At 58.6% G+C, this 56,293-nt stretch carries 51 protein-coding genes and 1 pseudogene (1 of these 52 cut by a window edge); 23 read left to right on the forward strand and 29 right to left on the reverse strand.

All coding sequences use genetic code 11. The features are described 5' to 3' along the window. Nucleotides 1–867: 867 nt before the first annotated feature. The 3 genes and pseudogenes from DBP26_RS18840 to DBP26_RS18850 form a co-directional block, all read right to left on the reverse strand. Nucleotides 868–2,691, reverse strand: coding sequence for an AAA family ATPase (locus DBP26_RS18840; protein ID WP_218565107.1), 1,824 nt, complete (start codon nt 2,689–2,691; stop codon nt 868–870). A gap of 232 nt (nt 2,692–2,923) precedes the next feature. Continuing rightward, nucleotides 2,924–3,373: a phosphate-starvation-inducible PsiE family protein gene (locus DBP26_RS18845; RefSeq protein ID WP_108239156.1), complete on the reverse strand. Its 450-nt coding sequence runs from the start codon at nt 3,371–3,373 to the stop codon at nt 2,924–2,926. A gap of 144 nt (nt 3,374–3,517) precedes the next feature. Further along, nucleotides 3,518–3,760 (reverse strand): annotated as a pseudogene (locus DBP26_RS18850) (phosphate-starvation-inducible PsiE family protein); the annotation flags it as partial. A gap of 343 nt (nt 3,761–4,103) precedes the next feature. Here DBP26_RS18850 and DBP26_RS18855 point away from each other — a divergent pair. Further along, nucleotides 4,104–4,376, forward strand: coding sequence for a YebG family protein (locus DBP26_RS18855; protein WP_108239155.1), 273 nt, complete (start codon nt 4,104–4,106; stop codon nt 4,374–4,376). Between the two features lie 268 nt (nt 4,377–4,644). Further along, nucleotides 4,645–5,664 (forward strand): alpha/beta hydrolase, encoded by a 1,020-nt coding sequence (locus tag DBP26_RS18860; protein ID WP_108239166.1) that lies wholly within the window; start codon nt 4,645–4,647, stop codon nt 5,662–5,664. Between the two features lie 84 nt (nt 5,665–5,748). Here DBP26_RS18860 and argH read toward each other — a convergent pair whose 3' ends face one another. Next, nucleotides 5,749–7,176, reverse strand: a complete 1,428-nt coding sequence (argH, locus tag DBP26_RS18865) for an argininosuccinate lyase (RefSeq protein ID WP_108239154.1) — start codon at nt 7,174–7,176, stop codon at nt 5,749–5,751. Between the two features lie 109 nt (nt 7,177–7,285). After that, nucleotides 7,286–8,260, reverse strand: coding sequence for a LysR family transcriptional regulator (locus DBP26_RS18870; RefSeq protein ID WP_108239153.1), 975 nt, complete (start codon nt 8,258–8,260; stop codon nt 7,286–7,288). Nucleotides 8,261–8,378: 118 nt separating this feature from the next. On the opposite strand from DBP26_RS18870, the gene DBP26_RS18875 reads away from it, so the two are divergent. Further along, on the forward strand, nt 8,379–9,140 hold the full coding sequence (locus DBP26_RS18875) for a class II aldolase/adducin family protein (protein WP_256600931.1): 762 nt from the start codon (nt 8,379–8,381) through the stop codon (nt 9,138–9,140). 76 nt (nt 9,141–9,216) lie between these two features. On the opposite strand, the gene DBP26_RS18880 is transcribed toward DBP26_RS18875, so the two are convergent. Continuing rightward, entirely contained in the window at nt 9,217–10,239 is a 1,023-nt protein-coding gene (locus DBP26_RS18880) for a Glu/Leu/Phe/Val dehydrogenase dimerization domain-containing protein (RefSeq protein WP_108239151.1), read from the reverse strand. Between the two features lie 206 nt (nt 10,240–10,445). On the opposite strand from DBP26_RS18880, the gene DBP26_RS18885 reads away from it, so the two are divergent. Further along, complete coding sequence (locus tag DBP26_RS18885) at nt 10,446–11,249, forward strand: transglutaminase family protein (protein WP_108239150.1); 804 nt, start codon at nt 10,446–10,448, stop codon at nt 11,247–11,249. Here the strand turns inward: DBP26_RS18885 and DBP26_RS18890 are convergent. The 7 genes from DBP26_RS18890 to DBP26_RS18920 form a co-directional block, all read right to left on the reverse strand. After that, a complete protein-coding gene (locus DBP26_RS18890; RefSeq protein ID WP_108239149.1) occupies nt 11,246–14,683 on the reverse strand; it encodes a DUF6543 domain-containing protein in 3,438 nt (1,145 codons plus the stop codon). The two genes, DBP26_RS18885 and DBP26_RS18890, sit on opposite strands and share 4 nt — an antisense overlap. 578 nt (nt 14,684–15,261) lie before the next feature. Continuing rightward, nucleotides 15,262–15,786 (reverse strand): hypothetical protein, encoded by a 525-nt coding sequence (locus DBP26_RS18895; RefSeq protein ID WP_108239148.1) that lies wholly within the window; start codon nt 15,784–15,786, stop codon nt 15,262–15,264. A 188-nt stretch (nt 15,787–15,974) separates the two neighbouring features. Continuing rightward, nucleotides 15,975–16,886, reverse strand: coding sequence for an SDR family oxidoreductase (locus DBP26_RS18900; protein WP_108239147.1), 912 nt, complete (start codon nt 16,884–16,886; stop codon nt 15,975–15,977). A 97-nt stretch (nt 16,887–16,983) separates the two neighbouring features. Next, nucleotides 16,984–17,958, reverse strand: coding sequence for an alpha/beta hydrolase (locus tag DBP26_RS18905; RefSeq protein WP_108239146.1), 975 nt, complete (start codon nt 17,956–17,958; stop codon nt 16,984–16,986). Then, on the reverse strand, nt 17,958–18,719 hold the full coding sequence (locus DBP26_RS18910) for a class II aldolase/adducin family protein (RefSeq protein WP_108239165.1): 762 nt from the start codon (nt 18,717–18,719) through the stop codon (nt 17,958–17,960). Before DBP26_RS18910 ends, DBP26_RS18905 begins: the two co-directional genes overlap by 1 nt. 177 nt (nt 18,720–18,896) lie before the next feature. Then, a complete protein-coding gene (locus tag DBP26_RS18915; RefSeq protein ID WP_108239145.1) occupies nt 18,897–19,583 on the reverse strand; it encodes an LrgB family protein in 687 nt (228 codons plus the stop codon). Then, complete coding sequence (locus tag DBP26_RS18920) at nt 19,580–19,969, reverse strand: CidA/LrgA family protein (protein WP_108239144.1); 390 nt, start codon at nt 19,967–19,969, stop codon at nt 19,580–19,582. Before DBP26_RS18920 ends, DBP26_RS18915 begins: the two co-directional genes overlap by 4 nt. A gap of 154 nt (nt 19,970–20,123) precedes the next feature. On the opposite strand from DBP26_RS18920, the gene DBP26_RS18925 reads away from it, so the two are divergent. Further along, the gene (locus tag DBP26_RS18925) at nt 20,124–20,996 is read left to right on the forward strand and encodes a LysR family transcriptional regulator (protein WP_108239143.1); all 873 of its coding nucleotides are present in this window, start codon (nt 20,124–20,126) and stop codon (nt 20,994–20,996) included. A gap of 9 nt (nt 20,997–21,005) precedes the next feature. Here the strand turns inward: DBP26_RS18925 and DBP26_RS18930 are convergent, their stop codons facing one another. Continuing rightward, nucleotides 21,006–21,461, reverse strand: a complete 456-nt coding sequence (locus DBP26_RS18930) for a flavodoxin (protein WP_108239142.1) — start codon at nt 21,459–21,461, stop codon at nt 21,006–21,008. Between the two features lie 238 nt (nt 21,462–21,699). Here DBP26_RS18930 and DBP26_RS18935 point away from each other — a divergent pair, with 238 nt between their 5' ends. From DBP26_RS18935 to DBP26_RS18965, 7 genes are all read left to right on the forward strand, one after another. Next, entirely contained in the window at nt 21,700–22,305 is a 606-nt protein-coding gene (locus DBP26_RS18935; RefSeq protein ID WP_108239141.1) for a hypothetical protein, read from the forward strand. A gap of 216 nt (nt 22,306–22,521) precedes the next feature. Further along, entirely contained in the window at nt 22,522–23,109 is a 588-nt protein-coding gene (locus DBP26_RS18940; RefSeq protein ID WP_108239140.1) for an antibiotic biosynthesis monooxygenase, read from the forward strand. Nucleotides 23,110–23,399: 290 nt separating this feature from the next. Then, nucleotides 23,400–24,110: a dihydromonapterin reductase gene (gene folM, locus DBP26_RS18945; RefSeq protein ID WP_108239139.1), complete on the forward strand. Its 711-nt coding sequence runs from the start codon at nt 23,400–23,402 to the stop codon at nt 24,108–24,110. Between the two features lie 21 nt (nt 24,111–24,131). Beyond that, a complete protein-coding gene (folE, locus tag DBP26_RS18950; protein WP_108239138.1) occupies nt 24,132–24,692 on the forward strand; it encodes a GTP cyclohydrolase I FolE in 561 nt (186 codons plus the stop codon). A 3-nt stretch (nt 24,693–24,695) separates the two neighbouring features. Further along, nucleotides 24,696–25,067: a dihydroneopterin triphosphate 2'-epimerase gene (gene folX, locus DBP26_RS18955; RefSeq protein WP_108239137.1), complete on the forward strand. Its 372-nt coding sequence runs from the start codon at nt 24,696–24,698 to the stop codon at nt 25,065–25,067. A gap of 132 nt (nt 25,068–25,199) precedes the next feature. After that, complete coding sequence (locus DBP26_RS18960) at nt 25,200–25,496, forward strand: DUF1244 domain-containing protein (RefSeq protein WP_108239136.1); 297 nt, start codon at nt 25,200–25,202, stop codon at nt 25,494–25,496. Next, nucleotides 25,489–25,830 (forward strand): HopJ type III effector protein, encoded by a 342-nt coding sequence (locus DBP26_RS18965; protein ID WP_108239135.1) that lies wholly within the window; start codon nt 25,489–25,491, stop codon nt 25,828–25,830. Before DBP26_RS18960 ends, DBP26_RS18965 begins: the two co-directional genes overlap by 8 nt. An 86-nt stretch (nt 25,831–25,916) precedes the next feature. Here DBP26_RS18965 and trxB read toward each other — a convergent pair whose 3' ends face one another. Further along, entirely contained in the window at nt 25,917–26,879 is a 963-nt protein-coding gene (trxB, locus tag DBP26_RS18970) for a thioredoxin-disulfide reductase (RefSeq protein WP_108239134.1), read from the reverse strand. 159 nt (nt 26,880–27,038) lie between these two features. Beyond that, entirely contained in the window at nt 27,039–27,638 is a 600-nt protein-coding gene (locus DBP26_RS18975) for a peroxiredoxin (protein ID WP_108239133.1), read from the reverse strand. Nucleotides 27,639–27,899: 261 nt separating this feature from the next. Between DBP26_RS18975 and cysZ the strand changes: the two genes are divergently transcribed. Then, the gene (gene cysZ, locus DBP26_RS18980; RefSeq protein ID WP_108239132.1) at nt 27,900–28,652 is read left to right on the forward strand and encodes a sulfate transporter CysZ; all 753 of its coding nucleotides are present in this window, start codon (nt 27,900–27,902) and stop codon (nt 28,650–28,652) included. Between the two features lie 32 nt (nt 28,653–28,684). On the opposite strand, the gene DBP26_RS18985 is transcribed toward cysZ, so the two are convergent. Beyond that, nucleotides 28,685–29,293: a hypothetical protein gene (locus DBP26_RS18985; protein WP_108239131.1), complete on the reverse strand. Its 609-nt coding sequence runs from the start codon at nt 29,291–29,293 to the stop codon at nt 28,685–28,687. Between the two features lie 165 nt (nt 29,294–29,458). On the opposite strand from DBP26_RS18985, the gene DBP26_RS18990 reads away from it, so the two are divergent. Together DBP26_RS18990 and DBP26_RS18995 are read left to right on the forward strand one after the other, a co-directional pair. Beyond that, nucleotides 29,459–29,758, forward strand: a complete 300-nt coding sequence (locus tag DBP26_RS18990; protein WP_146749651.1) for a hypothetical protein — start codon at nt 29,459–29,461, stop codon at nt 29,756–29,758. Nucleotides 29,759–29,874: 116 nt separating this feature from the next. Continuing rightward, nucleotides 29,875–31,041 carry a glycosyltransferase family 1 protein gene (locus tag DBP26_RS18995; protein WP_108239129.1) on the forward strand — a complete coding sequence of 389 codons (1,167 nt, stop codon included), beginning with the start codon at nt 29,875–29,877 and terminating at the stop codon, nt 31,039–31,041. Between the two features lie 114 nt (nt 31,042–31,155). Here DBP26_RS18995 and DBP26_RS19000 read toward each other — a convergent pair whose 3' ends face one another. The 3 genes from DBP26_RS19000 to DBP26_RS19010 all read right to left on the reverse strand — a co-directional run bounded on the left by DBP26_RS19000 (nt 31,156) and on the right by DBP26_RS19010 (nt 33,580). Next, entirely contained in the window at nt 31,156–32,259 is a 1,104-nt protein-coding gene (locus tag DBP26_RS19000) for an NADH:flavin oxidoreductase (protein WP_108239128.1), read from the reverse strand. Between the two features lie 222 nt (nt 32,260–32,481). After that, nucleotides 32,482–32,964, reverse strand: a complete 483-nt coding sequence (locus DBP26_RS19005) for a glutathione peroxidase (protein ID WP_108239127.1) — start codon at nt 32,962–32,964, stop codon at nt 32,482–32,484. Nucleotides 32,965–33,094: 130 nt separating this feature from the next. Next, nucleotides 33,095–33,580 carry a peptidylprolyl isomerase gene (locus DBP26_RS19010; protein WP_108239164.1) on the reverse strand — a complete coding sequence of 162 codons (486 nt, stop codon included), beginning with the start codon at nt 33,578–33,580 and terminating at the stop codon, nt 33,095–33,097. Between DBP26_RS19010 and DBP26_RS19015 the strand changes: the two genes are divergently transcribed. The 3 genes from DBP26_RS19015 (at nt 33,549) to DBP26_RS19025 (ending at nt 37,213) form a co-directional block, all read left to right on the forward strand. Continuing rightward, the gene (locus DBP26_RS19015) at nt 33,549–33,929 is read left to right on the forward strand and encodes a DUF3565 domain-containing protein (RefSeq protein WP_108239126.1); all 381 of its coding nucleotides are present in this window, start codon (nt 33,549–33,551) and stop codon (nt 33,927–33,929) included. The genes DBP26_RS19010 and DBP26_RS19015 overlap by 32 nt on opposite strands. Before the next feature lie 210 nt (nt 33,930–34,139). Continuing rightward, nucleotides 34,140–36,233, forward strand: a complete 2,094-nt coding sequence (gene pta, locus DBP26_RS19020; RefSeq protein WP_108239125.1) for a phosphate acetyltransferase — start codon at nt 34,140–34,142, stop codon at nt 36,231–36,233. Nucleotides 36,234–36,313: 80 nt separating this feature from the next. Further along, nucleotides 36,314–37,213 carry an acyltransferase gene (locus DBP26_RS19025; RefSeq protein WP_108239124.1) on the forward strand — a complete coding sequence of 300 codons (900 nt, stop codon included), beginning with the start codon at nt 36,314–36,316 and terminating at the stop codon, nt 37,211–37,213. A gap of 134 nt (nt 37,214–37,347) precedes the next feature. Here DBP26_RS19025 and DBP26_RS19030 read toward each other — a convergent pair whose 3' ends face one another. Together DBP26_RS19030 and DBP26_RS19035 are read right to left on the reverse strand one after the other, a co-directional pair. Beyond that, complete coding sequence (locus tag DBP26_RS19030; RefSeq protein WP_108239123.1) at nt 37,348–38,046, reverse strand: OmpA family protein; 699 nt, start codon at nt 38,044–38,046, stop codon at nt 37,348–37,350. A 109-nt stretch (nt 38,047–38,155) separates the two neighbouring features. Beyond that, nucleotides 38,156–38,800: an MBL fold metallo-hydrolase gene (locus DBP26_RS19035; protein ID WP_108239122.1), complete on the reverse strand. Its 645-nt coding sequence runs from the start codon at nt 38,798–38,800 to the stop codon at nt 38,156–38,158. A 323-nt stretch (nt 38,801–39,123) separates the two neighbouring features. Between DBP26_RS19035 and DBP26_RS19040 the strand changes: the two genes are divergently transcribed. Further along, on the forward strand, nt 39,124–40,323 hold the full coding sequence (locus DBP26_RS19040; protein ID WP_108239163.1) for an HD-GYP domain-containing protein: 1,200 nt from the start codon (nt 39,124–39,126) through the stop codon (nt 40,321–40,323). 58 nt (nt 40,324–40,381) lie between these two features. On the opposite strand, the gene DBP26_RS19045 is transcribed toward DBP26_RS19040, so the two are convergent. The 5 genes from DBP26_RS19045 to DBP26_RS19065 form a co-directional block, all read right to left on the reverse strand. After that, nucleotides 40,382–43,141 carry a LuxR C-terminal-related transcriptional regulator gene (locus tag DBP26_RS19045; RefSeq protein ID WP_108239121.1) on the reverse strand — a complete coding sequence of 920 codons (2,760 nt, stop codon included), beginning with the start codon at nt 43,139–43,141 and terminating at the stop codon, nt 40,382–40,384. 338 nt (nt 43,142–43,479) lie between these two features. Continuing rightward, nucleotides 43,480–44,844 (reverse strand): DUF1329 domain-containing protein, encoded by a 1,365-nt coding sequence (locus tag DBP26_RS19050; protein ID WP_177411091.1) that lies wholly within the window; start codon nt 44,842–44,844, stop codon nt 43,480–43,482. A 15-nt stretch (nt 44,845–44,859) separates the two neighbouring features. After that, nucleotides 44,860–46,782 carry a DUF1302 domain-containing protein gene (locus tag DBP26_RS19055; protein WP_108239119.1) on the reverse strand — a complete coding sequence of 641 codons (1,923 nt, stop codon included), beginning with the start codon at nt 46,780–46,782 and terminating at the stop codon, nt 44,860–44,862. A gap of 366 nt (nt 46,783–47,148) precedes the next feature. Next, the gene (locus DBP26_RS19060) at nt 47,149–48,825 is read right to left on the reverse strand and encodes a fatty acid--CoA ligase (RefSeq protein ID WP_108239118.1); all 1,677 of its coding nucleotides are present in this window, start codon (nt 48,823–48,825) and stop codon (nt 47,149–47,151) included. A 340-nt stretch (nt 48,826–49,165) separates the two neighbouring features. Next, nucleotides 49,166–49,795, reverse strand: a complete 630-nt coding sequence (locus DBP26_RS19065) for a LysE family transporter (protein ID WP_108239117.1) — start codon at nt 49,793–49,795, stop codon at nt 49,166–49,168. Nucleotides 49,796–49,882: 87 nt separating this feature from the next. Here DBP26_RS19065 and DBP26_RS19070 point away from each other — a divergent pair, with 87 nt between their 5' ends. The 3 genes from DBP26_RS19070 (at nt 49,883) to DBP26_RS19080 (ending at nt 52,753) form a co-directional block, all read left to right on the forward strand. Further along, nucleotides 49,883–50,848 carry a 2-hydroxyacid dehydrogenase gene (locus tag DBP26_RS19070; protein WP_108239116.1) on the forward strand — a complete coding sequence of 322 codons (966 nt, stop codon included), beginning with the start codon at nt 49,883–49,885 and terminating at the stop codon, nt 50,846–50,848. A 71-nt stretch (nt 50,849–50,919) separates the two neighbouring features. Beyond that, on the forward strand, nt 50,920–51,918 hold the full coding sequence (locus tag DBP26_RS19075; protein ID WP_108239115.1) for a class I SAM-dependent methyltransferase: 999 nt from the start codon (nt 50,920–50,922) through the stop codon (nt 51,916–51,918). Between the two features lie 250 nt (nt 51,919–52,168). Beyond that, nucleotides 52,169–52,753, forward strand: a complete 585-nt coding sequence (locus DBP26_RS19080) for a TMEM165/GDT1 family protein (RefSeq protein WP_108239114.1) — start codon at nt 52,169–52,171, stop codon at nt 52,751–52,753. An 83-nt stretch (nt 52,754–52,836) separates the two neighbouring features. Here DBP26_RS19080 and DBP26_RS19085 read toward each other — a convergent pair whose 3' ends face one another. Further along, entirely contained in the window at nt 52,837–53,655 is an 819-nt protein-coding gene (locus tag DBP26_RS19085; RefSeq protein ID WP_108239113.1) for a M48 family metallopeptidase, read from the reverse strand. Nucleotides 53,656–53,950: 295 nt separating this feature from the next. Between DBP26_RS19085 and DBP26_RS19090 the strand changes: the two genes are divergently transcribed. Further along, nucleotides 53,951–56,092: a methyl-accepting chemotaxis protein gene (locus DBP26_RS19090; RefSeq protein ID WP_108239112.1), complete on the forward strand. Its 2,142-nt coding sequence runs from the start codon at nt 53,951–53,953 to the stop codon at nt 56,090–56,092. A gap of 47 nt (nt 56,093–56,139) precedes the next feature. Here DBP26_RS19090 and DBP26_RS19095 read toward each other — a convergent pair whose 3' ends face one another. Continuing rightward, nucleotides 56,140–56,293, reverse strand: partial view of an SOS response-associated peptidase gene (locus DBP26_RS19095; RefSeq protein WP_108239111.1) — the final stretch only. The gene runs 476 nt beyond the window's last position; only the last 154 of its 630 coding nucleotides appear in the window; its start codon lies off the right edge, out of view; its stop codon occupies nt 56,140–56,142.

The raw sequence follows: 56,293 nt of genomic DNA on the forward strand, positions 1-56,293 counted from the left end.
TCAGAGCATCAAGAACAAATCGCTAATACTAACGATTGACTCATCATCAAAGTCAATCAAACCATTTCTCAAAAGCCTAGAGGAGGCAATTCAATCAAAAATATTTATTTCGCAGATTAAAATATCTCTACTCAAGCTGTCTACACATATACAAGACTCTGAAAATTCGCGTGTAAGAATCACACACTCCTACTCTTCAAACCAGACTATTACACAACACGACAAAATATCCTTTTCAATTTACAGCAACGAGAATGCCATTCTATCAGCTCAACGGTTAATACAAGACGTCCCACTAGAGTTTGAAAGGGTGAAAATAGAGTCTTACCAAGATGGAACCCCAGTAACTCTGGACATTAAATCTAACTGCCTTTACAGCATATCTACCCCGAACTCTAAACTGGAAAAAACACTCCTAGACTTTGTGATCAACGCAGAGGTAGGTGATTAAGCTGCTTGCGGTCAAAGAGTGTTAAATTGAAGTTACTCGAAGCAAAAAACCCGCGCTTTGAGAACGGATTTAGATAATCTAGTGGTCCCATTTAGAAACTACCCCGCCATTCAGGGAAATAAATTACAATAAAGACTTAGGCAGTTTTTTACAGCACTTATATATTAGAAAAGCATCTACCTAAGCGCAAGCCGTGACACTCCAAATAATTTTTTGCAATCACTATCGACGCCAACAACCCTCATCTAACAGACAAACCTAAGAGGCTAGAAACAGCCAATATATAAAATGGATTTCCGATGTGAGACATCGCTAATCCGAAGCCGTAACAACTAAAAGCGTCTGCATGCCAAAAGTCCAAAGGCAGCCTTTCTCACCATCCGTAATTAAAAAAGGATGCCACGCTGAGTACCCTTTTAATCCATCAATGCATGAACTGGACTGAAGTTACCTTTGTAATCATGCTTGTAGATTTTACTTGCTTGGAGCGCCAGCGCATCATCCACAGCATTAAATATCTTTTCAAACCGCTCAATCCAGGCGTCATTATTTGAATTTTCCGCTCTTGCCTTTAAGTATGTTCTGAGTTTTTCCTTTGCTGCTTCATCCTTACAAACAAAAGGCATTAATTGCCCATCCAAATCTGTTGCGAAGTCTTTAAACCAAGCTTCATTTTCCTTATGAGCATCGAGTATCCATTCATGAGGAAACATTCCTTCCAAAGCGAACCCTTTCGAAAGAAGAACAAGATGCTTATTAATTTCAAATGGCAAGCCTTTGTTACCACAAAACCCTTGAATATTACGCCTAGTTTTATCACCGGCTTCATCCCCATCTAGAATACAGACCACAGGGCGCTCTTTATGAACATACTCCCATGAAGCTTTTACAAAACCTTCTAACGCACCAACCCCACCGAAATCTAAGAAGTCCGCACGCCTAACATTATCCCAAGCATGCTTACCTGTGGCCTTTATCTCAATATGATCCAAGACCCACTGATAAAGTTCTCGATCAGTTTTTCCTTCCACAAAAACATTCCATAATCCCAAGTTACAAAAGTCGCTAAATCTTACTCCTAAAGAATTGCGTATTGCTCGCGTTGCCTCTATATATGAGGCACAAATAGCTATCTTTGTAGCACCTGATTCCATCTCTGTCCTAATTACAGCTCTAGGATCTTTGGGCACAAATGCTAAACTATGTGTTGTCACTATCACATGTGCTATATCACCGAGATCTCTTAATATTTCATAGCAGCACCCTGCAAGTTCAGGATGCAAATAAGACTCTGGCTCTTCGATTAACCAAACCGGAGTCTTTCCAAGTTTTTTTTCTTCTTGAGTAATCCAGCTAAACGACGCAATAATCGAGGCGGACTGGATTCCCATACCCTTTCTATCAATTTCAGTAATAACCGGATCTGAAAGATGAAACTCAAAACTCCCTAACAACTTCTCCAAGGAGTTACTCGGGATTTTAAAATGCGTCTTGATATTACCCATCCCAACCGCATTGAGTTGATCATCAATAGCAGCAGATATTCCTCCAAGACATATTTCTATCTCTGCTATCTTTTCATCCAATCGCGCTGATACAGAACGCTTTATGTATGGAAGAAGCAACTCGCTGTATAAGTCATCAATATTTTTACTTGATGCAACATAGTGGCATTCAAATTTACCAAACAACGTTTCCAAGAAAAACTTCTGATAAGCGTTGAATTGGCCTCGTTTATCATCGTGAAATTTATCACCAACGAACAACCTATATGAAGGGTTGCCTGTTTTAGAAAAAGTGAGGTAGACCGTGACCTTATCACTCAGAGTCTTCGGCTGATCTAAGCATGAGTTTAATAGTCGATAATACTCAAGCGCCATTTCATCATCATGTTCAAGTATAAAACTAGCCGTTAAGGAGGTTTGGCCACTTTCCAGTCCGACAGGAAAGTCACGTTCTACACAATACTTGTTTTTATTCTCGAACCCTGTGAAAAACATCTCCACCGCTTTGAGAATATTTGTTTTTCCACTGCTATTAGGTCCAACTATCGTAATACCATTAGAAAAACTGATCAGCGTATCAGCGACAAGTGTCCTAAAGTTTTTTATCTTAATATTTTCAAGAATCATATTGGCGGCTTTTGAAGAACTGTGGCTCGCTGCATTCCTTTGCATGTCTCTTAAATAACAAGACGAATTTTGGAAAACAGCCCCTAATGTGGCAATATGCCACACCACGAAGGGGTCGGTCTAGTTCTCAGCTGCTCTTGACCACATTCTGCGTATTCCAACCTTCCTCCCCACAGGAAACCTGTACAAAAACACAGTTACGTGTAGTCTCGGCGTGACACGAATGACTGAGGGAGCAATCATGGTTACACGACCTAGAGGAAGGCGATAGCCACTATTTAAAAGCTACGCTTGTGGAGTTCGGTTTTGAGCATAGCGATTAAACGAAAGCAAATTTTTGTCAATCTGATTTTTCTTTTACTGAAGGATATTTTGAAGAGGAATACCTAACCACCAAAATCGACACAGCCAGTAATAATACACCACCACAAACGTAAAGAATTCCCGTATCTGGGGCATTGTGATGAGAAACATCACTTATCAACAATCGAATCAATGCGGTTACGCCGATGTACAACAAAAATCTCAGGGGCATGTGATTAGTTTTAAAATAAATGCCCGCCATGGCCAGCAATTCAAGATAAATAAACAGCAGCAAAATATCATCAACCGTTACTTTTGGCTGTTGAAGCATTCCTAGAAAGGTCGATATTCCTGCCCAAACAGTTATCAGCCCAATGGCGAAAAGCGCGAGATAATGAAACGTTTCTACGAATAAATTGCCAATCGAATCGGCAGCACCATGTAGCTTTTTGCGTAGGCTTTCAGCCCATTTCACTTCTTGCGTCATTGTACCCACCACTGTTCATAAATTGAGCAAATCAAGCCAACCACATCGCGCATCTGAATCGGGTCATGCACACCACGCCGCTAAAATATCAGGGCTTGCACGGTTTTTCTGACTGGCAAAGAAATTGTTAGAAACCTGTACCTTGGTCTTGAAATAAATTCCGACCATCGCCCCGAGTTCCAGGTAGATGAACAGCAGCAGGATATCGTCCACCGTGATATGCCCTTTTTCGAGCATGCCCAGAAACGCCATGACCGCCGCCCATGCGGTGACCGCGCCGATGGCGAACAAGGCCAGGTAATGGAAGGTTTCGACGAACAGATTGCCGAGCGATTCGGCGCAGCTGTGTACGTGCTGACGGAGGGACTCGGCCCAATTGATTTTCACGATGCACTTCCTTGGATGACACGAAACGGAGGATGCCAAGCGCGTATGACGCGCTGATGGCCGTGCATTAAAAGGGCCATCCCTCACGGTTGAGAACGTGACCGGTTGTCGCAAGGCTTTATATGAGCATCAATAATGCATACGAAATGCCACTACCCAGGCGACCAAAATTGCCTTATGCTGCGCACTGTATAAATAAACAGTAGCCGCCACGTGCCGACTGTTGGCCCGCCGCCTCAGCCGTCCCTATGCGCTTCAGGCGAGGTCGCAACCCTCGCCGCGCGTCAGAGGGTCGCTGCACGGCCGGGCTCACCACCACACTGGAAATGACGACGAGGCCAAAATGGCTGTTGAAACCCTTTACCGCAGTACCCGCGATTTGGAGACTACGTTCGTGGACCGCAAACTCGCCGATGCGCATGATCAAATGCTCGAGCTGGCAGAGCTCCTCACCGACGTTTTGATGAAGAACGTACCGGGCTTGTCCGAGAAGCATGCGGAAGATGCGAGCATCTACATGGCGAAGAATCGCGCAGTGTTTGCGGCGGCGTTCAAGAACAACGCCACGGCATTGAACGAGCTTTCCGAGCCTGGCAACACTGACAGTGAAAGCTGATGTGCCAGCTGAAAAAAACGACCTCCTTCGGGAGGTTTTTTTATGCCCTCACGCGGGCGCCTGCCGCGACGCACGCCTTCGAGCGAAAGAGCAAAACCCACCGTCCCCAAATCAGAAACAATGAGTCTCACATTAGCCTGATTGTCTGCCAATCCATCGGTCCGTAAATTCACTTCCAAGCCAGCCACGATGCAGCAAGCAGGTTGACAGTGGCGATCCGAACTCTCTGAATCGAATCCGAAGGAATCTGAACATGACCGACCGCACGCTGAAGACGCTCAAGAAGACCCTGGCCGCTACCCTCCTCGCACTGTCCGCTAGTAGCGCCTTCGCCGCTGAAACCGCGGTACCCGAGCATCAGACCCGAGCGTTTCTCAACGCGCTGGCCGCCGGTGGCGGTCGTCCACTGGAACAACTGAGCCCGAAAGACGCTCGCGCCGTGCTGACGGGCGCTCAAAATTCGGTAAAAGTGGACATGTCAGGCATCGAGGTCAGTGAACAAACGATCAAAGCCGACGGCCAGGACCTCAAACTCACCATCGTGCGTCCGGCCGGGGCCAAGGGCGAATTGCCGGTCTTCATGTACTTCCACGGTGGCGGCTGGGTTTTGGGCGACTACCCGACTCACGCGCGTCTGATTCGTGATCTGGTGGTTGGCTCGGGTGCCGTAGCCGTCTACGTCGGTTACACCCCCTCGCCTGAAGCTCATTACCCGACCGCGATCAATCAGGCGTATGCCGCGACCCGGTGGGTCGCCGAACATGGCAAACAGATCAAGGTCGATAGCTCGCGGCTTGCGGTGGCAGGGAACAGCGTGGGTGGCAACATGGCCGCGGTCGTGGCGTTGAAAGCCAAGGAACAGGGCACGCCTAAACTTCGCTTCCAATTGCTGCTGTGGCCTGTGACGGACGCCAACTTCGACACGGGCTCCTATCAAGCCTATGCCGAAGGCCACTTCCTGACCAAAAACATGATGACGTGGTTCTGGGACAACTACACCACTGACGCCAAACAGCGTGCCGAGATCCATGCCTCACCACTGCGTGCGACCACCGAGCAACTGAAGGGGCTACCGCCGGCACTGGTTCAGACAGCCGGGCTGGACGTGCTGCGGGACGAAGGCGAGGCCTACGCCCGCAAACTGGATGCCGCGGGTGTCGACGTCACCGCTGTACGCTACAACGGGATGGTCCATGACTACGGCTTGCTGAACCCACTGGCCAACATTCCGGAGGTCAAGGCCGCCCTGCGTCAGGCCGCAGGTGAACTCAAAGCCCACCTGAACTGATCGCCCTGCCACATCCCGCCCGCGAGGTGATCGTGATCCTTCGCGGGCTTTTCGCGTTGCAGCAACAGCCTGAGGTGGCGCGGATCAGGCACGCGGTCCGGTGTAGTCGAGCGCCCATTTCTCCTGCGCATGCAACTGCCCCTTGAAACGCGCGATTTGCTCGGCGACGCGCTCCGGCGAGGTACCGCCCCACCCGCTACGCGCAGCCAATGCCGCATCGAGCGTGAGGCAGTCGAGCACTTCAGGGGTCAGGCGGGCATCCGTGCGGGCGAGCATGTCGGGAGTGAGCTGCTCCAGCCCAATGTCTTGGGCCTCGCAGAGCTGCACCAATTGCCCTGTGATCTCATGGGCCTCTTTGAATGGCACGCCCCGCAAGGCGAGCCAATCCGCCACTTCGGTGGCCAGCGTGAAGCCCAGCGGCGCCTGGCGCAGTAATTCGTCCTTGCGTACAGTCATCGTCGCGACCATGCCCGCAAACGCCGGGAGCACCAGGTTCAACGTATCCAGCGTGTCGATGACCGCATGTTTGTCTTCGCTCAAATCGCGGTTGTAGGACAGGGGCTGCGCCTTGAGGACTGAGAGGATACCCGTGAGCGAGCCAATGATGCGCCCCGACTTGCCCCGCGCAAGCTCAGCGATATCCGGGTTCTTTTTCTGCGGCATGATCGAGCTGCCGGTCGCGTAGCCATCGTCCAGATCGACCCAGCGAAACTGCCTTGAGGTCCAGAGGCAGAACTCTTCCGCCATGCGGGAAATGTTGATGCCCAGCATGCTGCCGCAAAACAGGAACTCGGCCACATGATCACGGCTGGCGACAGCGTCGATGGAGTTCTCGCACGGCCCGGCATACCCCATCTCCGCAGCCGACCGCTGCGGGTCGCGTGCGATCGCCGAACCCGCCAGCGCGGCCGCGCCCAGCGGGGACAGGCTGAAGCGCTTGTCGAAATCCTGCAGCCGTTGAATGTCGCGATGAATGGCCTGCGCATGGGCCATCAGATGATGGGCGAAGACAATGGGCTGGGCCTGCTGCAGGTGGGTGAAACCTGGTGCAATGGTGTGAATGTGCTGCTCGGCTTGTCCGACCAGTGCCGTTTGCAGCTCCAGAATGGCAAGGGTCAAGCGGCGGACCTGATCCCGGAGGTAGAGTCGCATATCGTTCGCCGTCTGATCATTGCGCGAACGCCCGGCACGCAGCTTCCCGCCCAGAGCACCCAGCCGTTCGGTCAGCAAACGCTCGATGAACGTGTGTACATCCTCATCAGCGGCAATCGGCTGCACGACGCCCGCCGCATAGTCCGAATCGATGGCCGTCAGCGCTTCGATGATGCGTCGGGTTTCGTCGGCATCGAGCAAGCCCGCACGATGCAATTCATTAGCATGGGCCTTCGACCCGGCCACATCGTAGGGCAGGAGACGGAAATAGGCATGAGGCGCGCGTGAAAGGTTGGCCATGGCTTGGGCAGGACCGGACTTGAACCGCGCCCCCCAGAGGCGCTCGGTAGCATCAGACATTTACCTTCTCCTTTGACACGGTGGTTGCTGAATCGCGAACGCAGAATCGGTCACAGGACAGGGATGCTAGGAAACTTCAGCAGAGGGGCAAATGTTTCAAATGGCAAGTCTACTTGCAGATATTGGAAACCTGTTCGTCATTCAGGGCTTTCATTCCTTGCAGGAAAACGGTTTCCGCCATGGTCAGGCGCTGCTCGAGGTTCCAGAGCACATGGATATCAATCTCACAGACGCTGTCGTCTGGGGGAAGTCGCCAAAGCGTGCCTTCCGACACTCCCCTTTCGCACAGATGTTCCGGTAGGCAGCCGATGCCAAACCCGGCCAGCACCAATCGCAGCACTTCTTGCGTGTTGGCAGACGATGCGATGATCTGCCCGTCCAGGGCATGCCGACCGCGAAATTCCGCCAACGCTGACAGGGTCCCGCCGAGCAGATCCCCGGCAAAGCTCACCAAGTGTTCATGCCGCAGGTCGTCAAGGCTCAGGTCCTTACGCCCGAACAAGGGGTGCTGATCGCTGCAATACAGCCCATAGCGCTCCCTCGTTAGCCAGGATTGCCCCATCCAGGGTTGAGCGACGCGATGGACGGCCAGCCCGAAAGTGGCCGTTTTTTGTGCCAACGCACTGACGATGGCGTCGCTCGATTGCACTTCGACCTCCAGGGCAATGCCCGGATAGTCACGGTGCAATTGCGCGAGAAAACGGTCGAAGGGCGGGCACTGTATTCCACTGACCGTCAGCAGACGAACCCGGCCGACCACCTGACCGCTGGACTGTTCGAGGGCGGCGTCGAGTTGCGCGAATTGCCCCTGCAGTTCGGTGGCGACCCGCAGCGCCTCGATGCCCGAACGCGTCAGGCTGAAGCGAGGCCCGTGGCGTTCCACCAAGGCGGTCCCCATTTGCTCTTCCAGTCGCTTGAGCGCCTGGCTCACCGCCGGTTGTGACAAATGCAAACGAGCGGCGGCGCGGCTGATGCTGAGCTCTTGGGCCACCACTTGAAAGGTGCGCAGCAGGTTCCAGTCGACCCGCTCGCTCAGTGGGCGCGAAGAGGTTCGAGGTGGCGTGGGATGTGAGGGCGTTGTCACGGCGTCAGCCTTTATTGGCACACGGAATATTAACTATAAGAAATGCGACATTGAGCTGGTGGCAGGTTGTCTTTAAAACGTGTGCATCAAATACGCCAACTCACTCAGGGGACACCCCATGTCAGAACGCCCCGCAGGAATGTCTGCTCAGGAATGGGCCGCGCGTTGCGACCTGGCCGCGCTCTATCGACTCATTGCGCACCTGCGCATGACCGACCTGATCGACACCCACATCTCGTTGCGGCTGGAAGGCCCGGACGGCCATTTTCTGATCAACCGCTACGGCACCCTATTCGAGCGGATGAAAGCCAGCACCCTTGTCAAAATCGACGGCGAAGGCCGCGTGGTCGACGAATGCTATCCTGAGCATCGCGTCAATCGCGCAGGATTCGTCATCCATTCGGCTATCCACCAGGCACGACCCGACCTGCACTGCGTCATCCATACCCACACCGCTGCCGGGATTGCCGTTTCGGCACAAGCCCAAGGATTGTTGCCCATCAGCCAGCACGCGTTGAAGTTCTATAATCGCGTGGCTTACCACGCTTACGAAGGCATTGCGCTGCGCACCGCCGAGCGCGAACAACTGGTCAAAGACCTGGGGCCGCGCCACAAGGCGATGATCCTGCGCAACCATGGCCTGCTGGCTGCTGGGGGCAGCACCGCCGAAGCGTTCATCAACATCTATTTCTTGGAGCGAGCCTGTCAGGCACAGGTTCAAGCCCTTGCCGGGGGCACAGCGTTGCTGACACCGACGCCCGAAACCTGCGAATTCACCGCGCGTCAGTTCGAAAGTGAAGGGGAAGAAGAAATCGTGGACTTGGCCTGGGCGGCCGCACTGGAAATGATCGAGCAGCAGCGGGACGACTACTGTTCGTGAGCCACCCGATGCCGCAAATGCGACGGGGCACTCGATGCACGTCGCATGCTCTCATTGAGCAGCGCGGGTAAGACCATCACTCAAGGTTCAATAGACGCTCCGCCAAGGCGTCAGCCACCCGCGCGGGTGAGCGCTTTTCCGCCTGCGCATGAGCGAACACTTCGGTTAGCCGTGTTCCTATCTGGGACAAATGTGCGGTGATGGTGTGCGAGTTTTCCCCCTTATGTTGCAGGGCGACGTAGATCAACCCGCCGGAATTGATCACGTAATCGGGCGCGTACAGGATGCCGCGTGCTTCGAGCTGATCGGCGATGGCCGCGCAGCTCAGCTGATTGTTGGCCCCTCCGGCCACGGCGGCGCAACGCAGCTTGGTCACGCTGTGGCTGTTGAGCACGCCCCCGAGTCCGCAGGGAGCGAGGATGTCGCACGGGGTACTGAGCAAGGCTTCGCTCGCGACGGGTTTGGCCCCCATCTGCTCCATTGCCAGTTGCACCTTGCCGCTATCAAGGTCAGCGACCAGCAGTTCGGCCCCTGCCGCGTGAAGTTGCTCGGCCAGTGCCCAGCCGACGTGACCCAGCCCTTGAATCGCCACCCGCAGTCCTTCCAGGTTGTCGCTTCCCAGCCGCGCCATCGCGGTGGTGCGGATCCCGGCGTACAGGCCCATGGCCGTGTGAGACGAAGGATCGCCTGACTCAGTGGTGCTGGTGACGTGTTGGGTGTATTGAGCGATGCAGTCCATGTCTTCGCTGGACGTCCCACTGTCGATGGCGGCGATGTAACGGCCATCAAGGGTCTGAATGAAGCGTCCGAACGCTTCGAACAATGCGGCGCGGGCGGGCACGTGCGCAGGTCGCAAGATGACAGCCGTCCCTCCGCCCAAAGGCAGGCCAGCCAGCACGGCCTTGTAGCTCATATTCCTTGCCAATTGAATGGCATCTTCAACAGCACTCTCTTCATTTGGATAGGAAAGGTAGCGCACGCCGCCCAGTGCAGGCCCTTTTTGACTGCTGTGGATCGCGATCACGGCTTTGAGGCAGGTCTGCGGATCGACGATCAAATGCAACGACTGAACGCGCGCGCTTTGCATGAGAGCGAACATTGGCAGTGCTCCCGGTTTTTTTGTATTGCGAGTATAGGCGCTGCCGAAAAAAACGACGGGTGAACGAGCGATCTTCCAGCAGGGAATCGACGAATACCGGGCAGAAACGATCAGCCGGCATTCGCCACTGGACGAACACCGCCGCCAGCGCTAAAACGAAACTTCCAACGTACCGTTTCAGCCGCCTGTTCCGACGGGAGACGTCGATGAACCCACGCCAGTGCTGCCTTGACTGCCTGCACCGCACTCCGCCTGCCACCTTTGAGGCAGCGCTGTGGATTTCGGTCGAACATGATGCTCAGGCCGACCTTCGGCATTGTCATGAATCGATGGACGAGGTCCACCGGCGCATCAGCGCGGCGCTGCCGCTGCTGCCTGCCAATGAGCTTGCTCAACCCTTGCTACGGCAAATGGCGACCCTCGGCTTCCAGCAAGACGACGTCGCCCAGCCCAAGCCGCCAGTGGCGCTGTTGCACAAAATCATCGATCGTCGTCGAGGTCAGCCATTGGGCTTGGGGATCATTGCACTGGAGCTGGCCCGTCGCCTGGAAATTCCATTGGAAGGCGTGAACTTTCCCGGGCATTTCCTCCTGCGTGTGCCGGGTGCGGACCATGCGCTGGACCCCTGCGGTGGTCGCCGCCTGTACCCCAAGGATTGTCGCGAACTGTTGCTGCGCCAGTTCGGCCCCGACATGCCACTCAGGGCCGAGCATATGCGCACTGCCACTCCTCAGGCGATGCTGCAGCGGTTGTCACGCAACCTGCGCCATCTGCACCAAATCAACGACGATCTCATTGCATCGCTCAAAGATGCCAATCGGGTTCTGGAACTGGGGCAGGCCAACACCAGCGATTACCTCGCTCGTGCCAGCCTGTACCAGACGCTTGAATGCCCTCAGGCCGAACGGTACGACTTAGAGCATGCGCTGATGTTGAGCGACGACCCGGTTCAGCAAATCCGCTTGACGCAGCGATTGGCGCAATTGCCATCAAGCCGCGCCGTGCACTAGGCAGGGATAGTGTACGCCCGATCCAGTTTAAGTTTGCGCCAGGCCCACACCCCTGCGCGCACGCCGATGCCCTTGAGCAGCGTAAGGGAGCCCTGGAGGAACGCGCGAACTCCGTCGGCCGTGGTCACTATCCCTATCACGCCGAAGATCAGCAAAGGCAATGCCGCCGCTTTGTCCCCGGAGGCGTAAGCGTCGTAGGCCTTGATCAAGGTCACAACGCTCGTCAGAGTGCCCCAGGCAAAGCTGGCGACCGGAAATGGCAATAGAAGGATGGTCCCCGTCCATCTGATGACATTCCATGCCGTCGACAGCCTTTTTTCAGCCAAGCTCTCGATTTCCTCGTCGACGTCCGCAATCATCCGCTCGAGCATGTCGCCATACAGTTGACCGGCATCGCGCAGGCGATCTTCCATTCGGTTGACGATGGTCAAAAACGAAGGATCGTGTTTGCCGCCTCGCTCGAAGTTGTCGATGAAGGTCCCAACCCTGCGCTGCCCAGCGTAAGCCACCCGACCATAGAAGTAGCTCTGCATCGAGACCGAACCCAGCAGCGCGCCATAATCGGTCAAGGGCCTGAAGTGCACTCCATCCGGCGCACCGGGGGTGTAAAGAAGTTTGTAGCCCGGCTCGCCTCGAGCAAAGTCTTGGAAGATGTATACGCCTTCGACGATCTGGCCCGCCATGCGAAATGCCGAAACGCCAGTGGTCCCATTACCAACGTTGCTCGATTGATCAGTGCCTAGCGCGATGATGGCGCCGCGAAGCCAGCTATATTGCGGGTCGCTCAGGTCGCCTTCTAAATATTGCAGCATTGCGCCGCGAATCATCTCGTGCTGCACACGCTTGGCCATCAACGCCTTGCGGCGGGCGTAACGCGGGTCTTTGCGTCCGAGAAAGCCTTCAGTGAGAAAATCCATGTAACGCGCACCGAGATCCGCTTCCCGCACCTGTTTGTCGGCGAATTGAATCAGGTGGCGCGGCAATTGCGACACATCGAGACCCGTCGACGAGTAAAGATGAATGGCTTGACGGTGAGACAGGATGTCCTCTGTACCGTACATGACCAGTTCAGTCAGCGAGCGCAATGGCGTGTGCTCACCGAAATCCGGCGTCTCGAAGTACGGCTGCCCCAACCCGAAGTAGAGCGTGTCGGGATCGACATGGCGTTCATACCCCTGACTGCGCAGAAAACCGTTCAATTCCGCGGAGACGTGCTTGTGAGCGTAGTCCTGCAGTGTGACAAGCCCCGGACTGAGCTTTGCAAATTCAGCATTGAGTGCACCGATTCGTGCCTCCACCGTTGCCAGCAACTGCCTGGAGACCAGCGAACCTGGTGCGTCCAGCGGTGAGACGGCGATCTTTTCTCCTTTTACGATCGCGACGACCTTCAACAGGACCAGCAACGCCAGGTTCGCTTCGTAGTTCTCATGCGGGCAAGGCTCGAACACGCAGGTGTCCGGTCCCCACAGCGTGGGCTTGAGCTGGATGTCATTGAGCTGAGCGTTGAGACCGTGTTGCAGGGGGCCCGCCAACTGGTCATGAACGAAGGAACGACCGGACTCGCTGGCCAGCCAACCCCCTACGTGAAAGCTCAGCTGCCGCCAGGAAGCGAACTCATAAAAATCCTGGCCCCCCGGAGCGCCGGGCGCATAGAGCACGAAATGCTCGTCGACCGCCGTCTTCTCGCTAAACACGATGAGGTCTCTGAAACGCGCTCCTGTGCCCATGATGTGCAGGCTGCCGATGCTGTGATCGGCGTCCGGCCTGCGGACATCCCCGCGGATCTGTATCAACAGCTCGTGGCTTCGGTCCTGAAGGAGATGGCCTTGCATCAACGCTGCCTGCGCGCTCATCGCCAGGGCGCTGTCGCGATGGCGGGCCATGGTGCGAAGGTTTTCCTCGTCCAGATAGCGATCGCGTAGGGCATGTGCGTATCGCTGTGGAATGTCCAACTCATTGAGCATGGTATCGATGAACGTGCTCGTAAAGTCCACGTGCAGCCCAGCGGGCGCGACCTGGACCTCATCGCGGGTGGCTGGCAGCCCGTTGACCGCAAAGTGCAGCAACGTCCCCTGGTAGACCGCGTTCAACGGATCACTTCCATCGACACCAATCGAGTCGTTGACCGTCAGCTCGATCGCGGCAGGATCGAGGGTCAACCCAAGACGCTCACGGCAATACTTCACCATCTCAGCGGCTGCGAAACCTTCGACGGATTCAAGGCCGGTGAGCACGGCTTCAACATCTCGCTTACGGCGCAAATGCTCCTGTTCAAGATTCGTGAGATGGACTTGATGGTCAGGCTGCGCAAATTTGCGCCAGCGAGGCTGGACCAGCGTGCAAAGGTCGCTCGACAGACGGGCGAAGCGTTGACCCACCGCTTCATCCAGATCGCTGCAAACGCGTACACGCTCGAGGTCCCGCAGAAAAGAATCGGTATCCGACCCGGCATCGCTGTGCTGCAGCAGGTGATGCGAATCGTCCCTCTGCTTGGCCTGCACCGCACGCGTGAACGTGTCTATCAAAGGAGCGTTCAGAGGGGTGAAGGCCCACAGGTGAGCGACGACAGGCCCGTGGACGCTCAGTCGTTGCTGGTCACGCGACCTCAGGAGGAGCGTCAATGCGTCGGCGGGGTCGCTGATTCGGCGAGAGAGCTCTTCGCGCAGTGCGGCTAACGACCCGAAACGCGCGATGCCGCCTCCGACCGCCACCAGAAACACTTCACCTTGCGGCTGAGTACTCTGCTCAGCCGATGCGTTGACGGCCCAGGCCGACGGCAGCGTTATCACCGAATCGTCGACCGCCAAATCGATCGAAAACACGCCCACAGGCCCCCGGCTCTCTAGAACCTCCGACAGTCGCCGCTGCTCCTCTTCAGACAGCTGGCGGGAAAGGCCCAGCAGTGCGATGTCGTTTTTGAGCGCCGTGTCATGCAGCGCCGACAATTGTTGGCGCGCCGAGCCTTCGTGCATGGGCTCGGGCTGGTCCCAGAAGCCGTCCAGGTTGCGTATATAGATGTCCGGCAACTGCGCGGCGGCATCGCGCACGATCTCGATCACCGATCGGCGCTCTTGGACAGCGATGCGTAGGGCGGGATCGAACGTGTCATGGCGAAGAAACACCTCGGCGTCCTCGAGCACCTCGAGGGGAATCGCACCCCGTAACACGTCGATCATCATATTCATGACCGAGCGGGAAACCCGCCCGACTTGCGCGTCCTCACGGTTGAAAAACAGCGCATCGGGGTTGGATACGCTCAGCCCTGTTTCCTTGCTTATGCGAGTCTTCAGGTACGTATGGGCCAGACTGTGCAAGGACTGACTGTTGTCCAAGAGATGGGCGGATTCAGCACCCGCTTCTGCGAGCGCCGCCAAGTGGCGGGTCACACGGTCGAAGGTGCCGAGGGCAGATGAGTTGTCAGTTACAGAGTTCATAGGTAACGCTCCAAGATTGAATCACCTTTCTCCGTCGCGGCATCCAGCCGTTCAGGCACGCAGAGAGGCGATGAAAAGGAGCGTCTATAAAAAAGGTTTGTAGCGACTGGTTGGCGGTAAATATTGCTTGGTCGCTAAAGGCTGATACGACGTAATCGGTAGGAAAAACCATCTTAAATGGTAGGACGGATGGCATTATTGCCATCCGGGTAAAACTGCATGTCATGAACCGGGCTGTTTGGGAAAGATTGAGTATCTTACTCTTCTCTCACCTCGCGGCTGCCCTCGCCGCGAACCTGGAACCCGAAGGGGAAGCGCGATTGTTACCGGCATCAACTTCTCGAACGGGTTCTACGACGTAGATTTTCAAGCTCCTGGATCTAACGTCTTGTTTAGCCGCTGCGCCTGCAGCGGCTTTTTTTCATTTTCAAAACTCTCAACTCTTCAGACATCTGCGACTCGATTATCACGAGCAGCCTGACTGTGTTTAAACATCAGCCATCGACACGGAATTGCCCAGGTCATTTAGTGGAGGCACACAATTCGATGACTAATCAGGCATACCACCTGAAAGGTCACTACACGCGGATATTCACCAAGGATCGCTGCCGGGGCGTTTTCGCATACTCCTCCAGCGCCATGATGATTGAAATAGAGGTTTTCAGCTCAACCATTGCGCCTTTTGCAATTTCGTTACCTTCGTTGATGACACCCTGAAGAAGTGTCAGTTGCTCATCGAAAAACCGATAGGCATTCACCTCTCGGTCCATCTCGATTTCTCGGCCCGTGGCATCGTACTTCACGTTGATTGATGACATCACGCCCACCAGATCCCCATCAATTATGCCCCGATCGGCCAAAATGGCGCCGATCTCTCTCAGTTGCTTGCTACTTGTCTTTCGGGGATCGAATCCGGACAAATCAATATTCAGCCCCTCCAGCTTTTTTAGGCCGGATACGTCTTTATCAGCCCAGAACTGTCTGACTTTTGACTTGACCGCTTCTTCGGAGGGTGTAAGTCCAGACTTGACGTTGAAACGCCGGTCGGGGGCTGCGAAATACGTTTTCAGCCGGTTTTCGACTTTGCTCAAATTCCCGATCATACAACCTCCTGTCGATAGATTTATCGACAGGAATGTCGTGCGAGGACCTCAAGAGTTTAGGCAGAAATGATCAAAACAATGCCGTCTTCGAGTTTCGAGAGCCGTCCTACTATCGCCTCAGAAAACTTCCTACAAAAATGGCCTGTTAAATCCCCCGAACCGGCCATTCCAAGCGCACGCTCAGGCGATCACCTAGCGAACCGCTGCAAATTGGCCATCATCTCTTTCAAGGCCTCGACATTGTCTGCTGGGTGCACGGCATCGTTGAAGTCGTCAATCTTGCTCCACTGCGACGCGACGTCTTCAGGAGAGAAGCCCGCACGTGGATCGAACCCGGCGCCCAGGCTACGCTCCCAACGTACTTTGCCTATCCAGCCCCCGCCCACTTCGTACAAGCCCGAGGTGTCTTGGCACTGCTCGCTGCCCAAATACACCACCAGCGGACTGACGAGCTCAGGCTTGAGTAACTCGAATACACTCGCCGGGATCAGGCCTTCAGTCATTCGGGTGCCACCCGTGGGGGCAATGGCGTTGACCAGAATGTTGTTCTTGCGCCCTTCCAGTGCCAGTGTGCGAGTCAGACCATACAGCCCCAGCTTGGCCATGCCGTAGTTGGACTGGCCGAAGTTGCCATAGATGCCCGAAGTGGATGAGGTGAAAACCACGCGGCCATAGTTTTGTTCGCGCAAATACGGCCAAGCGGCACGGGTGACCTTATAGGCGCCTTCGACGTGCACCTTGTAAACCAGGTCCCAGTCCGCGTCCTCCATTTTGGCGAAACTCTTGTCGCGCAGGATGCCCGCGTTGTTGACCACCACATCCACTCTGCCGAACGCATCCAGCGCGTGCTGAACGATCCTGCCGCCCTCGGTGACCGAGTCGTGATTGGCCACCGCTTCGCCGCCAAATGCTCGAATTTCTGCGACCACGCGATCGGCCGCCGACGCACTGGCGCCTTCCCCATGGGCAGACCCGCCGAGGTCATTGACCACGACCCGCGCACCGTGGCGGGCGAACAACAAGGCATGGGCGCGTCCGAGGCCACCGCCCGCCCCCGTCACGATCACTACCTTTGCGTCATAACGTATGGATTTGCTCATTGAACCTTCCCCCCCGATGATGAAGCGCTTCGACCCTGCGAGGCCGACAGCCGCTGTACAGTCACGGGAGTGTCAGCTACCCGAACCGGGGTCACAATCAATACGGGGCAGGCTGAATGGTGCTCGATAACGCAACGGGATGATTCATCGACTGAAGGATCGGTGCCGTGCGCGGGGTGAGCGGCGCTGGCCGAAAACCCGTCAATGCCGCACGAAAGCTGTCGTACAGGCGTAACACCTGTAAAGGCGCCTCGGTCTGCGGGTAATGGCCGATACCGGGCAGCGAAACGACGTCGGCTTCAGGTATCAATTGCCGATACCGCTGTGCCATGTGTTCGCCGGAAACCGGATCGGCAGCACCATTGATGAGCCGCATGGGTACGCAATGCTGCTGCATCGCTTTCACCCAGCGCTCTCGGTGCGTGATGCGTTCGGGAATGTAATGAATCAGGCGATGCAAGACTCGCTGGCCGGAATGGGCCGCGATCAGACTCCAGAAGTCATCCAGCTCACTTTCGCTGGGCCGGGTATCGGGCCCGAAAATGCGGCTGAAATCCCGATCCAGCCAACTTCGATCAAACAAATGGCTGACCAGCCAGCCCACGCGACCTAACAGGAGTTTTTGAGCCCGTACCGCCCGATGCGCCTCTGGAAACAGTCCGCCGTTGAGAAACGCGCAGCTGGCCATGCGGAACTGCCCCTCGGCATGCCTCGCGATCAATTCCTGCGCGACACTGTCGCCGTAGTCATGGGCGAGGACGTGCACCGGCTGCGAGACCGCCAGATGGTCGAGCAACGCTTGTTGCAGATCGGCCTGCTCAAGGAGGCTGTAGGCGTGCCGACGCGGCTTGGCCGAATCACCGAAGCCGAGCATGTCACAGGCAATCACCCGATATTGGCGAGACAGCGGCTGCCACAGGTAATTCCAGTCCCAGCTCGCTGTCGGAAAGCCATGAATCAGCAGCAGGGGCTCCCCCTGCCCCGCGACCCAGTACCGAATGTTTCGGCCGCGAAATTGGAAATCACGCCCGCGTGTTCGCCAGACGCAGAGCGGGATTTCGGCAGGCCTCATTACTGCGCATACCCGGGGGAACATTGGTCAAGCTTTCGCAACAGCGCTGGCCACGCCAGTTTGCCGCCCATGCCTTCAGCGCTGCGGGTGACGCCTGCGACCATGGCTTTGGCGCCCGCCAGAATATGCCCGTCGATGGGAATCAACTCTGCACCGCCGCCTTGGGCGAGTACCTGAATCTCGCAGGCCCGCTGAAAGGTGAACATCATGAGAAAGGTATCGGCGATGCTGGAACCGCACGTCAGTAACCCGTGGTTATTGAGCATCAGGAAATTGCAGCCACCCAGGTCGGCTTGCAGGCGCGCCTTTTCTTCAGGGTTGAGAGCGACGCCTTCATAGCCGTGGTAGGCAAGGCTGGCCAGTACGAACAACGACTGTTGGCTGATCGGCAGCACACCCTGTTTCTGAGCGGATACGGCGACACCGGCGGCGGTGTGGGTGTGCATCACGCAGAGCACGTCGTCCCGTGCTTCATGAACCGCACTGTGAATGGTGTAGCCGGCCGGGTTGATGTCATAGGGGCTGTCCATGAGTTTCTTGCCTGACTGGTCGACCTTGACCAGACTCGACGCGGTGATCTCATGAAACATCATGCCGTAAGGGTTGATCAGAAAGTCTTCGGTGCCCGGCACCTTGCCCGAGATGTGGGTGAAGATCAGATCGTCCCAGCCATGCAGGGCGACCAATCGATAGCAAGCGGCCAGATCGACCCGGGCTTGCCACTCTTCTGCGCTGACCTGGTCTTTGACGGTGTGATTGATGTGGCTGACGGTTTCGGCAACGGCCTGTGCGACGTTCACGATCGGCTTCCCTCGGCATTTGTTCTGCTCTAATGGATCAGCAGTCTAGTCACCGCCGGTGAATGCGGTACTTGCCTTGGCAGCCAGCTTAATGACCATGCGAGTCAGCGGCCATCCCACGCCACTGCGGCAGGCGGATCAGAGCAGCCACACCAACAACGGTGCGGCGAAGAGATTGAGCAGCCCGGTCAGCACCATGACCAGCCCGGCCACCGAGCCTTCTTCACCACCGACCTCCCTTGCCCGACTGACCCCCGCACCATGGGCACCGACGCCAAACAGCGCTCCGCGCGCCAAGGCCGTGCGCAGTGGGAGCCACTTGAGCAACACGCCGCCCAGTGCTGCACCGAACACACCGGTGCACATCACGAACACCGCCGTCAGTTCGGGAACGCCCCCCAGATCATGAGCCAGCGGCATGGCAAACGGGGTGGTGATGGAGCGAGGGACCAGTGACATCACGACCGACGTGTCCAATGCCAGCGCCTTTGACAATCCGAACGAACTGCCAATCGAAGCCGCGCTGCCTGCCAGCATGCCGATCAGCAACGCTGGCCAGTGCCGGGCGAGCAAGGCGCGCTGTTGCCAGATTGGAACCGCAAACGCGACAGTGGCGGGACCAAGCACCCGCATGAGCCAGTGCGTGTCGGTGGCATATTCGGCGTAAGGGGTGTGCATCGGCAGCGCGACCGCCAGCAACACGGTAGGCACCAGAATCAACGGGGAAAGCAAGTAACGCCCAGTGCGGCGATACAACCAACGGCTGGCAAAGTAAGTGCCGAGCGTCATCAGTAACCAGAAGACCGGCATCAGCTCGAGGGTCATGCCTGATCCTCCGCCGGCCGATCTCTGAGGCGACAGACCACCTCGACCGTCACGGCAGTCACCAGCATCACCATCAAAGTGCTGCTGCCGATGACCAGCATGATCCGCCAACCTTCCTGGCGCACCAAGGCGCCGTAGTCCAACAGGCTCATCAGCGGCGGGATGAAGAACAGCAACATTTCTGCGAGCAGCAGCCCGGCACCGGTTTGCAGCGACGCGGGTTTTACCGCGCCCGTGGCGAAAATGACCAGCAATATTGCCAGGCCAATGACCCCGCCGGGTATTGGCCAATCAAGCCATGAAGCAATCTGGCAGCCGATCCAGTACACCGCCAACAGAGCAATGAGCTCGACAACCAGGCGTGCGAGACGAGGCAAGCGTTTCATGATGTTCAGTTCCTCCGATGGCCTCTAGTGTAAAGGCCGACCTCCCATCCCAATAACGAATTGTTCGACTTCAATGTATTCCAATTCGGAATTCAGTACGCCACACTGCACGCATCGCCCGGCTGCCGAACGGGCATGACGGGGCGGTTATTTCATGGAATTCAAGCAACTGCGCACTTTCGTGGAGGTGGTTCGCGAAGGGGGCTTCACGCAAGCGGCCAAAACGTTGTATGTCAGCCAATCGGCGGTCAGCAAACAGGTGGCGCAACTGGAAGAAAGTCTGGGCGTCACGTTGCTTGATCGTCACGGTTCCCAGGTCAATCTGACGGCAGCAGGCCGCGTGGTGCTGAATCGGGCGGAAGAAATGCTGATCCTGCGCAATGGGCTGCTGCGTGAGCTCGACGACTTGAGCAATCTGGCCCGTGGCGAACTGCACCTTGGGCTCCCGATGCTTGGAAGCGACACACTGTTTGCCAAAGCCTTCGCCGAATATCGCCGGTTGTATCCGAACGTCACTATCCATTTGCTGGAAGGCGGCAGCCGCGCCATCGAGCAGGCTGTCATGAGCGGAGAGTTGGAGGTCGGTGCCAGTTTGACTCCGAGCGATCCGGCGTTTGCCTCACAGGCGTTTTGCGACGAACCGTTGGACGTACTGCTGCCCGCAGACCATCCGTTGGCGCACTTGAAAACACTGGAACTCGGCCAGTTGGCCGACACGCCCTTCCTGTTCTACCAGCGCAGTTTCGTGCTCAATGACCGGCTGCTGCAGGCCTGTCAGCAGGTTGGCTTCACCCCGAGAGAAGGAGGCCGTAGCGGGCAGGCGGACTTCCTGGCGGCACTGGTGGCCGCCGGTCAGGGAGTGGTTCTACTGCCGCAGGTGGTGGCGCGGGCCCTGGTTCGGCCCGGCGTCGTGCACGTCACGCTCACGGCCCCTGAAGTTCTGCGCTGGGATATCGCCTTCATCTGGCGTGAAGGCGCGTATCTTTCAAGGGCGGCCCAAGCATGGCTGGACCTGGTGAGACGCTGACACGGGGTGTCAGGCGTTGAGTTTCTCGACGAATTCGGCAAGCCAGGGCTCGGCGTCGGTTTCAGGGGTAACGGTTTCGCTTGCGTCCAGACGCAACATCTCCTGCACTTCGCGCACGCCCAACTCCATGAACAGCTCACGGAACTGCTCGCCTCCCCCACAGAAGGTATCGCCATAGCTGGCATCCCCGAGTGCGATGACCCCGCCTGGAAGCCCCCGCCAAGCGGCGGGCAGCACGTCGCGGATCTGCGCGTAAAGGGGCTGGACGTTATCGGGTAGCTCTCCCAAGCCTGTGGTCGATGTGACGGCCAGAAGGGCATGGGGGGAGAATGCTTGCAGATCGGCCAGGGTCACGCGCGGGTTGAACAGAACCTCGTGACCGGCATCCTGAATGATCTGTTGGGCATGCCGAGCGACCTCTTCAGCCGACCCGTACACCGAGCCCGAAACAATGGCGACTTTCATTGGGAATCCCGTGGAGAGTTGAAATCGTGCGGCATTATGCCCCAGCGCGACGGAATGTCTTAGAATGGCGCTCACGTCAGATACCCGCGAAACGGATCGCATTACGCGGCAGACAAGCGCATGCTGCTCCTTGGAAGCAGGCTGAAAACGCAAAGCCGCCGAGCAACTGACGAACGGCGGCAACCAAATAGTGAATTTTGTGTCTGCTAATTCAATTACCGGTTAACAGAGCTTGACCATGCAACACGACAACCTTCTCACTCAGGATGAACTCGATTTCATCCTGAATATGCAGCATAACCCCAAGCTGAACGTGCGCGACAAGTCACGTAGCCTGGTGGTTAACGGCGGCGTGCAGATCCAGGATCTGTTGACGCGTCTGGCTGCTCACGAGCAGGTCACGCTTCAAGCCCAGTTCGACAACCAGCAGATGACCTTCCCCTTGCACCTGGTGGAAGACGAATTTCATGCGCTGCATCTTGAGCTGGGTGCACCGAGCATCTTCGAAGAAGGCCCTCGCATCCGCCCATGGCGGCTGATCCTGCCTGAGCCCATTGCGCTGGAAACCGAAAAAGGGTCACTGACAGCGCTGTGGGTTCACGAAATTTCGTTCAAGGGCATTCTCTTGGAGAACCGCAGGCAGACCAAGCCGCCCAAGTATTTCTCTGCCTATTTCACGCCCACCGGCCTTGCCCCCATCGCCCTGCGCGGCACGTTCGAGCGCCTCACCGAACAAGGCCTGGCTGCCTATCGCCTGAACCAAAACAGCAAAGAAGACATTGAGCGGTTGCGTCAATACATCCTCCAGGAACATCGCAAGATCCATCCTTCCATGCACCTTTGAAGCGGCATCCAGTTGGCGACCGCTAATCTTCGACCGATCAGCGCTTTTCGATACCACCTGCTTCCTCCTCTTGTCACTTGCGGCTTGAAGCTTGTCACTGGCATCAGGAATACTATTTGCACGCTTTTCTGCGAAGCTGACGCAACGCCACCACCCCGGCGCTGCGCCATGTGATTTCCCTACCCGGGAATCTCACTCGTCTACCGGAGATACACAATGTCTACGTCCCCCGTCACGCTGATGGTTGCGCGTCGCGTCGCCCATGGCCGCTATCAGGAACTGATTGCCTGGCTGCACGAAGGCGAGCAACTGGCTACCGACTTTCCCGGCTACCTGGGCTCAGGTGTGCTCGCACCGCCGCCGGGCGACGACGAATTTCAGATCATTTTCCGTTTCGCCGATGAAGCCACCATGCACGCTTGGGAGCATTCTGCGTCCCGACGCTCCTGGTTGGTGCGGGGCAGCGGCCTTTTTGCCAAGAATTCCGTCCACCGGGTGCGCGGCATGGACGGGTGGTTCGGCACCGTTGGTCAGCGCCCGCCGCGTTGGAAACAGGCGATTGCGATCTGGCTGGCGTTTTTCCCGGTTTCGCTGATTTTCAACTACGTGCTGGGTCCGTTGCTCAGTCAGTTCGATCTGGCTCCTCGCATCCTGATCAGCACCCTGATCCTGACGCCGTTGATGGTGTTCTGGTTCATCCCTCTCTCGACGCACCTATTGTCTGGATGGCTGCACAGCGCACCCACTGCAGCACCGGCACCTGCGGAATCGGCTCGGCACACTGAGCCTGTCGGTCCTCGTTAGCCCTGAGCGGAGGGCGCTTAAAGCATCGCAGCCACCCTGCGGATGATCGCGCTCGACGATGGACTCACCTTCACGGTCACTGTCATCCGGCAGTGACCGCCGCCCAACGATGCTTGAAGCCACCGTGGTTTCGGCCCGTGGGACGCAAACAAGGCTCCGCTGTTGTGCGCCACTGACCATTGGGTTAATTTTGCCGCTGACGATCGTTTTCTGATGGCTCATTGCTCGCAATGAGCGGCCCAGCCTCAGCGACCGACGCCGTTTCCCTCCCTGATCAAGCGTGAGCTGCCATGGCCTCCTCTTCTGCCCCTGTCCTGATCACTGGCGCAAGCCAGCGCGTCGGTCTGCATTGCGCGCAAAGGCTGCTGGAGGAAGGCGAACGCGTGATCATCAGCTACCGCACCGACCGACCGGCCGTACAGCAACTCAAGGCGTCAGGTGCCACTGCGATACAGGCTGACTTTTCGTCCGAGCAGGGCGTGATGGCCTTTATTTCACAGCTCAAGGAGCGCACAGACAGTTTGCGCGCCATTGTCCACAATGCTTCGCAATGGCAGGCGGAAACCGAAGGCGACGAGGCGCAGGTGTTCCAGAACATGTTCAACGTTCATATGCTCGCGCCGTATCTGATCAACCTGCATTGTGCCGATCTGCTCCGGCGTTCGGAGAGGGCCGACATCATTCACATCGGCGACGACGTGACGCGCAAGGGCAGCCGTAATCACATCGCCTACAGCGCGAGCAAGGCGGGACTCGATAACCTGACGCTGTCCTTCGCCGCACGCTACGCGCCTCGCATCAAGGTCAACGGCATCGCCCCGGCCATGTTGATGTTTCAACCCGACGACGACGCGGCGTACCGCGCCCGCACGCTAGCCAAGTCCGCGCTGGGCGTGGAGCCTGGGCCGGACGTGGTTTACCAGAGCCTGCGCTACCTGCTGGATAATCCCTATGTCACCGGCACTACATTGACCTTAAATGGTGGACGGCACGTCAAGTAGGCCGCCCCAAGGAAACTTTCGATGACCCTGTCATTGCCTCAGCACTACCGCGAAATCCTTGTTGGCCTGGGTGAAGATCCCGAGCGCGAAGGCCTGTTGGATACGCCGAAGCGCGCCGCCAAAGCCATGCAATACCTGTGTCATGGCTACGAACAGACGCTGGAAGAGATCGTTAACGGCGCCCTGTTCGCCTCGGACAACGATGAGATGGTCATCGTCAAGGACATCGAGTTGTACTCGCTGTGCGAACATCATTTGCTGCCTTTCATTGGCAAAGCCCATGTAGCCTACATGCCTACTGGAAAGGTTCTCGGATTATCGAAAATTGCGCGCATCGTCGACATGTTCGCGCGCCGACTGCAGATTCAGGAAAACCTGACCCGCCAGATTGCCGATGCCATCCAGGACGTGACCCAGGCGGCAGGCGTAGCCGTGGTGATCGAGGCCCAGCACATGTGCATGATGATGCGTGGTGTTGAGAAGCAGAATTCGACCATGAACACCTCGGTGATGCTGGGCGCCTTTCGCGCCTCCACCACGACAAGAATGGAATTTTTGCAATTGATCGGACGGAGCAAATAGTCCATGGCAAGACTCGAACCCGGCACTGCGCGCATACGGGTCAAAGACCTGTGCCTGCGCACCTACATCGGTATCAATGAAGAGGAGATCCTCAACAAGCAAGACGTGCTGATCAACCTGACGATCCTCTACGCGGCCCAAGAAGCGGTGCGTGACAACGACATCGACCATGCACTGAATTACCGGACCATCACCAAATCCATCATTCATCACGTTGAAAACAACCGCTTTGCACTGCTGGAACGTCTGACCCAGGAAGTGCTGGATTTGGTAATGGCGCACGAGGCCGTGCAGTACGCCGAGGTCGAAGTCGACAAGCCCCACGCCCTGCGGTTCGCCGAGTCGGTCTCCATTACGCTGGCGGCAGAGCGCTGAGTGATTGGCCTGCAGGCCTTCACGAGGATCGACGGAGCCTGCTTCCAATGACGCAGTGGGCGTCTTGAACCATTGCTCAGCTGCGCTCGGCCTCCTATCATCCGCCCATCTTCTACTCCCTCAGAGCCCATCATGACCGAGCAACAACGCCTCGAACTCGAAGCCGCCGCTTTTCGTCGTCTGGTCGCGCACCTGGACAGCCGCAAGGATGTGCAGAACATCGACCTCATGAACCTGTCCGGTTTCTGCCGCAATTGCCTCTCCAAATGGTACAAGGCCGCCGCTGACGATCGCCAGATCGACATCACCCTCGATGACGCCCGTGAAGTGGTGTACGGCATGCCCTACGGCGAGTGGAAATCCCTCTATCAGAAAGAAGCCAGCGCCGAGCAGCAGGCGGCGTTTGCCAAGGACAAGAAACATGACTGACATGACCGCCCTGCGCGCTCGGCTGAAATCCGGCGACCACGCCTTCGCCGACACCCTCGCCTTCATCGCCGCGCACTACGACTACCAGCCGCAGGCGTTCACCAATGGCCCGGTGGTCAACGCTGCCGGTCAGAACGAAGGCTCTTGCAAGACCCTCGGCCTGGCGCTGCTGGAAGGCTTGAGCGATGAACAGGCTTTGCTGGCCTTTGGCGAACATTACCGTTCCGTGGTGGCGACGCCGGAAGGCAACGACCATGGCAACATTCGTGCGCTGATGGCACATGGTCTAACCGGTGTGAAGTTCAGCGCGCAGCCACTCACCCGCAAGGCCTGACGACAACGCCGATACTGTTGCAGCTCTGCCTGTCCGCAGACAAAAAAACCGGCTCGATGAGCCGGTTTCGTTTTGCACGGGTACGGTCAGAACGAGGCGTTCGCCAAACCGTCCAGATAGCGCTCGACGTCCAGTGCAGCCATGCAACCTGCGCCGGCGGAGGTAATTGCCTGACGATAGACGTGATCCGCCACATCGCCCGCAGCGAAGACACCTTCGACGCTGGTAGCCGTGGCATTGCCTTCACGGCCGCCGTTGACCACCATGTAACCATCCTTCAGCGCCAGTTGGCCCTCGAACAGCGAGGTGTTCGGCGTGTGGCCAATCGCAATGAACACGCCGTCGACCTTCAGTTCGTCGAAGCTGCCGTCATTGTTCTTCAAGCGAGCGCCTGTCACACCCATACCGTCACCCAGCACTTCGTCCAGCGTTGCGTTGAGCTTGAGTTCGATTTTGCCCTCAGCGACACGCGCGTGCAGCTTGTCGATCAGAATCTTCTCGGCGCGGAAGGTGTCGCGACGGTGAACCAGGGTGACTTTGCTGGCGATGTTGGCCAAGTACAACGCTTCTTCCACAGCCGTGTTACCGCCACCGACTACGGCTACCGGCTTGTTGCGGTAGAAAAACCCGTCACAGGTCGCACAGGCCGAGACGCCTTTGCCCATGAACGCTTCTTCCGACGGCAAGCCCAGGTAGCGAGCGCTGGCGCCCGTGGCGATGATCAGCGCATCACAGGTGTAAGTGCCACTGTCGCCCTTGAGACTGAACGGCTTGCCGGCCAGATCCACCGCGTTGATGTGGTCGAAGATGATCTCGGTCTCGAAACGCTCTGCGTGCTCGCGCATGCGCTCCATCAATACCGGGCCGGTCAGCCCATGGGGGTCACCCGGCCAGTTGTCGACTTCAGTGGTAGTGGTCAGCTGACCGCCCGCTTGCATGCCGGTGATCAGCAGAGGTTTGAGGTTGGCGCGGGCAGCGTAAACCGCAGCACTGTAACCGGCAGGGCCGGAGCCGAGGATAATCACTCGGGAATGACGTACATCAGACATGACACACTCCTATCGACCGGCCATCGTTACGGGTGGTCGGAGTTACTGAAATCTGTACCGGCGTACCGGCTGAATAAAAAGGATCGGCGAGTGGCTTCGCACAGCACGCCCGCCCATCCAAAAAATCGTGACGCTGCGGCCTAGACCGCAGCGACCGTGTTACAGGCTCTTGGCGTTCTCAGCCAGGTAATCAGCCACGCCCGAAGCGTCAGCCTTCATGCCTTTCTGGCCTGGACGCCAGCCAGCGGGGCAAACTTCACCGTGCTGTTCGGTGAATTGCAGCGCTTCAACCAGACGTACCATCTCATCAACGTCACGACCCAATGGCAGGTTGTTCACGACCTGGTGCTGAACCACACCGTTCTGGTCGATCAGGAACGAACCGCGCAACGCAACGCCGTCGTCGTGTTCGATACCGTAAGCGCGGGTGATCTCGTGCTTGATGTCAGCGACCATGGTGAACTGGACTTGGCCAATGCCGCCCTTTTCTACCGGGGTGTTGCGCCAGGCGGCGTGGGTGAAATGCGAATCGACGGACACCCCGACCACTTCGACACCCAGTTCGCGGAACTTGGCGACGCGGTTATCGTGGGCGATGATTTCCGACGGGCAAACGAAAGTGAAGTCCAATGGCCAGAAGAACAGAACGACGTATTTGCCACGCAGCGAAGACAACTGAAAGCTATCGACGATCGAGCCGTCACCCAGGACTGCTGCCGCGGTGAAATCAGGGGCTTGTTTGTTTACCAGAACGCTCATCAAAACTCCTTCGAGGTTCAGCGTGAATGGAAATAGGCTTGGAATTTGCCCGCAAGCTTATCGGGGCGGGGAAGATTAAGGAAATATCGTTTCACAATCCAGTTCATAGACCGCCGCTATTCCGACCGGCCGCTGGGCAAGGTTGCTCAATAGACTCTACCCTCGCCAGAGTGTTTCGGCGAATGTCGGAGTGCTGAGGCAGCTTCCGTCGCCGTGACAAAGCCGGTATGGTCGGCCGGATTCCCAAGCCTGGAGGCCCACATGCCTGCACCCGCCCTGTCTGGCCCGCAATACCTGCGTGAAGGCCTTAAACTGGTTCTCAGCCCTGGGCTACGTCTGTTCGTGCTGTTACCGCTGACCATCAACCTGGTGCTGTTCGGCGGCCTGATTTACTTCGCCGGTCACGAATTCAAACTCTGGGTCGATTCATTCATGCCGACGCTGCCCAGTTGGCTGAGCTTTCTTAATTACATCCTCTGGCCGCTGTTCGTCGCGCTGGTCGTCCTGATGGTGTTTTTTACCTTCACCATGATCGCCAACGTCATCGCCGCGCCGTTCAACGGCTTCCTTTCGGAAAAAGTGGAAGTCGTGCTCCGCGGCAAGGATGATTTCCCGGCGTTCAGTTGGGGGGAACTGATCGAGATGATCCCCCGTACCTTGAGCCGGGAAATGCGCAAGCTCGGCTATTTCCTGCCACGCGCCATCGGGCTCTTCATCCTGTCGTGGATCCCCGTGGTCAACATCGTCGCTGCGCCGCTGTGGCTGATTTTCGGCGTCTGGATGATGGCCATTCAGTACATCGACTACCCCGCCGACAATCACAAGATGAGCTGGCAAGACATGCTCGCCTGGCTGCGCGCCAAACGTTGGCAGAGCATGAGCTTTGGCGGGATTGTGTACCTGGCGCTGCTGATCCCTGTGGTCAACATTCTGATGATGCCTGCGGCAGTGGCCGGGGCGACGATGTTTTGGGTCAGGGAGCGAGGGGCGGAGACGCTGGCAGCCAAGATATGACTAAAAAGGCCTCTAACCGAGGCCTTTTTTGATCACATTTTAGCCAAACCGTACGTGTTGGCACCGATCACCAACCATATCAGCAAGCCGATACTGATCCAGATGACATTGCCAACAGTGTAACCGTCATTCGCCAAGCCATTCGGGTCTACATTCACCCGATTAATGAATCCTTGAACTCTTGAGATGATCAAGGTTTGCAGCACCAGTGCTGCCGTCCCCACCATGAAGTCGAGCCAAAGCAAGTTCGGCACATCTTCAGCTCCCGCTGGCTTCAGATACAGGCCATAAACGAGTCCAATAAAAAACGGAGAGACTTGCAGGAGAATCAGCATGGCACTGCTCAATGCCCAATAACGCATACCCGATTTGTCAAAGTTCTTACATGCCCTATCGACTTTGCAAAACAGTGAGGGAGCATAGAAGAACGCCAAGATCGTACGCGCGGTAGGCCAGATCGCACGGCCCGAGTGGTTTCCGTAGTTTTTCCAGTTCTGATAAAACCAGTAAACGGTGTAGAGACCATGCGTCAATAGCATCATCACGATCAGCTTGCGAGGCGCAACCGTGAAAAACTCGGGCTCATCGTTCGTGGCTGGCTGTAGATCAGCCGCAGGCGGCGTATAAAAAACGTTAGACACATCGTTCCCTCGGTGAGTAAGTGCAGCGCATCCTAGCGGTCAAAACCTGCTTTTAATCACCTCCCAAAAAATCAGGACGGTTCCTACAAAAGTCTTCCGAACATCCCACAGCCGAGCTGTTCAACCATGGGCTGGCCCACTCCGGGCGCTCTCATCAGGAGTGTCATGTCTATGGAAATGAATCGTGTCAATACGTCGAACCCGCCTCAGTTCGTGCTGCTGCAACCGAAACCTCAGCCAGAACCCAACGCGCCTAAGTTCCTGCAGGCGCTCGCCGAAGCAGTGGAAACGGTGACATCCACGACTTTGAAAGCGGAACCCGCAAACCTGGCAAGACAACTCAAACCTCGTTGCCATCTGGACTTGGTCAGCTTGAACCCTGTGCAGACGAGTTATGTGTCGGAAGCGGCGGCGCTGGAGCGAGTTGGCAGGTCACGTATTTTGCCGCTCACCGCCGCCGGATAAAGACCGCACCTGTTTTTGAACAATGGTGCATAGCGCTATGCGCCATTGTTCAACCGTCACAAATCCATCACCCAGACGCCACACAAGGGAAACACTGCCCTCTGAAACTGATTGTCATGATGAAGTCCCTGCACATCACGCTGATCACTGAAACCTACGCGCCGGAGATCAACGGCGTGGCCAATACGCTGAGCCGATTGTGCGACGGTTTGCGCACGCGCGGGCACCGGGTGGAGGTGATTCGGCCGCGCCAGAGCGAGGATGAACTGCGGGCGGCCGGGGATGATTTGATGCTATGTCGCGGCTGGCCGATTCCAGGGTATCCCGGCCTGCAATGGGGGCAGTCGTCGATGCACAAACTGCTGAGGCGCTGGCGGCGCAGTCGGCCGGACGTTCTGTATATCGCGACCGAGGGGCCGCTGGGGCTGTCGGCATTACGGGCGGCGCGGCGGTTGCGTATTGCTATCGTCAGCGGCTTTCACACGAACTTCCAGCAGTACACGCGCCAGTATGGCCTGGGGTTCATCACCCGCTTGCTCATTTCTTACCTACGCTGGTTCCACAACCGCTCCAGTGCCACACTGGTCCCGAGTGTCAGTCAGAAAACCGAGCTCGCCCGTCGAGGTTTCGAGCGGTTGGAGCTGCTGGCGCGGGGTGTCGATTGCCAGCTTTTTCACCCCTCACGACGCTCGAACGATCTGCGTGAAACCTGGGGCATGCAGCCCCACGATACGGTCGTATTGCATGTCGGGCGCTTGGCGCCGGAGAAGAACTTGGGTCTGCTCAAGACCAGCTTCGACAGCCTCACCGCTGCCTACCCTGATAAGAGGCTCAAACTGGTCATCGTGGGCGATGGCCCCAGCCGCATGGAGCTAGAGCACCAATTGCCTGAGGCGGTCTTTTGCGGGGCGCAGCGAGGCGAAGCGTTGGCAGTGCACTATGCGTCAGGTGATGTGTTTCTGTTCCCCAGTCTCACCGAGACCTTCGGCAACGTGGTACTCGAAGCGCTGGCCTCGGGGCTAGGCGTGGTGGCGTATGACGAAGCGGCGGCGGCTCAGCACATTCGTCACGGACACAACGGCGCAGTGGCGATGCCGGGCGATGAAGAAGGCTTCATCGATGCGGCGCGCTGGATGCTGGAAGACGATGAGACGCTGCGACGGGTGCGGTTGAACGCTCGCCAACATGCCAGCCGACAAGGCTGGGCGGGGGTGATCGATGCGTTCGAGGATTACTTGCGCACCGCAAGTGAAATGCAGAGCGGGTTGGCGCTGGAGGTGTGATCCAGCGCGCTGCCCCTGTAGAAGCGGGATCCTTCACGAACGTGTCAGACCCGCTTCAACGCCCGCTCACCGCGGGTGACTATCCCCACGCTCAGGTGGCGACAGCTCCGGGAATCACTCGAGCCGGCCCAGCGCATCCCGACTGAACGGGAGGATGTCCTGCTCACGTCCTTCCCGCACTTTGATGGCCCAGTCCGGGTCAACCAGCAGCGCGCGGCCCACCGCCACCAGGTCGAATTCTTCATCGCCCAGTCGCTTGAGCAGGTTCTCCAGACTCGCCGGTTTGGCAACTTTGTCGGTATTGACCATGAACTGAAGGAACTCACCATCCAGACCGACACTGCCCACGGTAATCGTCGGCTTGCCGGTCAGCTTACGCGTCCAACCCGCCAGGTTGAGGTCGGAGCCTTCGAACTCCGGCTCCCAGAAGCGGCGCGTCGAACAGTGGAAAATGTCCACACCTGCGTCCGACAGCGGCTTGAGGAAAGCGTCGAGCGCTTCGGGGGTCTGCACCAGCCGCGCGCTGTAATCCTGCTGCTTCCACTGGGAGTAGCGAAAAATGATGGGGAAATCCGGGCCTACGGCCGCGCGCACCGCTTGAATCAACTCGATGGCGAACCGTGAGCGCTGCGCCAGGTCGCCGCCGTATTCATCGGTGCGCTGGTTGGTCCCCTCCCAGAAGAACTGATCCACGATGTAACCGTGAGCACCGTGAATTTCCACGCCATCCATGCCAATGGCCTTGGCGTCCTTCGCAGCCTGGGCGAATGCCGCGATGACCTCCGCGATGTCTTGCTTGCTCATGCCATGAACGACTACTTGGCCATCTTTGAGCTTTTCAGTCGGGCCATATGCCGGGATGGTCCCATCGGGTTCGGTGCCCAGCCGGCGCACAGCGCCTACGTGCCAGAGTTGCGGAACGATTTTGCCGCCTTCGGCGTGAACCGCCTCGACCACGTTCTTCCAGCCTGCCAATGCGGCCTCGCCGAAGAATTGCGGCACATTCGGGTAGCCGTTGGAGGCCTTGTGGCCGACGGTTGTGCCCTCGGTGATGATCAAGCCCACGCCTGCTGCGGCACGACGGCGGTAATACTCGACCACCTTGGAATTGGGCACGCCTCCCGGCGAAAACGAGCGGGTCATGGGCGCCATCACGACGCGTGTTGGGAGCGCCATGCCACCCATAGTGAAAGGTTTGAACAAGGCTTTGACTGGCATTGGAGCTCCTCGGCGGCCGCAAATATGATGAAGGTCATAAAGCATGAGCCGACGAGACCGCGATGCCTAGCACTATTGATTTGGGTGATTAAGATTCAAAAGCTGATAATCGATCTTGTAGGAGCGCGCTTGCCCGCGATTGCGGTGTGTCAGTTGTTGTGAGTTCAACAGACAGATCGCAATCGCGGGCAAGCGCGCTCCTACAAAAAGGTGCAACAGAGATCAATGCAGCGCCTTTTCAATGGCCTGGATCACGGCGGGGTCATCCGGAGCAGTGCGTGGTGAGAAGCGCGCCAGCACCCGGCCGTCCTGCCCAACGAGAAACTTTTCGAAATTCCAGGTGATATCGCCTGGGAATTCCGCGCCTTCGCCCGCCAGCATTTGATAAAGCCGGTGGCGATGCGGACCATTGACTTCCAGTTTGTCACCCAAGGGGAACGTAACGCCGTAGTTCAGCGAGCAGAACTCCCGGATTTCGTCCTGAGTTCCGGGTTCTTGGCCGGCAAATTGGTTGCACGGCAGCCCGAGAACGCTGAAACCGCGATCTTTGTATTTCTGATAGAGGTTTTCAAGCGCGGCGTATTGTGGCGTGAGGCCGCATTTGGAGGCGACATTGACCACCAGCACCACTTTGCCCTTAAGGGGCGCGAGAGGCAGCTCCTGACCATCCAGAGCTTTTAATTTCAGGTCGTGAAATATACTCATGACGAAACGCCCCCCGCTCTTTGCCTATAACCATCCACCGAAAAAGGCGCCCTGTCGGACCGCGAAAACCCATGGATTTTCGCAAAGCCGCGAGGACGCCTGGCCAGCCATTAGAGCTTAGCAGGACAAATCAGTGGTGATGGCCGCCTTCGCCATGCACATGACCGTGAGCGACCTCTTCCTGGCTGGCGTCGCGAACGGCAACGACCTTGACCTGGAAGTTCAAACGCTGGCCCGCCAATGGATGGTTGCCGTCCACGGTCACATCATCGCCGTCCAGATCACGGATAGTGACGATCTGCATCTGACCATCGGGCGCCGAGGCGTGGAACTGCATGCCGACTTCCAACTCGTCGACGCCTTCGAACATGCTGCGGTTCAGGGTGCTGACCAGCTCTGCGGAGTACTCGCCGTAGGCATCTTCCGGTTCGATAGCCACTTTCAGCTCGTCGCCGACGTCCTTGCCTTCCAGCGCCTTTTCCAGTCCCGGGATGATATTGCCCGAACCATGCAGGTAAACCAGCGGCGCGCCGCCGGACGAACTGTCAATGACCTCACCAGCGTCGTTAGTCAGGGTATAGTCGATGGAGACAGCCTTGTTGGCGGCGATCGGCATGGGTAAGACCTTTTGCAAAAAGAGAGATGAGCGACCAAGTCTAACCAAGCCCTCGCGCGAAAGCGAACGCAACTCAGACGGACGGCCCCGATTGCGCGACCCCGCATTTCCCATAAACGACACCACCGTAACCGGCTTCCGGCAAGACCAGGACGGCCACTGGATCGCTGAACTGTCGTGCGGCCACACCCAGCATTTGCGCCATCAGCCGCCTTGGCAATCGCGGGCATGGGTGCTGGATTCAAAGCAGCGCCAGGAAAAAATTGGCCAGCCCTTTCATTGTGGCTGGTGCGCGCAGGGGGCAGATGACGATAACCTTGCGCCCCAGGCTCCATACGAAAAGTCCTGAGACTCGGTCATGCTGCGTTGAAAACAGCCTCGGAATGCTCATTTACAACCCGTAGATTCCGCTTCTTTGGCTATTTTCGCCTTGCCTTACCTTCGCCTCAGAACATTTCGTACGGAGCCTGACAAGACACTTGAGACGCTGCGTCTGAACGGCGTCCTGTTTCGCCCGGTCCATTGATGACCTTTGCACGCTCACCTTCGAGAAGCCCGCATGCAGACTTTCTTTATCGCGCCCACAGACTTTGGTGTGGGTTTGACGTCCATCAGCCTGGGGCTGGTGAGAACCCTGGAGCGCGCCGGACTCAAAGTCGGCTTTTTCAAACCCATCGCTCAGCCTCATCCGGGCGATCTCGGCCCAGAGCGCTCGACCGAACTGGTGGCGCGCACCCACGGCCTCAGGCCGCCCAAGCCGCTGGCCCTGGCCCACGTCGAGCGTATGCTCGGCGAAGGCCAACTCGACGAGCTGCTGGAGGAGATCATCAATCTTTACCAGCAAGCCTGCGCCGGTCGCGATGTGGTCATTGTCGAAGGAATGGTGCCAACCCGCACGGCCAGCTATGCCGCCCGCGTCAACCTGCATCTGGCCAAGGCGCTGGATGCCGAAGTGATTCTGGTCTCGGCGCCCGAAAACGAAGTGCTCACGGAGCTGTCAGGCCGGGTAGAGCTGCAGGCGCAGATGTTCGGCGGTCCGAAAGACCCAAAAGTGCTGGGTGTGATCCTCAACAAAGTGCGCACCGAGGAAAGCATGGAAGGGTTTTCGGCTCGGCTCAAGGAGCACTCACCGTTATTGCGCAGTGGTGATTTCCGCCTGCTGGGGTGCATCCCGTTTCAGGCTGACCTCAACGCCCCGCGCACGCGAGACGTGGCGGAGTTGCTGGGCGCTCAGGTGATCAATGCGGGCGACTACGAACAGCGTCGCATGTCGAAGATCATCATCTGCGCGCGCACCGTGCTCAATACCTTGCAATTACTCAAACCCGGTGTGCTGGTGGTGACTCCAGGCGATCGCGACGACATCATCCTGGCGGTAAGCATGGCCACCATGAACGGCGTGCCCTTGGCCGGGCTGCTGCTGACCAGCGACACGCATCCCGACCCGCGCCTGATGGAGCTGTGCAGCGGCGCCCTGCAAGCCGGGCTGCCCGTGCTGTCGGTCAGCACCGGCTCGTACGACACCGCCAATCAGCTCAATCAATTGAACAAAGAGATTCCCATCGATGACCGCGAGCGGGCGGAAATCATCACCGACTTCGTCGCCAGCCACCTGGACGCCGCCTGGCTGCATCAACGCTGCGGGACGCCGCGTGAGATGCGCCTCTCGCCCGCCGTGTTCCGCTACCAACTGATTCAGCGCGCCCAGACCGCCAACAAGCGCATCGTGCTGCCCGAGGGCGCCGAACCGTTGACAGTGCAGGCTGCGGCGATCTGTCAGGCGCGGGGGATTGCGCGCTGCGTACTGCTCGCCAAGCCCGAAGACGTCCAGGCCGTTGCACGCGCCCAAGGCATCGAGTTGCCCCCAGGGCTGGAAATCCTCGACCCTGACGCAATTCGCGAGCGCTACGTCCAGCCGATGGTCGAATTGCGTAAAAACAAGAGCCTCAACGCTCCAATGGCCGAGCAGCAACTGGAAGACCCTGTGGTGATCGGCACCGTGATGCTGGCGCTGGACGAAGTGGATGGATTGGTGTCGGGGGTGATCCACTCCACCGCCAATACCATTCGCCCCGCGTTGCAGTTGATCAAGACCGCCCCAGGCTGCACGCTGGTGTCGTCGGTGTTCTTCATGCTTTTCCCCGAACAAGTGCTGGTCTACGGCGACTGCATCATGAACCCGCACCCCACCGCCCAGGAATTGGCGGAAATCGCGGTGCAGAGCGCTGACTCGGCGGTGGCGTTCGGGCTGTCGCCGAGGGTGGCGATGATCAGCTACTCCAGCGGTAATTCAGCCAGCGGCGAGGAAGTGGAAAAGGTCCGTGAAGCCACACAACTGGCGCGGGAAACCCAGCGCGGCCTGCTGATCGACGGCCCATTGCAATACGACGCCGCGGCCAACGAAACCGTCGCTCGGCAACTGGCGCCAGACAGCCCGGTGGCCGGGCGCGCCAACGTGTTCGTGTTCCCGGACCTCAACACTGGCAACACCACCTATAAAGCGGTGCAACGCAGTGCGGATTGCGTCAGCCTGGGCCCGATGCTGCAAGGCCTGCGCAAGCCGGTCAACGACCTGCCACGCGGAGCTCAGGTCGATGACATCGTATACACCATTGCCCTCACGGCCATTCAGGCCGCTACCTTGCCGCAGTAACACCCGCGTGCAGGTTCTTGCTCACAATAACGCCGCCGGGCATCCACCGGCGGCCGTCTTACCTCGGAGTTCGATTTTCCATGAGTTCACTGTCCGCCCCCTTGCGCGGCGTCATCGCCTCGCTGCTGTTGGCGCTCAATACGGTCGTCTGCTGCACACCGCTGTTCATAGTCGCCCTCTTCAAACTCTGCCTGCCCTTCCCGGCCGCACAGAAACTCACTGACTGGCTGATGGGCCACATTCACGAAGCGTGGATCAGCAACAACAATGCCTGGATCAACCTGCTCGGGCGGACCCGCTGGCACCTGAGCGGCCTGGAGGGGCTGGACTATCAACACTCTTACTTGGTAACCAGCAATCACCAGAGCTGGGTCGACATCATGGTGTTGCAGTACGTGCTCAACCGGCGCATTCGCCCGCTGAAATTCTTCCTGAAACAGGAATTGATCTGGGTCCCGGTGATCGGCCTCGCCTGGTGGGCACTGGGTTTTCCTTTCATGAAGCGCTACAGCAAGGCTTATCTGGCAAAGCATCCAGAAAAGAAGGGCAAGGACCTGGAAACCACGCGCCGGACCTGCGCGAAATTTCGCGACAACCCGGTGGGCATTTTCAATTTCGTTGAAGGCACCCGCTTCACCCCAGCCAAACACGCTCAACAGCAGTCGCCGTTTCGTTATTTGCTGAAACCCAAGGCCGGTGGCATTGCTTTCGTACTGGACGCAATGGGTGAACAACTGGAATCCATCGTCAACGTTACCCTCCACTACCCGGCAGGTCGGCCTGGGTATTGGGACCTGCTATGCGGGCGGGTGCGCGAAGTGGTCGCGCATTTCGAAGAGGTGCATATCCCTGCCCAGTTCATCGGCAAGAGCTACGATCAGGACGAGGCCTACCGTGCGGCGTTCCAGCAATGGATCAACGGGTTGTGGCAAGAGAAGGATGCGTTGCTGGAGCAGATGCATCAGCGTTATCCCCGCTGACTCCCCAGCGCCGCCTGGCGCGCCAATCTCGCGTTGCGCCACGACGGTGGCCGGCACAACGGTGGCCGCCACAAATAAAAACCCCGGCAGATGGGCCGGGGCGTTCAAGACTGGCGTCTGACGGCAGACTCAAATCACTGTTGCGGGTATTGCTGACCTGGAATCGGCTTGAGGTTGACTTCGACGCGGCGGTTCTGGGCGCGGCCATTCACGTCGGCGTTGCTGGCAATCGGCGAGTCGGGACCGGCACCGCGGACCGACAGGTGTGAGGCATCCACACCTTGCGACGTCAGGTACGTCGCCACACTCTGTGCCCGCTGTTGCGACAGATCCATGTTGTGCTGACGGCTGCCTGTACTGTCGGTGTAGCCGACGATTTCGATCATGTTCTGGTTGTATTGCTTCAGAGAGCCCGCCAGGTTGTTCAACGGTGCGTAGAAGCTGCTGGCGATGGCCGAAGAATCGGTGGCGAAGGTAATGTTGCCAGGCATCACGAGTTTGATGTTGTCACCCTGCCGCTGCACTTCGACACCGGTGTTGGCCATGCTGGCGCGCAAGGCGGCTTCCTGTTTGTCAGCGTAATAACCGTAACCCGCAGACGCCGCACCGACGACGGCTGCGCCAATCAATGCACCTTTGCCACGGTGGTTGTGGTCAATGGCGGCGCCGGCGACGGCCCCCGCCAGCGCACCCAGACCACCGTATTTGGCGGTTTTGCTCATGCCGCCGGAATTCTGAGCCTGTCCCTGATTGTCGTATGGATTTTGCGACGCGCAACCCGACAAAACGGCGAGCGCAGTGGCAGCGATGATCAAACGGCGAAAGGTAAACATCTGGAACGAGCTCCTGTTTTGCTTTTACCCAGCCACTGCAAGGGCCGGGCGATGTGCCCAATTAGAGCATGCTCCCTGTCAAAAATTCCTTAACACCGCCTGAACGATTTCACGCCCGCACGAAAGGGTTTTCTCGCATCTCGTCCCCCAGCCGCGTGTCCGGGCCGTGGCCGGTGATCACCGTCGCCTCTTCATCCAGCGTATAGAGGCGCTCTCTGATCGAGCGAACGATGGTGGCCTGATCGCCGCCCCAGAGGTCGGTCCGACCGACACCGCGTTTGAACAGCGTATCCCCCGCAATCAGCAATTGCGCCTCTTCGAACCAGAAACTCATCGACCCCGGCGTGTGGCCTGGGGTATGGAGCGCAATGCCGCACCCGCACGCCAGTTCCTCGTCATGCTCGAGCCAGCGATCCGGCGAAGGCACCGGCACGTAGGGCACGCGAAATACCTGACACTGAGTTTCAAGGTTGTCCCACAGAAACTTATCCTCTTTATGCAGGTGTAACGTCGCGCCGGTCTTCTCCTTCAACTGCCCGGACGCCAGAAAATGATCCAGATGGGCATGGGTGTGGATGATGCTCACACACCTCAACCCGTGGGCTTCGAGCTTGGCCATGATCAATTCCGGATTGCCGCCGGGGTCGACCACCATCGCGGTCTTGGTGATCGGGTCGCCAATGATCGTACAGTTGCACTGCAACGGCCCGACGGGGAAGGTTTCTCGTATGAGTGGGGTGTTCTGAGCATTCATGGTAGGGGGGTGCCAGCGCTGAGTTCGACAGGGTCGGGCAAGGGTCACCCGAAATCGAGGGACATTCAACCCGCCCACATTCAGCAAAATTATTTTCGGCGGCCTTTTTCACGCCTTTTCGAGCATCCGCCGCTAACCATTTGCCCCGTTGGAAAAATCCGGAAATCGGGCCATTTTGCGCGCCGTTTTGACCGATGTCTTTTTCGAAATACTGCCCATATACTGGCCCTGCGCAACCATCGAATCCGGTGGCGTTCGAGTAGATAAGATGTCACTCGATGATCCCGCAGGGCAGCCAGACCTACGTGTTGCGAGCAGGCGCCATGCTAAGAAAAATAGCCGTCTCCGATTTGACGCTGGGCATGTATATCCACGAATTCTGCCGCCCACGGCTTCATGATCCGTTCTGGACGCAAAACGTCGAACGCGAGCTGTGTGACGAGGCAGTATTGCAGCGCATCAAGGCCTCGATACGCGAGGTGTGGATCGATACAAGGCGCGGAAGAGGTCCGGATGAGCGGGCGACGATTCTGGCCGAAGCGTGCTCCATCCCGTACAAGCCCGACACCGAGCCAAGCAGCCTGGACGAGGAGCTCATACGCGCCAAGGCAATTTGTGGCCGGGCCAAGGCGGCCGTCATGACCATGTTCACTGACGCTCGCATGGGCCGGGCCATGAATGCCGAGGACGTCGACCTGCTGGTCGAGGAAATCTCGGCCTCAGTGATGCGTCATCCCCATGCACTGATCAGTCTGTCCCGCCTGAAAACCTCCGACGAATACACCTACATGCACTCTGTCGCCGTGTGCGCCCTGATGGTAGCGCTGGCACGGCAGATGGAAATGAGCGAGGAACAGGTGCGCGAAGCCGGTGTCGCCGGACTGATGCACGACGTGGGCAAAATGATGATTCCCGCCGCCATCCTGAACAAGCCGGATCGGCTGACGTTGGAAGAGTACGAGGCGATGAAGCACCATCCCGAAGCCGGACTGAAGATCCTGCAAGACACACAGCAAACCACCCCGGCAGTCATGGATGTATGCCTGCATCACCACGAGAAGATCGACGGCAGCGGCTATCCCCACGGACTCAAAGGCGAAGCGATCAGCCTCTTCTCGCGTATGGGCGCAATCTGCGACGTGTACGACGCCGTGACCTCAGATCGCCCTTACAAAAAGGGCTGGGATGCTGCGCAATCGATTCGCGAAATGGCGTCTTGGAAAGGCCATTTCGACGAGACGATTTTTCAGCACTTCGTGAAGACCGTCGGCATTTACCCTGTCGGCACATTGGTTCGCCTGAAAAGCGAGCGCCTGGGTGTCGTCATGGAACAGGGCGAAAAATCACTGCTGCATCCTAAAGTGAAAGTCGTTCTGTCGACCCGCACCCGCTTGCCTTGCGCCCCCAAAGTCATCGACCTGGCCCACGCCGATGAAGAGGACGCGATCGTCAAGTGCGAACTGGCCGCTGACTGGGGGCTGCGCGACATTGAAAAACTATGGGCGGGAGAGGCTTGGGTTTAAACGTTCGCTCGCGCCGCAACGGCAGGATGCCGACGCAGGTAACCAACGGCGGGAGTGATTACCCGAGCAATCCCAGTTCCTGTGCACGCGCTACCGCCTGGGTACGCCGCTCGACCCCCAGCTTGCTGTTGATGTGGCTGGCGTGGGTTTTCACCGTGTGCAGGGAAATGAACAGCCGCTCGCTGATCTCTTGATTCGAACAGCCCTGCGCGATGAGTTGCAGGACACCCAATTCGCGCGCACTGAGCGTGTCGCCGCCGGAACAGGCCACTGGCTCACTCATGTCTCGCGCGCATGGCAGGGCCTTTTCAGTGCCGGGGGGCAGTTGATTGAGCAGATAGTCGACCAACCGGCAGCGCGGGCGTTTTAGCAATTGCTCGTGCAGCCAGGCAGCGTGTTGATGAATCACGCCATGAAACGGCAACACCGCGCCGCCGGTCGCGCCCAGAAGGCTTCGATCAAGCAAATCCGGCGCCTTGGACGTGTCGTGCGCGGCCAACGCGAGCAGCAGATGCTGAGTCGCGGCGTATACCCCAAGCAGCCCTGCGCCAATGCGATGGGCGTGGTCCTCCAACTGGCTCAAGCGGCGGGCGGCGTCCTCGTTGCGCCCCTGGACCCGCTCCAGCGAGGCACGCAGCAATTCAATGTGCTGCGGCATCTGCGGCAGGCATTCGGGCGCCGCTGCAGGCCGCTCGCCGCCATACGTCTGGCCCAAGCGCAGCAGCCAGGCATCGGCCAGGTCGATGCGCCCCTGCGCCAACCACAGCTCGCACTTGGCTAACGTGATCATCGCCAGATAATAGACCGGCGGCACATCCCAGATATGCATCAGACGCTCGGCCTCGGCCAGTTCGGCGAAGGCATCGGCAAAGCGTCCTTCTCGCCCCGCCAGGCCCGCGATGACGCAATGCCCGATCAGCACGCTGATGTCGCGACAGGCGCGGGCCTCGCTCAGCCCCGCTTCGAGCCTCGCGCGGCCGGCCTCGGTTTGCAGGCACTGAACAAGCAGGTACCCCTCGTACAGCGTGAGCCTTGCGCGAACCGCGTAAAGCCGCTGTGACGACAGCCCGGCCAGACGACGCAAACCTTGACGCACCTCCTCCAGCGCTCGCAACGCCTCGCCCCGAGCCTGCAATGTGCGCGCCCGATCGTAGTGGGCCAGTGCCTCGAACAAGGGGTTGGCCACCCGCTGCGCCAACTCCAGCGCTTCGCGGTTCAGAGCCCGGGCGCGCCATAGGTCGCCCTCGGCAATCGCCAGATTGGCCAGTGTCGACAGGCACAGCAGGCGCTGGCCATAACGCTTTTGCGGAAGGCTGGCCAAGGCTTCATTGCAATAGCGCTCGGCGGTTTCGCGGTCGCCACGGCCGCGCGCGATGATTCCACTCAATGCCAGCCATTGAGCGAGCATGGATTTTTGCGCGGTCGCCGAAGGCGCAGGCAGAAAGCGGCTGAGGTGATTGCCCAATTCCTCGGCCGCATCGAGCTGGCATGCCAGCCCCAACGCCCAGGCGTACAACACGATCAGTCGAGGGGTGCTGATCAGCAGGCTGTCCGGTAAATCCATCTTCCAGCGCAGCAGCATGCCCACGTTCTGCTCGGCCAGCAGCTGCTCTTCGGACAGGTTCTGCACCAAATTAGCCGCGACATCGTGATGCCCCGCCCGCAATGCCTGTTCAATGGCTTCATCGAGCAGCCCCTGCTCGCTGAACCAGCGACAGGCATTCAGGTGCAGCCGCCGTTGTTGGGGCGCCACTGTGCTGCCGGCCCGCGCACGCAACAGGTCGGAGAACAAGTGATGGTAACGGAACCAGCGACCGTGCTCATCCAGAGGCACCAGAAACACTTGGTGAGCTTGGAGAAAGGCGAGTATTTCGGCACTGTCATGGGTGTCGCGAGCAGCGTTGCACAGGGCGCTGCAGAACCGCTCAAGGCAGGCTGTTTCATACAAAAAAACCTGCACCTCGGAGGGCAGGCAGTCGATGACTTCCTCCAGCAGGTAGTCGCGGATCATTCCCTCGCCGCCGTTGAGTTCCTGTGCCAACGCATCGCCCCCGGCCTCCGCTGCAGCCAGCAACCAGAAGCGCAGCCCCGCCACCCAGCCCTCGCTGCGCTGTAGCAGGTTGCTGAGGGCGTCTTCGCTCAGGGTGCTGCCGCGCTGATCGAGCACCGCCCGGGATTCCTCGTCGGTCAGACGAAGATCCTGCTCAGAGAGTTCGAGTAACTGGCGCGACAGACGCAACCGCGCCAGATGCCAGTCCGGCCGCTGGCGACTGGTGACCATCACGACCATACCGGCGGGCAAGTGGTTAAGGAGAAATTGCAGGCATCGATCGAGTACCGGGCCCTGAACCAGATGGTAGTCGTCGAGCACCAGCAGCAGGGGTTTGCTCAACATCAGGTGCATCGTCAGCTCATCAAGCAGGCCATCGAGCCATTCCTCGAAGGCGAAGGGCTGATGTCGCTGGCGCATTTTCAGCAGCCCTAGGGCCTGGCTACCGAGTTGGGGAAAGAAGTGTTGAAGGCCGGCCAGCAAGCGCTCGAGGAAACGCCCGGGATCGCTGTCGCGCTGGCTCAAGCCCAGCCAGAGGTTCTGCCATTGCTCGGGCAGGCTCTCGCAGAATTCGACGGCAAGGGAGCTCTTGCCAAATCCGGCTGGCGCGCTGACCAGCAGCAGACGCCCTGAAAGCCCCGCCCCCAGACGTTCGCACAGACGTGGTCTGGGCACATAGCCCTCAGGCAGTGGCGGACGGAAGAACCGCCCCTCCAGTGAAGTGACCGCGTGATTTGCGAATCCTTGCAAACGCGACAGATCAGTCATGGCCGACTCTTGTTAAAAGTGTTTGTTATTCGGCGTTCAACTGACGGGAGACTAGCGGCTATGGTGCGGGTTTTGAAGAATGTTCGACGAAAGACTGTAAGAAAACATATCCAATCAACACCGCGAATGTCGCTTCATAGGCCGGAGGTGGGCTCAGGGATCGCCACTTTCTGGAGCGGCCGCGCGGCGGTGGCGGGTTTGCGGGGAATCACCCCGACGAATCGGGGTGATGGGGTGGCGCCCTCGGCGCTCGGCCTCAGGGTAAAGCAGCGCAGGACATCGGGTGCTTAGCCGCTGTGATCAACAATGCACCCCCTGCGCCCCATGCGTTCACGCGATCACCGCACCCCTTCCTGACGCAGCGCGTTAGGCTGGAAGTCGCTGATCGTCGCGGTGAAACCGAAGTCATAGGCCTTCTTCTCTTCGTTTTTCATGCCCAGCGCCAGATAGCGGCCCGATTGCAGGTCGTACAGGGCTTCGAGTGCGTACCACGGCACTTGCTTGTCGTAGTAGTTCTCACCGTGGGCTTCCGCCACACGCCACAACTGGCCACGGCCATCGTAGTGATCGATCACCGCCGCTTGCCAGGTGTCTTCGTCGATGAAGAAGTCGCGCTTGGCGTAGATGTGACGCTGGCCCTCCTTCAGGGTCGCGGTCACGTGCCAGACGCGGCGCAGTTCATAGCGGGCCAGGTCCTGGTTGATGTGTCCTGCCTTGATGATGTCGGTGTACTTGAGCTTCGGATCGTCGAGTTTGTAGCTGTTGGACGCGATGTACATCTCCTGCTTGCCGATCAGCTTCCAGTCGTAGCGGTCAGGCGCGCCGTTATACATGTCCAGGTTATCGGAGGTGCGAAGGCCGTCCGCTGCCGTACCCGGCCCGTCATACGACACCTGTGGCGCCCGACGTACGCGGCGCTGGCCAGCGTTGTACACCCAAGCCGCGCGCGGCTCCTTGACTTGGTCGAGGGTTTCGTGAACCAGCAGCACGGAACCGGCCAGGCGCGCCGGAGCGGTCACTTCCTGCTTGAAGTAGAACAGGATGTTCCCCGGGTTCTTCGGATCGAAATCCTTCATCTTGTCGCGGAACACGAACTCATCGTGGAAGTACACCGGGTTGAACGAGCCGTTGGTTTGCGGCGTGGCCTGAGTGACCAGCCGCGAAACACTGCCGCCGCGGTACCGGGTAATGTGGTTCCAGATGACTTCCAGGCCGTCTTTCGGAATCGGGAATGGCACGGCGGTTTCGAAGTTTTCCAAGCCGTTACCACCGGCTACCAGCTTGGTGTTGGTGGCGTTGCGCTTGATCGCGGCAGCTACGTCGGCAGGCACCGTGGCGCCACGATGGGTCGGATAGACCGGCATCTTAAAGGTGTCCGGGTATCGCTTGAACATCGCATATTGGCCCGGCGCCAGTTTGTCTTTGTATTGCTCGACGTTCTGCGCGGTGATGATGAACAGCGGTTTTTCGTTGGCGTACGGGTTGGCCAGGAAGCCTTTTTCATCCACCGCGCCCGCGTTGGTGGGTATGGGACTCCAGGCGCTGATGGTGTTGGCCGCGTTGCCGGCCTTTTCGGCCCCCATCGGCGTCAGAGTAGTGCCCAGCTTCGCCGCTTCGGAATCGGAAACCGCCGCCATCACCCCGGTCGCCAACAACGACAGCCCCAGAACGCCGACCTGCAGCAGACCCTTTGTTATTTTCATCTTCATGGTCATTCCTTAGAAATTCATGCCAAAGCTGAGCGCCACGAAATCGCGGTCATCCACGGTGGTGTACTTGCCATCGAAGAAATTGGTGTACGAAAGGTTGGCGGTGTAGGTGTTCTGATACTCCGCCTCCACCCCCAGGCTGACCGCTTTACGGCCTTCTTCGAAGTTGCCGCCAGGGCCTGGGGAGTAACCGTCGACGTCATGGGACCAAGCCACGCTTGGCTTGAGGTTCACGCCGGCGAACACGTTGTTGTAATCCCAGATGGCGCGAGCGCGGTAGCCCCAGGAATCGGTGGTGGTGAAACCGTCGTTTTCACAGTAGCGGCTGAGATTGTTCAGCGGCGCCCCGGCCAGGGTGCCCGCGTTGAGGGTCGTGCACTGGCCGTTCGGCAGCGGACCAGGACCGTAGCTCGGGTCACGTCCGTAACGCAGCTTCGAGGTGCTTTCCAGACCACCGACGTGAGTCCATCCCACTTCACCCACGACCGTCAGCCGTTCAGCCCCCATCACTTGATCGAAGAAATGGGTGAAAGTGGTCTGGGCCTGGCTGATCTCCTTGCGGCGGTAGCCCTTCTGATCGGCATTGGGCGAACCCTGCAACAAGGCGACGCTGGGGTTCAGTGGCGTCAATCCGGAGTAGAGGATGTCGGTGGTGTTCAGTTGTACCGGCGCGTTCGGGCGGTAGCTGATTTCGCCGCTCCACGCGGTGCCGGTCGGCAACGTGGTGGAGAAGCTCAGGCCGAACAGGTGGATGTCTTCGGGGTACTCGACGTAATAGCTGGAGTTGCCCGCGACCACCAGTGGCAGCAAGGTCGGCGCAAGGCTCGTCGCCACGCCAACCGGGACGCCGTTGCGCGCCAACTGCCCTACCAGGCCTGCGCCGCTGTAAGCGCTGGCCGGGCCACCCTTGCCGCTGAAAATCGGCAGGCGGCTGTGGTAGTTCATGTAATAGGCACCGAATTCGGTATCCAGCGGCTCGAAGTTGTAGTGCATCGCCACGCCGTACTGACCACTGTCACGGGCGTCACGGTCAGGACCACGACGCACCACCGCCCCCTCGTCAGGGTTGCCGAACACCACGCCGCGCTGGGAGAGTGCGTTTTGCACCGGGTTACGCAGTGCCGCTGGCAAAGCAGCGTTCAAGCTATTGCGCGTGCGCAGCACTGCGAGGTTGTTCTTGCAGCCATCGGCGATGACGTCCGGTTGCGAGAAGAACGTGCCGCAGTTGTCGACCACGGTCTGGTCCCATTCCAGCTGGTAGAAGCCCTCGGCCGACAAGTTCTCGGTCAGGCTCTGGGACAGGTAGAACATGTTGACCGGAATCAGGCCTTCCTTGATTTCCGAGCCGGGACGGCGGAAGGCCGAAACGTCGATGGGGTTGATGCTGTTGATCCCGCCGCCAATGAAGGTGCTCTCGCCCCAACTGACGACTTGCTTGCCGAACCGCACCGAGCCCGGCTCATCGCCGATGGAATAGTTGTGGTAGACGAACGCGTCGAGCAGTTCGAAGCCTGAGGACTTGGCCCCCTCCTTGCGACCCGAATCACTGATGTCCTTGAACTCGCGGCCTTCGTCCTTGAGCTCGAAGTCGTACCAGTACTTGCCCCGCAGGAACATCCCTGTATCGCCGTACTTCAGCTCCAGATCATGGATGCCCTTGAAGATCTTCGAGAAGGTCTCCCCACTTTTGAAATTCAAATGGCCGTCATCGGATGTTTGCGAAAGACCGTGTCCGCCGTTGTTCGAACCGATCAGGTTCTTGTTGGCGTTCTGCGTCGACCAACTGGCGCCGATGGACAGGGACGAGTCGAAATTACCTTCGATTTCACCGATGTTGAAACTGACGCCGAATGCGGGTCCGGCGAGCGAGGACGCGAGGCTGACGGCCAGAGGCAGTTTCGCCCGGCGCCAGAACAGGTTTGCTGATGTCATCGACGCTACTCCATGTGCTTTTATTTTTATGGCAGTGGGTGCTTCCAGAAACGACTCAGGTGGACTGATCCGCAGTGCCTGGGTGTCGACGCGTATCGGGCAGCCCATGCAAAGCTGCGAAACGATGAAGGCGTCTTTCTCCGGTACCAACCTACTGCCGACTATAGCCAGCAGGTGCTACTGCTTGATCCCTCTAAAGTGTGATTTACAGCGGCGACGCCTCTAATCCGCCGATTTCGACGGACCGGCCGCGCTGCACAAGGAGGGTGGCTGAAAGGGTTGATTTGGCAAGGCAGACGCCAGCCAGACGCGTTCCGGCACATTGCCACGATCCATTTCGTGACACTGTGCGCGGAAACATCGGGCTCAGAGGGTGGAGAGAAACGTGCTATTGGTGCTCTGCCATTCGAGGATATCCAGGCGGATACGCTTCTTGTCGAGCTTACCGACGCTGGTCTTGGGAATTTCGGTAACAAGTGCGATTTGACTCGGAATCGCCCACTTGTTGATGTGGCCCTGCTCGACGAAAGGCTTGAGGTGTTCCTTCAGCGCCTTGGCATCGATGACGTGGCCTTCATGGACCACCAGCAACGCGAACGGCCGCTCGCCCCACTGAGGATCGGCAACGCCCACCACCGCCACTTCGCGGACACCCGGATGACGGCTGCACAGATCCTCCAGCTCCAGGGAGGAGACCCACTCCCCACCTGTCTTGATCACGTCCTTGATCCGGTCACGAATGTCGATACCGCCCATGCTGTCCAAAGTGGCCACGTCGCCTGTGTGTAACCAGCCACCGGCCCAGAGCTCGGTGCCTTTTGCCGGCTCGCGGTAATACCCTTCAGTGAGCCACGGCGCGCGGAGCACCAGTTCGCCTTGCGTTTCACCATCGGACGGCAGGAAATTGCCCTCACTGTCGACAATGGCGGCTTCGACCAGCACCCCCGGCGCCCCGGCCTTGATCCGGTAAGTGGTGCGCTCGTCTTCGCTGCCCGCCATCAACTCATCGTTCAGGTGTGCAACCGATACCAGCGGCCCGGTTTCGGACATCCCATAGGCAGCGGTCAGTTGAATGCCTTTGGCTTTGGCAGCTTCGTACAACGAGCGGTTCAGCGAGCTGCCGCCAATGATGATGTTCCAGCCGGTGAAATCCACGTCCTTTGCAGCCTTGGCATTGAGCACCATCTGCATGATGGTGGGCACGCAGTGGGAGAAATTGACCTTTTCCTTGCGCCACAGCTCCACCAGCAGTTCCGGGTCATAGCGGCCGGGATAGACCTGCTTCACGCCGAGCATGGTGGCGGCGTACGGCACGCCCCAGGCATGGACGTGGAACATTGGCGTGATCGGCATGTAGACCTTATCGGTGCCCAGCAACCCTTCGACGCTGCCCATGATCGTCGCCACGGCCAGGGTGTGCAGCACCAACTGGCGGTGGGTGAAATACACGCCTTTGGGGTTGCCTGTGGTACCGGTGGTGTAAAACGTGGTCGCCACCGAGTTCTCGTCGAAATCTTCGAAGGCGTAGGTCGGGCTGGCGGCCGCCAGCAGGCTTTCATATTCCCCGACCAGATTCGGCAACTCGGCGGTCTTATCGGACGTATCGGTCAGTAGCAAGGTCTTTTCGACGGTGGTCAGTTTGCTCGCAAAGCAGTTGTAAAGCGGCACGAATTCGCTGTTCACCAGCACGAACTTATCTTCGGCGTGATTCATGGTGAACAGGATCTGGTCCGGCGACAGGCGCACGTTGATGGTGTGAATCACTGCGCCGATCATAGGAATGGCGAACATGCATTCCAGATACCGGTGGCTGTCCCAATCCATGACGGCCACGGTATCGCCCGCTTTCACGCCTGCTTCGGTCAGCACATTGGCGAGGCGGCAAATGCGCTCGTTGAGCGTCAGATAAGAGTAGCGTGATTGGTCCCGGTAGACGATTTCCCGCGTTTTTTCGTAACGGCTGCCCGACAGCAGCAAGCGCTTGATCAACAGCGGGTACTGGTACGCGCCATCAGCTGGCGGAATCACGCGTGTCTGCAGCATAGGAGTCCCTTTTCAAGATGCCATGGCGGTGCCGAAAATATGCACTCTAGAGCCTTCACTCGCCAGTCAAATCAGCCAAAGGGATGATTCGATTGACGAGTGACCCGACCGGCATCATGCCAATTGAAAGGGTGAAAATGCCTCCACCAAGCGATGTAGAAGGGGTTTCAGGGGGCGCGCGAGGCAACGCCGGCATGCCATTCAGGACAGGCCACGGTCAGTCGGCTGTAAGCGAAAGCACGCAGGAGTATCGGGGCCCCGAAGCATTTAAGTGGTTTGAACTTCGGCTCGACAGTCGGCCATGGGGTGCATGAGCCTACTGTCTACAACGTCCACTTGATCAATGCACCTCAGTCAGCGCCAGTTTGAGCCCCAACGCCACCAGTACCCCACCCATGGCGCGATCGAACCAGTGCCCCATGCGCGCAAAACCGGCGCGCACACGTTCCTGACTGAACAGGCGCGCGACCATGCAGAACCACAGGCCGGTCGCGACGGCCAGGTAAACGCCGTAGCCCGCCTGTACCAGCAATGGCGTATGGGGGTTGATGACCACAGTGAACAGTGACAGGAAGAACAACGTGGCCTTCGGGTTCAGGCCATTGGTGACGAAACCGGCGGTGAAAGCCCCACGTGCGGTGCGCTCCGCTTTCGCGAGGTGGAGGGACGGCTGGGCCCCGTCCGAAGGTTTGGCGCGCAGCGCCTTGAAGCCGATGTACAGCAAGTAGGCCGCCGCCGCCCATTTCAGGGCGTTGAACAGCACAATGGACTGGGAAACGATCAGCCCGATGCCCAAGAGCGAATAGCCAACGTGCAGGCAAATCGCGGTGCCCACGCCCATCGCGGTATAGGTTCCAGCCTTGCGCCCGTGCGTCACACTCTCCCGAACGACCACCGCAAAGTCGGGACCGGGGCTCGCGACGGCGAGCAGGTGAATGAGGGCAACGGTGAAAAACTCCGTCCAGTACATGATGTTCTCCGGGCGTTCAGGCAAGCGGCTGGCTCTGGTAGGCTCGTTACCTTACGCCCACTCATCACCGAGCAAAAGGTACAGCTGATGTCCAGTCAAAGCAGAGCAGTTTTCCTCGACCACACTTCTCTGGATCTCGGCGATCTGGACCTCAGCCCGTGGAGAGAGACTTTTGGTGAACTGATCCTGTACGCCAGTAGTTCGGCCGATCAGGTCATCGAGCGGCTGCAAGGCGCACACGTCGTGATCTCCAACAAGATCTCGCTCGATGCCGAGACATTCGCGGCGTGTCCGGACCTGAAACTGGCACTGGTCACCGCTACCGGCGTCAACAACGTCGACCTCGACGCCGCCCGCAAACACGGGGTGGTCGTGAGTAACTGCCAGGGTTACGGCACGCCTTCGGTTGCCCAGCACACCCTGATGTTGCTGCTGGCGCTGGCGACCCGTCTGCCTGACTACCAGCAAGCCATCCATCAGGGTCAGTGGCAGAAATCCCGGCAGTTTTGCCTGCTGGACTTCCCGATCGTCGAACTGGAAGGCAAGACGCTGGGTTTGCTGGGCCACGGCGAACTCGGTGGCGCGGTGGCGAAGCTGGCCGAAGCCTTCGGGATGCGCGTGGTACTGGGCCAGATTCCCGGCCGCCCTGCTCGCCCGGATCGCATGCCGCTGCACGAACTGCTTCCTCAAGTGGACGCCTTGACCCTGCACTGCCCACTCAACGAGCACACCCGCGACATGCTCGGCGCCCATGAGCTGAGCCTGATGAAACCCAAAGCATTCATCGTGAACACGGCCCGCGGCGGGTTGATCAACGAGCAAGCCCTGGCCGATGCGCTGCGCAATGGGCACCTGGCAGGCGCCGCCACCGACGTCCTGACCGTCGAGCCTCCCGTAAACGGCAACCCGCTGCTGTCCGGAGACATCCCCCGGCTCATCGTGACGCCCCACAGCGCCTGGGGCAGCCAGGAAGCCCGCCAGCGCATCGTCACCCAAGTCAACGAAAACGCACGCGCGTTTTATGCAGGCGCGCCGATCCGCGTGGTGAGCTGACCGGGCAAAACGCCGCGGAAGTCATCGCCGACACATCCCTGTTAAACTCCGCCCTTTTTCAGGAGCCGACGATGGACCCGCGCAGTGAAGTGTTACTCCGTCAGGCCGAGCTGTTTGAAGGTTCATTGTTGCTGGCTGGCCTGCCTGCCGACGACCTGCTGACCAGACTGCCCGATGCACGAGGGTGGAGTTGGCATGCCGGAGATTTTGCCGCACTGGAAAGCCGTTTCAGCGGGCGCATTCACTTTGGCACCGAGGCCCCGGACGCGCCGTTCGAGGCCGCCGTGCTCTTCCTCCCGAAAGCCAAGGACCTGAGCGATTATTTGCTCAATGCGCTGGCCGCTCGCCTGGCCGGCCGCGAACTTTTTCTGGTGGGTGAAAAGCGCGGCGGTATCGAAGCGGCAGCGCGGCAATTGAGCCCTTTCGGCCGTGCCCGCAAGCTTGACAGCGCTCGCCATTGCCAACTGTGGCAGGTAACGGTGGAAAACCCGCCGCAGGCCGTTGAACTCGAGCAGTTGGCCAAACATTTCGACATCGAGACGCCCAACGGCCCACTGAAGATCGTGAGCCTCCCCGGCGTGTTCAGCCACGGGCGGCTGGACCGGGGCACTGCCCTCTTGCTGGAGCACATCGGCAAGCTGCCACCGGGCCATCTGCTCGACTTCGGTTGCGGCGCCGGCGTGTTGGGGGCTGCGATCAAGCGGTGCCACCCGGATGTTCAGGTGACGATGCTCGATGTCGACGCGTTCGCAACCGCAAGTAGCCGACTGACGCTGGCAGCCAATGGTCTGCAAGGCGAGGTACTGACCGGCGATGGCATCGATGCTGCACCCGAGCATCTGGACGCGATCGTCACCAATCCACCCTTCCACACCGGCGTTCACACCGACTACGCAGCGACAGAAAACTTGTTGCGAAAAGCTCGTGAACATCTGAAAAAAGGCGGCGAATTGCGCCTGGTAGCCAATAGTTTCCTGCGTTATCAGCCGATCATCGAAGCGCATCTCGGGGTGTGCGCGGTGATGGCAGAAGGGAATGGTTTTCGAATTTACCGCGCCAAGCGTGGGTAAAAATAAACGCTTGCCGAATCGAATTCCCGAAGGCAGAATCCGCTCCGTCCTAGGGGAGTAGTCTCCCACGAGCCTCTCGCTCGTCCGGCGCGCATCAACATACTTGGTCCTCAGACCATGGTGCTCGCGACCCCAGATCCGCCTCAGACGGATCGGAGGTTTGACAAGACCTATGACACGCACATCCTGACCCGGGGCGGGGAGGCTGTACGTGTCATAGCCGTGTTGTCCCGCCCCTTAGGAAACCCTGATGCTGGAATCCCTATTGGTCCCTACCGCGGTCGTCGCACTGGCCGAAATCGGTGACAAGACCCAACTCCTCGCACTCATCCTCGCTGCCCGCTTTCGCAAGCCGTGGCCGATCATCGCCGGTATCGTCGCGGCCACGTTGGCCAACCACGCCGCCGCCGGTGCCGTAGGTGCCTGGTTCAGCAGTTTCCTCTCTGACGCGATGTTGCACTGGATCTTGGCCGCGAGTTTCACTGCTACCGCACTGTGGACGCTGGTTCCCGACAAGATGGACGACGACGAGGCCAACACGGCGCGTAAGTTCGGCCCCTTCATGACGACCCTGATCGCGTTCTTTCTCGCTGAAATAGGCGATAAGACGCAAATCGCGACCGTGATGCTGGCGGCGCAATACTCCTATCTGTGGCTGGTGATTCTGGGCACGACCCTGGGGATGTTGCTGGCCAATGTGCCGGTGGTGCTGGCAGGCAACTTCGCCGCAGAGAAATTACCGCTGACACTGATCCGTAGGCTGGCAGCCGGTGCGTTCTTCATCCTGGCGCTCGTCGCGGTGTACAAGGCGATGCAGGTCAGCGGCTGGGTTTGATCCGCCGCCCTGTTCGAATGCCCCAAGGCATCAGACTGATCGTACCCACGCCGCCCGCGAGGACGATCAGTCAGCCAGCTTGATCAAGACTTCGGGGCTTGCTCATACAACGGCATCACTTTGGGAATCGCCGCCTGCAAGGACGCAATCCGGTTCGCCGACGCCGGGTGGGTGCTCATGAATTCGGGCTGGGACGCCCCCGACTGCGCCTGCATCTTCTGCCACAGGGTGATCGCGGCATTGGGGTTGTAACCGGCGCGAGCGGACAGTTCCAGGCCGAGCAAATCCGCTTCGTTTTCATTCGCGCGGCTGTTGGGCAGCGTCAGGCTGTAGTTGACCACGGTGTCAGCGAGCGCCAGGCTGTCTTGCCCCAACCCGAGCAATGACCCCGCCCCCGTTTTGGCCATCTGCACGCCATACGCCTTCGACATCGCTTCGCGACCATGCTCGCGCAGGGCGTGGGCAATCTCATGCCCCATCACCGCCGCCAGTTCGTCGTCGCTGAGCTTCAGCGTATCGATCAAGCCGGTGTACACGATGATCTTACCGCCTGGCCCGCAGTTGGCATTGAGCTCGTCACTCTTGATCAGGTTCACTTCCCACTGCCACTGCGCCGCATCCGGCCGCAGTTTCGGCGCTTGGGCGATCAGCCGCTTGGCAACTGCCTGAACGCGAGCCGCTTCGGCGCTGCTGTTATCCAGCACGCCCTTGGTCGAAGCCTCGCTGACCGTTTCCTTATAAGACTGGGCGTACATCTGGTTGACCTGATCGGTCGACAGCATACTGAACATGTATTGCTTGCGCTCGACGCCTACCGAGTCCCCGCTGGTGGTGTTGACGGCCTGACAGCCCGCAACCAGCAACGCTGCGCTCAAGGCACAAAGAGCAAAGGTCTGACGCATTTTGGATCTCCATCGAAACAATCGCACCATCCTAGGCGGTACGCCCGCCGAGTACTAGATGGCAGCGGATTGCCAGCCGGTCAGTGCCGAAAATTCGCACATCCGTCATAGCGACGAAACGCCTTTACTCCCCCATGCGGGCTCCGTGCAGCCCCCGCCGAAGCCGCTCGACCCGGCGGCATGTCCAATAACGACCCACTTCATCCAAAAACGCCCGTTGCTTCGACTTCCCCCTCATTAAACCGGGGGCGCAGGCGATACCTCCTACAGACGTCCTTTCGCGTCCGGAGCCTTTATGAAGTTCAAATCGATCCAGTTCTCAGTCGCTGCACTGTCAGGTGCCATCGTCCTCAGTGTCGTGGCTGCCCTCGTCCTCTATGCCCTGTTTGCCGGGGCACGCACTCAGGACCTGGTGGAAAAGCGCACAACCGCTCAATTCGAGCAGGCCATCGAAGGTCACTTGACCGCGATCGCTCGCACACAGGCGAGCAATATCCAGCGATCACTGGAAGCGCCATTGCAAACGGCGGCGGGAATGGCGACGTTGAACGCGACGCTGGGCATGAAGGACACCAAGGGCGAGCCGCTGGTGAAGATGAGCCGTGAGCAACTGCTCAACCTGCTGCGCGAGACCGTCGTGCGCAATCCAGAGATCCTGGGTGCTTATATTGGCTGGGAACCCAATGCCCTGGATCACAATGACGCCGCCTATGCCGAAACCCCGATCACCGGTGTCGATCCAAAAGACGGCCGCTTCATGCCGTGGTGGTATCGCAAGCCGGACGGCACCTTCAATCTGGAAAAGCTGTCCAGCCTGGAAGACACGAAACTGCTGTCCACCGGTGTTCGCTCAAGCGAGTATTACCTTTGCTCTCGCGAAACGCGCAAAGCGTGTGTGATTGACCCCGCGCCGTACAAGGTTGGCGACAAGATGGTCATGCTGTCTTCGTTTATCGAACCGATCATGGTCGACGGCCAATTCCAGGGCATCGTCGGCGCCGATCTGTCGGTGAACTTCATCCAAGAAATGCTCGAAAAGGCGGACAAGAAGCTCTATGACGGCGCTGGCGACCTTGCGTTGATCGCCACCAACGGACGCCTTGTCGCCTACACCAAGGACACCAGCAAGCTCGGTGAAAAAGCCACCGATATCCTCGACGCCAACGAAGTCGCCAACCTCGCCAACATCGTCAAAGGCGAGGTGCGTTATGACATCGACAAAGAGCACGGCCACATCGAGTTGTACCTGCCATTCGGTATCGGCGACACCGATGCGCGCTGGACGCTGATGATCCGCGTACCCGTCAGCGCGGTCATGGCCGACCTGCAGAAGCTGCAGAGCGACCTGGCCCATCAACGTGACACCGATATCGTCGGCATGACCGTCGTCGGCCTGCTGATCGCGGCGCTGGGCTTGTTGATTGTCTGGTTCGTGGGGCGCGGCATTGCGCGTCCGCTCAAGCAAATGGTCGCCATGCTCGACGACATCGCCAAAGGCGAAGGCGACCTGACGCGCCGTCTCAGCAGCGACCGCGCCGACGAATTGGGCTCCATTGCCTTGGGCTTCAACACCTTCCTCGGCAAGCTGCAGGCCATGATCAGTCAGGTGGTGACGTCAGTGCAGAAGGTGAGCGACTCCTCCGAGCACACGGCCGACATTGCCATCCGCACCAACAATGGCGTGCACAAGCAGATGGCCGAGATCGACCTGGTGGCCACCGCCGTGCACGAGATGACCGCCACGGCCCAAGACGTGGCGCGCAACGCGACCCAGGCCGCTCAAGCGGCGAATCATGCCGACGATGCAGCCGTTCAGGGTATGCGCATCGTACACAACACGTCGAACTCCATCAGCGAGCTGGCCGTGGAGATTGGCCGCGCCGTGGAAGTGGTACAGACCCTGGCCAAGGACAGCGAGAACATCAATGCCATCCTTACGGCCATTCGCGGCATTGCCGAACAGACGAACCTGCTGGCCCTCAACGCCGCCATCGAGGCCGCCCGTGCGGGGGAACAGGGGCGCGGCTTTGCCGTGGTCGCTGACGAAGTCCGCAACCTGGCGCAGAAGACTCAGCAAGCCACTGAAGAAATCCAGTCAATGATTCAGGCACTGCAATCCGGTACACGGCAAGTGGTGAAAGTCATGGAAGACAGCCAGACCAAAACCGATGAAAGCGTGGGCCACGCGGCAGAGGCGGCTCAAGCGCTGGAAAGCATTACCAAGGCAGTGTCGGTGATCAATGACATGAACACGCAGATCGCCAGCGCCGCAGAAGAGCAAAGCGCGGTGGCCGACGACATCAACCGCAACGTCATCAACATTGGCCAGGTGGCCAATGAAGTCGCCGGCGGCGCCGACGAATCGAGTCAGGCGAGTGCCGAATTGACCCGACTGGCGGAGCAACAGCGTCGATTGATCAACCAGTTCAAGGTCTGAGTCACGCCTGCTGTAGCCGCCTTGCGCGGCTGCAGCCCCCCTCCCCCTCACAACGGTGTCAGGCACTCCGGAGCGTTGAGCTTCGGATCGTTCACCAGGTTTGCCAATGGCCGCTCCCGCAGTTGCATCTGTGGCGCGGCGAGCAGCGATTGCAAAGCGGGCAGTGAGCTTTGCGGGTCAAGCCAGGCCGCTTGCCCTTCA

It is taken from the genome of Pseudomonas sp. RIT409 (assembly GCF_003052515.2).
Classification (GTDB): domain Bacteria; phylum Pseudomonadota; class Gammaproteobacteria; order Pseudomonadales; family Pseudomonadaceae; genus Aquipseudomonas.

What these genes read in the sequence shown, in the direction of transcription:
- DBP26_RS18960 (WP_108239136.1), top strand. Translation starts at nt 25,200, where the DNA reads ATGACCGAGCAACAACGCCTCGAACTCGAAGCCGCCGCTTTTCGTCGT.
- DBP26_RS18990 (WP_146749651.1), top strand. Translation starts at nt 29,459, where the DNA reads ATGTCTATGGAAATGAATCGTGTCAATACGTCGAACCCGCCTCAGTTC.
- DBP26_RS19075 (WP_108239115.1), top strand. Translation starts at nt 50,920, where the DNA reads ATGGACCCGCGCAGTGAAGTGTTACTCCGTCAGGCCGAGCTGTTTGAA.
- trxB (WP_108239134.1), bottom strand. Translation starts at nt 26,879, where the DNA reads ATGTCTGATGTACGTCATTCCCGAGTGATTATCCTCGGCTCCGGCCCT.
- DBP26_RS19015 (WP_108239126.1), top strand. Translation starts at nt 33,549, where the DNA reads ATGGAGACAGCCTTGTTGGCGGCGATCGGCATGGGTAAGACCTTTTGC.
- DBP26_RS18995 (WP_108239129.1), top strand. Translation starts at nt 29,875, where the DNA reads ATGATGAAGTCCCTGCACATCACGCTGATCACTGAAACCTACGCGCCG.
- DBP26_RS18915 (WP_108239145.1), bottom strand. Translation starts at nt 19,583, where the DNA reads ATGACCCTCGAGCTGATGCCGGTCTTCTGGTTACTGATGACGCTCGGC.
- DBP26_RS18920 (WP_108239144.1), bottom strand. Translation starts at nt 19,969, where the DNA reads ATGAAACGCTTGCCTCGTCTCGCACGCCTGGTTGTCGAGCTCATTGCT.
- DBP26_RS18905 (WP_108239146.1), bottom strand. Translation starts at nt 17,958, where the DNA reads ATGAGGCCTGCCGAAATCCCGCTCTGCGTCTGGCGAACACGCGGGCGT.
- DBP26_RS18880 (WP_108239151.1), bottom strand. Translation starts at nt 10,239, where the DNA reads ATGTTCGCTCTCATGCAAAGCGCGCGCGTTCAGTCGTTGCATTTGATC.
- pta (WP_108239125.1), top strand. Translation starts at nt 34,140, where the DNA reads ATGCAGACTTTCTTTATCGCGCCCACAGACTTTGGTGTGGGTTTGACG.
- DBP26_RS18845 (WP_108239156.1), bottom strand. Translation starts at nt 3,373, where the DNA reads ATGACGCAAGAAGTGAAATGGGCTGAAAGCCTACGCAAAAAGCTACAT.
- DBP26_RS18900 (WP_108239147.1), bottom strand. Translation starts at nt 16,886, where the DNA reads ATGAGCAAATCCATACGTTATGACGCAAAGGTAGTGATCGTGACGGGG.
- DBP26_RS18885 (WP_108239150.1), top strand. Translation starts at nt 10,446, where the DNA reads ATGAACCCACGCCAGTGCTGCCTTGACTGCCTGCACCGCACTCCGCCT.
- DBP26_RS19070 (WP_108239116.1), top strand. Translation starts at nt 49,883, where the DNA reads ATGTCCAGTCAAAGCAGAGCAGTTTTCCTCGACCACACTTCTCTGGAT.
- DBP26_RS18855 (WP_108239155.1), top strand. Translation starts at nt 4,104, where the DNA reads ATGGCTGTTGAAACCCTTTACCGCAGTACCCGCGATTTGGAGACTACG.
- DBP26_RS19025 (WP_108239124.1), top strand. Translation starts at nt 36,314, where the DNA reads ATGAGTTCACTGTCCGCCCCCTTGCGCGGCGTCATCGCCTCGCTGCTG.
- DBP26_RS19030 (WP_108239123.1), bottom strand. Translation starts at nt 38,046, where the DNA reads ATGTTTACCTTTCGCCGTTTGATCATCGCTGCCACTGCGCTCGCCGTT.
- folM (WP_108239139.1), top strand. Translation starts at nt 23,400, where the DNA reads ATGGCCTCCTCTTCTGCCCCTGTCCTGATCACTGGCGCAAGCCAGCGC.
- DBP26_RS19045 (WP_108239121.1), bottom strand. Translation starts at nt 43,141, where the DNA reads ATGACTGATCTGTCGCGTTTGCAAGGATTCGCAAATCACGCGGTCACT.
- DBP26_RS19055 (WP_108239119.1), bottom strand. Translation starts at nt 46,782, where the DNA reads ATGACATCAGCAAACCTGTTCTGGCGCCGGGCGAAACTGCCTCTGGCC.
- argH (WP_108239154.1), bottom strand. Translation starts at nt 7,176, where the DNA reads ATGTCTGATGCTACCGAGCGCCTCTGGGGGGCGCGGTTCAAGTCCGGT.
- DBP26_RS19010 (WP_108239164.1), bottom strand. Translation starts at nt 33,580, where the DNA reads ATGCCGATCGCCGCCAACAAGGCTGTCTCCATCGACTATACCCTGACT.
- DBP26_RS19005 (WP_108239127.1), bottom strand. Translation starts at nt 32,964, where the DNA reads ATGAGTATATTTCACGACCTGAAATTAAAAGCTCTGGATGGTCAGGAG.
- DBP26_RS18930 (WP_108239142.1), bottom strand. Translation starts at nt 21,461, where the DNA reads ATGAAAGTCGCCATTGTTTCGGGCTCGGTGTACGGGTCGGCTGAAGAG.
- DBP26_RS18875 (WP_256600931.1), top strand. Translation starts at nt 8,379, where the DNA reads ATGTCAGAACGCCCCGCAGGAATGTCTGCTCAGGAATGGGCCGCGCGT.
- DBP26_RS19060 (WP_108239118.1), bottom strand. Translation starts at nt 48,825, where the DNA reads ATGCTGCAGACACGCGTGATTCCGCCAGCTGATGGCGCGTACCAGTAC.
- cysZ (WP_108239132.1), top strand. Translation starts at nt 27,900, where the DNA reads ATGCCTGCACCCGCCCTGTCTGGCCCGCAATACCTGCGTGAAGGCCTT.
- DBP26_RS19080 (WP_108239114.1), top strand. Translation starts at nt 52,169, where the DNA reads ATGCTGGAATCCCTATTGGTCCCTACCGCGGTCGTCGCACTGGCCGAA.
- DBP26_RS18940 (WP_108239140.1), top strand. Translation starts at nt 22,522, where the DNA reads ATGTCTACGTCCCCCGTCACGCTGATGGTTGCGCGTCGCGTCGCCCAT.
- DBP26_RS19090 (WP_108239112.1), top strand. Translation starts at nt 53,951, where the DNA reads ATGAAGTTCAAATCGATCCAGTTCTCAGTCGCTGCACTGTCAGGTGCC.
- DBP26_RS18890 (WP_108239149.1), bottom strand. Translation starts at nt 14,683, where the DNA reads ATGAACTCTGTAACTGACAACTCATCTGCCCTCGGCACCTTCGACCGT.
- folE (WP_108239138.1), top strand. Translation starts at nt 24,132, where the DNA reads ATGACCCTGTCATTGCCTCAGCACTACCGCGAAATCCTTGTTGGCCTG.
- DBP26_RS19040 (WP_108239163.1), top strand. Translation starts at nt 39,124, where the DNA reads ATGCTAAGAAAAATAGCCGTCTCCGATTTGACGCTGGGCATGTATATC.
- DBP26_RS19065 (WP_108239117.1), bottom strand. Translation starts at nt 49,795, where the DNA reads ATGTACTGGACGGAGTTTTTCACCGTTGCCCTCATTCACCTGCTCGCC.
- DBP26_RS19085 (WP_108239113.1), bottom strand. Translation starts at nt 53,655, where the DNA reads ATGCGTCAGACCTTTGCTCTTTGTGCCTTGAGCGCAGCGTTGCTGGTT.
- DBP26_RS18895 (WP_108239148.1), bottom strand. Translation starts at nt 15,786, where the DNA reads ATGATCGGGAATTTGAGCAAAGTCGAAAACCGGCTGAAAACGTATTTC.
- DBP26_RS19035 (WP_108239122.1), bottom strand. Translation starts at nt 38,800, where the DNA reads ATGAATGCTCAGAACACCCCACTCATACGAGAAACCTTCCCCGTCGGG.
- DBP26_RS19050 (WP_177411091.1), bottom strand. Translation starts at nt 44,844, where the DNA reads ATGAAAATAACAAAGGGTCTGCTGCAGGTCGGCGTTCTGGGGCTGTCG.
- DBP26_RS18975 (WP_108239133.1), bottom strand. Translation starts at nt 27,638, where the DNA reads ATGAGCGTTCTGGTAAACAAACAAGCCCCTGATTTCACCGCGGCAGCA.
- DBP26_RS18925 (WP_108239143.1), top strand. Translation starts at nt 20,124, where the DNA reads ATGGAATTCAAGCAACTGCGCACTTTCGTGGAGGTGGTTCGCGAAGGG.
- DBP26_RS18965 (WP_108239135.1), top strand. Translation starts at nt 25,489, where the DNA reads ATGACTGACATGACCGCCCTGCGCGCTCGGCTGAAATCCGGCGACCAC.
- DBP26_RS19000 (WP_108239128.1), bottom strand. Translation starts at nt 32,259, where the DNA reads ATGCCAGTCAAAGCCTTGTTCAAACCTTTCACTATGGGTGGCATGGCG.
- DBP26_RS18935 (WP_108239141.1), top strand. Translation starts at nt 21,700, where the DNA reads ATGCAACACGACAACCTTCTCACTCAGGATGAACTCGATTTCATCCTG.
- folX (WP_108239137.1), top strand. Translation starts at nt 24,696, where the DNA reads ATGGCAAGACTCGAACCCGGCACTGCGCGCATACGGGTCAAAGACCTG.